At 70.9% G+C, this 56,890-nt stretch carries 51 protein-coding genes (2 of these 51 cut by a window edge); 41 read left to right on the top strand and 10 right to left on the bottom strand.

Going from position 1 to position 56,890, the window contains the following annotated elements; all coding sequences use genetic code 11:
• From BJY17_RS18895 to BJY17_RS05675, 8 genes are all read left to right on the top strand, one after another.
• Window positions 1–1,295, top strand: partial view of a transglutaminase family protein gene (locus BJY17_RS18895; RefSeq protein WP_179550501.1) — the 3' portion only. It extends 1,222 nt beyond the left edge of the window; the window shows 1,295 of its 2,517 coding nt (coding positions 1,223–2,517); its start codon lies beyond the left edge, outside the window; the stop codon is at window positions 1,293–1,295.
• Window positions 1,296–1,339: 44 nt separating this feature from the next.
• Window positions 1,340–1,840, top strand: coding sequence for an FHA domain-containing protein (locus BJY17_RS05705; protein WP_179550500.1), 501 nt, complete (start codon window positions 1,340–1,342; stop codon window positions 1,838–1,840).
• 167 nt (window positions 1,841–2,007) lie between these two features.
• Window positions 2,008–3,471 carry a 3-isopropylmalate dehydratase large subunit gene (gene leuC / locus BJY17_RS05700; protein ID WP_179550499.1) on the top strand — a complete coding sequence of 488 codons (1,464 nt, stop codon included), beginning with the start codon at window positions 2,008–2,010 and terminating at the stop codon, window positions 3,469–3,471.
• Between the two features lie 2 nt (window positions 3,472–3,473).
• Complete coding sequence (gene leuD, locus BJY17_RS05695; RefSeq protein ID WP_179550498.1) at window positions 3,474–4,094, top strand: 3-isopropylmalate dehydratase small subunit; 621 nt, start codon at window positions 3,474–3,476, stop codon at window positions 4,092–4,094.
• A complete protein-coding gene (gene murA, locus BJY17_RS05690; RefSeq protein ID WP_179550497.1) occupies window positions 4,091–5,461 on the top strand; it encodes a UDP-N-acetylglucosamine 1-carboxyvinyltransferase in 1,371 nt (456 codons plus the stop codon). Before leuD ends, murA begins: the two co-directional genes overlap by 4 nt.
• A 7-nt stretch (window positions 5,462–5,468) precedes the next feature.
• Window positions 5,469–6,245 carry a lysophospholipid acyltransferase family protein gene (locus BJY17_RS05685; protein ID WP_322789760.1) on the top strand — a complete coding sequence of 259 codons (777 nt, stop codon included), beginning with the start codon at window positions 5,469–5,471 and terminating at the stop codon, window positions 6,243–6,245.
• A gap of 52 nt (window positions 6,246–6,297) precedes the next feature.
• On the top strand, window positions 6,298–7,389 hold the full coding sequence (locus BJY17_RS05680) for an NAD(P)H-dependent glycerol-3-phosphate dehydrogenase (protein WP_179552736.1): 1,092 nt from the start codon (window positions 6,298–6,300) through the stop codon (window positions 7,387–7,389).
• Window positions 7,289–8,377: a D-alanine--D-alanine ligase family protein gene (locus tag BJY17_RS05675; protein WP_179550495.1), complete on the top strand. Its 1,089-nt coding sequence runs from the start codon at window positions 7,289–7,291 to the stop codon at window positions 8,375–8,377. The genes BJY17_RS05680 and BJY17_RS05675 overlap by 101 nt, the downstream gene beginning before the upstream one ends.
• A gap of 13 nt (window positions 8,378–8,390) precedes the next feature.
• Here the strand turns inward: BJY17_RS05675 and BJY17_RS05670 are convergent, their stop codons facing one another.
• Entirely contained in the window at window positions 8,391–8,906 is a 516-nt protein-coding gene (locus BJY17_RS05670; RefSeq protein WP_179550494.1) for a DUF3515 domain-containing protein, read from the bottom strand.
• Between the two features lie 72 nt (window positions 8,907–8,978).
• Here BJY17_RS05670 and thiL point away from each other — a divergent pair, with 72 nt between their 5' ends.
• Window positions 8,979–9,989, top strand: a complete 1,011-nt coding sequence (gene thiL, locus BJY17_RS05665; RefSeq protein ID WP_179550493.1) for a thiamine-phosphate kinase — start codon at window positions 8,979–8,981, stop codon at window positions 9,987–9,989.
• Here thiL and BJY17_RS05660 read toward each other — a convergent pair.
• Window positions 9,959–10,552: an RsmD family RNA methyltransferase gene (locus tag BJY17_RS05660; protein ID WP_179550492.1), complete on the bottom strand. Its 594-nt coding sequence runs from the start codon at window positions 10,550–10,552 to the stop codon at window positions 9,959–9,961. The two genes, thiL and BJY17_RS05660, sit on opposite strands and share 31 nt — an antisense overlap.
• Window positions 10,553–10,695: 143 nt before the next feature.
• Between BJY17_RS05660 and BJY17_RS05655 the strand changes: the two genes are divergently transcribed.
• From BJY17_RS05655 to mutM, 10 genes are all read left to right on the top strand, one after another.
• A complete protein-coding gene (locus BJY17_RS05655) occupies window positions 10,696–11,502 on the top strand; it encodes a tetratricopeptide repeat protein (RefSeq protein ID WP_179550491.1) in 807 nt (268 codons plus the stop codon).
• Window positions 11,499–13,757, top strand: coding sequence for an ATP-dependent DNA helicase RecG (locus BJY17_RS05650; RefSeq protein ID WP_179550490.1), 2,259 nt, complete (start codon window positions 11,499–11,501; stop codon window positions 13,755–13,757). Before BJY17_RS05655 ends, BJY17_RS05650 begins: the two co-directional genes overlap by 4 nt.
• Window positions 13,758–13,808: 51 nt before the next feature.
• Complete coding sequence (coaD, locus tag BJY17_RS05645; protein WP_074258702.1) at window positions 13,809–14,300, top strand: pantetheine-phosphate adenylyltransferase; 492 nt, start codon at window positions 13,809–13,811, stop codon at window positions 14,298–14,300.
• Entirely contained in the window at window positions 14,297–15,301 is a 1,005-nt protein-coding gene (locus BJY17_RS05640; protein WP_246303663.1) for an AAA family ATPase, read from the top strand. The genes coaD and BJY17_RS05640 overlap by 4 nt, the downstream gene beginning before the upstream one ends.
• A gap of 1 nt (window position 15,302) precedes the next feature.
• The gene (locus BJY17_RS05635) at window positions 15,303–16,724 is read left to right on the top strand and encodes a DUF58 domain-containing protein (protein WP_179550489.1); all 1,422 of its coding nucleotides are present in this window, start codon (window positions 15,303–15,305) and stop codon (window positions 16,722–16,724) included.
• Window positions 16,714–19,041, top strand: coding sequence for a transglutaminase family protein (locus BJY17_RS05630; RefSeq protein ID WP_179550488.1), 2,328 nt, complete (start codon window positions 16,714–16,716; stop codon window positions 19,039–19,041). The genes BJY17_RS05635 and BJY17_RS05630 overlap by 11 nt, the downstream gene beginning before the upstream one ends.
• A gap of 113 nt (window positions 19,042–19,154) precedes the next feature.
• Window positions 19,155–19,622 (top strand): YceD family protein, encoded by a 468-nt coding sequence (locus BJY17_RS05625; protein WP_307836947.1) that lies wholly within the window; start codon window positions 19,155–19,157, stop codon window positions 19,620–19,622.
• A 2-nt stretch (window positions 19,623–19,624) separates the two neighbouring features.
• Window positions 19,625–19,828 carry a 50S ribosomal protein L32 gene (gene rpmF / locus BJY17_RS05620; protein WP_022891802.1) on the top strand — a complete coding sequence of 68 codons (204 nt, stop codon included), beginning with the start codon at window positions 19,625–19,627 and terminating at the stop codon, window positions 19,826–19,828.
• A 55-nt stretch (window positions 19,829–19,883) separates the two neighbouring features.
• Window positions 19,884–20,567 (top strand): ribonuclease III, encoded by a 684-nt coding sequence (gene rnc, locus BJY17_RS05615; RefSeq protein WP_179552733.1) that lies wholly within the window; start codon window positions 19,884–19,886, stop codon window positions 20,565–20,567.
• Between the two features lies 1 nt (window position 20,568).
• Entirely contained in the window at window positions 20,569–21,492 is a 924-nt protein-coding gene (gene mutM, locus BJY17_RS05610) for a bifunctional DNA-formamidopyrimidine glycosylase/DNA-(apurinic or apyrimidinic site) lyase (RefSeq protein ID WP_179550487.1), read from the top strand.
• 59 nt (window positions 21,493–21,551) lie between these two features.
• Here the strand turns inward: mutM and BJY17_RS05605 are convergent, their stop codons facing one another.
• A complete protein-coding gene (locus tag BJY17_RS05605; RefSeq protein ID WP_179550486.1) occupies window positions 21,552–22,634 on the bottom strand; it encodes a GNAT family N-acetyltransferase in 1,083 nt (360 codons plus the stop codon).
• A 161-nt stretch (window positions 22,635–22,795) separates the two neighbouring features.
• Between BJY17_RS05605 and smc the strand changes: the two genes are divergently transcribed.
• The gene (smc, locus tag BJY17_RS05600; protein ID WP_179550485.1) at window positions 22,796–26,314 is read left to right on the top strand and encodes a chromosome segregation protein SMC; all 3,519 of its coding nucleotides are present in this window, start codon (window positions 22,796–22,798) and stop codon (window positions 26,312–26,314) included.
• 37 nt (window positions 26,315–26,351) lie between these two features.
• On the opposite strand, the gene BJY17_RS05595 is transcribed toward smc, so the two are convergent.
• Both BJY17_RS05595 and BJY17_RS05590 read right to left on the bottom strand, forming a co-directional pair.
• Window positions 26,352–28,016, bottom strand: coding sequence for an alpha-amylase family protein (locus BJY17_RS05595; protein ID WP_179550484.1), 1,665 nt, complete (start codon window positions 28,014–28,016; stop codon window positions 26,352–26,354).
• On the bottom strand, window positions 28,013–28,972 hold the full coding sequence (locus BJY17_RS05590; protein WP_322789758.1) for a TIGR03885 family FMN-dependent LLM class oxidoreductase: 960 nt from the start codon (window positions 28,970–28,972) through the stop codon (window positions 28,013–28,015). The genes BJY17_RS05595 and BJY17_RS05590 overlap by 4 nt, the downstream gene beginning before the upstream one ends.
• 115 nt (window positions 28,973–29,087) lie before the next feature.
• Here BJY17_RS05590 and ftsY point away from each other — a divergent pair, with 115 nt between their 5' ends.
• The 4 genes from ftsY (at window position 29,088) to BJY17_RS05570 (ending at window position 32,704) form a co-directional block, all read left to right on the top strand.
• Window positions 29,088–29,963 carry a signal recognition particle-docking protein FtsY gene (gene ftsY / locus BJY17_RS05585; protein ID WP_179550482.1) on the top strand — a complete coding sequence of 292 codons (876 nt, stop codon included), beginning with the start codon at window positions 29,088–29,090 and terminating at the stop codon, window positions 29,961–29,963.
• A 13-nt stretch (window positions 29,964–29,976) separates the two neighbouring features.
• Complete coding sequence (locus BJY17_RS05580) at window positions 29,977–30,459, top strand: hypothetical protein (RefSeq protein WP_179550481.1); 483 nt, start codon at window positions 29,977–29,979, stop codon at window positions 30,457–30,459.
• A 96-nt stretch (window positions 30,460–30,555) separates the two neighbouring features.
• Complete coding sequence (gene ffh / locus BJY17_RS05575; protein WP_179550480.1) at window positions 30,556–32,133, top strand: signal recognition particle protein; 1,578 nt, start codon at window positions 30,556–30,558, stop codon at window positions 32,131–32,133.
• Between the two features lie 127 nt (window positions 32,134–32,260).
• A complete protein-coding gene (locus BJY17_RS05570) occupies window positions 32,261–32,704 on the top strand; it encodes a hypothetical protein (RefSeq protein WP_218889854.1) in 444 nt (147 codons plus the stop codon).
• Between the two features lie 64 nt (window positions 32,705–32,768).
• Here the strand turns inward: BJY17_RS05570 and BJY17_RS05565 are convergent, their stop codons facing one another.
• Window positions 32,769–33,572, bottom strand: coding sequence for a spermidine synthase (locus BJY17_RS05565; RefSeq protein ID WP_179550478.1), 804 nt, complete (start codon window positions 33,570–33,572; stop codon window positions 32,769–32,771).
• 139 nt (window positions 33,573–33,711) lie between these two features.
• Between BJY17_RS05565 and BJY17_RS05560 the strand changes: the two genes are divergently transcribed.
• A complete protein-coding gene (locus BJY17_RS05560; protein ID WP_179550477.1) occupies window positions 33,712–35,145 on the top strand; it encodes a GH1 family beta-glucosidase in 1,434 nt (477 codons plus the stop codon).
• Between the two features lie 6 nt (window positions 35,146–35,151).
• Here the strand turns inward: BJY17_RS05560 and BJY17_RS05555 are convergent, their stop codons facing one another.
• Window positions 35,152–36,321 carry a glutamate--cysteine ligase gene (locus BJY17_RS05555; protein ID WP_179550476.1) on the bottom strand — a complete coding sequence of 390 codons (1,170 nt, stop codon included), beginning with the start codon at window positions 36,319–36,321 and terminating at the stop codon, window positions 35,152–35,154.
• Window positions 36,322–36,443: 122 nt separating this feature from the next.
• On the opposite strand from BJY17_RS05555, the gene BJY17_RS05550 reads away from it, so the two are divergent.
• The 12 genes from BJY17_RS05550 to BJY17_RS05495 all read left to right on the top strand — a co-directional run bounded on the left by BJY17_RS05550 (window position 36,444) and on the right by BJY17_RS05495 (window position 48,489).
• Window positions 36,444–37,127: a GntR family transcriptional regulator gene (locus BJY17_RS05550; protein ID WP_179550475.1), complete on the top strand. Its 684-nt coding sequence runs from the start codon at window positions 36,444–36,446 to the stop codon at window positions 37,125–37,127.
• 112 nt (window positions 37,128–37,239) lie between these two features.
• Window positions 37,240–38,421, top strand: a complete 1,182-nt coding sequence (locus BJY17_RS05545; RefSeq protein ID WP_179550474.1) for a branched-chain amino acid ABC transporter substrate-binding protein — start codon at window positions 37,240–37,242, stop codon at window positions 38,419–38,421.
• Between the two features lie 55 nt (window positions 38,422–38,476).
• Window positions 38,477–39,367, top strand: a complete 891-nt coding sequence (locus BJY17_RS05540; protein ID WP_056009660.1) for a branched-chain amino acid ABC transporter permease — start codon at window positions 38,477–38,479, stop codon at window positions 39,365–39,367.
• Between the two features lies 1 nt (window position 39,368).
• On the top strand, window positions 39,369–40,544 hold the full coding sequence (locus tag BJY17_RS05535; RefSeq protein WP_179550473.1) for a branched-chain amino acid ABC transporter permease: 1,176 nt from the start codon (window positions 39,369–39,371) through the stop codon (window positions 40,542–40,544).
• The gene (locus BJY17_RS05530) at window positions 40,541–41,383 is read left to right on the top strand and encodes an ABC transporter ATP-binding protein (RefSeq protein ID WP_179550472.1); all 843 of its coding nucleotides are present in this window, start codon (window positions 40,541–40,543) and stop codon (window positions 41,381–41,383) included. The genes BJY17_RS05535 and BJY17_RS05530 overlap by 4 nt, the downstream gene beginning before the upstream one ends.
• A complete protein-coding gene (locus tag BJY17_RS05525) occupies window positions 41,383–42,096 on the top strand; it encodes an ABC transporter ATP-binding protein (RefSeq protein ID WP_179550471.1) in 714 nt (237 codons plus the stop codon). The genes BJY17_RS05530 and BJY17_RS05525 overlap by 1 nt, the downstream gene beginning before the upstream one ends.
• Window positions 42,097–42,117: 21 nt before the next feature.
• Window positions 42,118–43,275, top strand: a complete 1,158-nt coding sequence (locus BJY17_RS05520; RefSeq protein WP_322789757.1) for an NAD(P)/FAD-dependent oxidoreductase — start codon at window positions 42,118–42,120, stop codon at window positions 43,273–43,275.
• A complete protein-coding gene (locus BJY17_RS05515) occupies window positions 43,272–43,514 on the top strand; it encodes a (2Fe-2S)-binding protein (RefSeq protein ID WP_179550470.1) in 243 nt (80 codons plus the stop codon). The genes BJY17_RS05520 and BJY17_RS05515 overlap by 4 nt, the downstream gene beginning before the upstream one ends.
• On the top strand, window positions 43,511–44,989 hold the full coding sequence (locus tag BJY17_RS05510) for an FAD/NAD(P)-dependent oxidoreductase (RefSeq protein ID WP_179550469.1): 1,479 nt from the start codon (window positions 43,511–43,513) through the stop codon (window positions 44,987–44,989). The genes BJY17_RS05515 and BJY17_RS05510 overlap by 4 nt, the downstream gene beginning before the upstream one ends.
• Before the next feature lie 52 nt (window positions 44,990–45,041).
• A complete protein-coding gene (locus BJY17_RS05505) occupies window positions 45,042–45,956 on the top strand; it encodes a dihydrodipicolinate synthase family protein (RefSeq protein WP_179550468.1) in 915 nt (304 codons plus the stop codon).
• Entirely contained in the window at window positions 45,956–46,957 is a 1,002-nt protein-coding gene (locus tag BJY17_RS05500) for a proline racemase family protein (RefSeq protein WP_179550467.1), read from the top strand. Before BJY17_RS05505 ends, BJY17_RS05500 begins: the two co-directional genes overlap by 1 nt.
• Before the next feature lie 38 nt (window positions 46,958–46,995).
• The gene (locus BJY17_RS05495) at window positions 46,996–48,489 is read left to right on the top strand and encodes an aldehyde dehydrogenase (NADP(+)) (RefSeq protein WP_179550466.1); all 1,494 of its coding nucleotides are present in this window, start codon (window positions 46,996–46,998) and stop codon (window positions 48,487–48,489) included.
• Between the two features lie 79 nt (window positions 48,490–48,568).
• On the opposite strand, the gene BJY17_RS05490 is transcribed toward BJY17_RS05495, so the two are convergent.
• The 3 genes from BJY17_RS05490 to BJY17_RS05480 all read right to left on the bottom strand — a co-directional run bounded on the left by BJY17_RS05490 (window position 48,569) and on the right by BJY17_RS05480 (window position 51,756).
• Window positions 48,569–49,759 carry a metal-dependent hydrolase family protein gene (locus BJY17_RS05490; protein ID WP_179550465.1) on the bottom strand — a complete coding sequence of 397 codons (1,191 nt, stop codon included), beginning with the start codon at window positions 49,757–49,759 and terminating at the stop codon, window positions 48,569–48,571.
• A 72-nt stretch (window positions 49,760–49,831) separates the two neighbouring features.
• Window positions 49,832–50,818, bottom strand: coding sequence for a proline racemase family protein (locus BJY17_RS05485; RefSeq protein ID WP_218889853.1), 987 nt, complete (start codon window positions 50,816–50,818; stop codon window positions 49,832–49,834).
• On the bottom strand, window positions 50,815–51,756 hold the full coding sequence (locus BJY17_RS05480) for an ornithine cyclodeaminase family protein (RefSeq protein ID WP_179550464.1): 942 nt from the start codon (window positions 51,754–51,756) through the stop codon (window positions 50,815–50,817). Before BJY17_RS05480 ends, BJY17_RS05485 begins: the two co-directional genes overlap by 4 nt.
• Before the next feature lie 182 nt (window positions 51,757–51,938).
• On the opposite strand from BJY17_RS05480, the gene BJY17_RS05475 reads away from it, so the two are divergent.
• The 4 genes from BJY17_RS05475 to BJY17_RS05460 all read left to right on the top strand — a co-directional run.
• Complete coding sequence (locus BJY17_RS05475; protein WP_179550463.1) at window positions 51,939–53,702, top strand: ABC transporter substrate-binding protein; 1,764 nt, start codon at window positions 51,939–51,941, stop codon at window positions 53,700–53,702.
• Between the two features lie 75 nt (window positions 53,703–53,777).
• The gene (locus tag BJY17_RS05470) at window positions 53,778–55,649 is read left to right on the top strand and encodes an ABC transporter ATP-binding protein (RefSeq protein WP_179550462.1); all 1,872 of its coding nucleotides are present in this window, start codon (window positions 53,778–53,780) and stop codon (window positions 55,647–55,649) included.
• A gap of 5 nt (window positions 55,650–55,654) precedes the next feature.
• On the top strand, window positions 55,655–56,593 hold the full coding sequence (locus tag BJY17_RS05465) for an ABC transporter permease (protein WP_179552730.1): 939 nt from the start codon (window positions 55,655–55,657) through the stop codon (window positions 56,591–56,593).
• Window positions 56,590–56,890, top strand: partial view of an ABC transporter permease gene (locus tag BJY17_RS05460; protein WP_179550461.1) — the start only. The gene runs 665 nt beyond the window's last position; 301 of the gene's 966 nt are visible here — the first part of the coding sequence; the start codon lies at window positions 56,590–56,592; its stop codon lies beyond the right edge, outside the window. Before BJY17_RS05465 ends, BJY17_RS05460 begins: the two co-directional genes overlap by 4 nt.

Below are 56,890 nucleotides of genomic sequence, written 5' to 3'. Positions count from 1 at the left end.
TGCTGACGAGCGGCGTCGACGAGGAATACCGCTACTCGATCGACGCGACGCTGCAGAAGGGGATCGACGACGACGACCTGATCAATACTCCCGCCGCCATGATCGACCTGCCACCGGTGGAGAACACGCCCGACGTCGTCGTGGCGAAGGCCCAGGAGTTCGCAGGCGGCGCCGAGACCCCCATCGAGCAGTTGCGCGCGATCGAGACGGCGCTGAAGACCCAGGGCTTCCTGAGCCATGGCCTCGCCTCCGACGCCGTGCCCTCGCGTGCCGGACACGGCGCCGACCGCATGATCGAGCTCTTCACGCGGAGCCAGATGATCGGCGACGAGGAGCAGTACGCCTCGGCGATGGCCCTCATGGCGAGGTACCTCGGGTATCCGGCCCGGGTGGTCATGGGATTCGCGCCGCAGATCGGCGAAGACGCCGAAGCCGTCGAAGTCGTGGGCGACGACGTCACGGCCTGGGTCGAGGTCGCCTTCGAGGACGTCGGCTGGGTGGCGTTCCACCCCACGCCCGACGAGACCGACATCCCGCAGGATCAGACCCCGAAGCCGAAGTCGGAGCCGCAGCCTCAGGTGCGCCAGCCTCCGCGGAGCGACAACGAGGACGAGGACCTGCTCACCGCGGTCGAGATCGACGACAGCGACGACGAGAAGAAGAACCAGCCGTTCACCATCCCGCTCTGGGCCTGGATCACGGCCGGCGTGGTGGGCATTCCGCTGCTGCTGTTCTTCGGCACGATGCTCGTGATCGCGGTGATCAAGGCGCGCCGTCGCCGTCGCCGTCGCAACCGCGGGTCGGGAGATCGACGCGTTGCGGGGGCCTGGGACGAGCTGACCGACGAGTTCGCCGAGCTCGGCTTCGACGTGCCGCGTGTCGGCAGCCGCCGGCAGACGGCCACGGTGATCGAGCGTCAGTTGCGCGAACAGGGTCTCGGCGATGCGCGCGGAGCGCACACCGACACGGGGCCCGTGCGGGTCGTCCGCGCCGATGCGCCCGCGAGCGGCATCCGCGTGATGCCGCTGGCAGATGCCACCGACCGAGCGGTCTTCGGAGGCGAGGAGATCGAGCAGAGCGTCGTCGACGAGAGCTGGAGCGCGGCGAGCGAGGCGGTCGGCCTCGCGCGCGCGGCATCCGGTCGTCTCAGGCGTCTCTTCAGCCGCTTCCGCATCCGGTCGAAGCGGGACTGGGCGCAGGTCGACATCTCGGGAGCGAAGCCGGCCAAGCCCGCAAGACCGGCCAAGCGCGCTGAGCCCGCAAGCGGCGAGGCCGCTGCACCGGCAGCGGGATGACGCGGCGGCTGCGCCGGCGTCGCGTGCTCCCCTAGAGTGGAGCCGTGGAGCACGAGGGGTTCATCGTTCCGCCTCCGGGGTTGATCCCCGACACGGTCGAGGCGCCGCCGCGGCCCGCGCCCGCCGTGGCGCCGGCCGCATTCCCGACGTTCAAGCCGGTGGCGCCCGCGCCGCCGCCGCAGCCGGTGCTGCCCGAAGGGGAGGCGCCACCGCACGGCCCGTGGGTGCTGTCGCTCGACGACGGCCAGCGATTCCAGGTCGGCGGTTCGCTCGTGCTCGGTCGCGACCCCGCGCCGGTTCCGGTGCGGCCGCACGCGGTGCTCGTGCCCGTCGTCGATGCCGCGAAGTCGGTGTCGAAGACCCACGCGATCATCGATCTCGAGGGCGCCGAACTCTCGATCACCGACCTGCACTCGACGAACGGCGTGCTCGTGACCGATGCGCACGGCGTCGAGCGCGACCTCGATCCGGGTGAGCGCGTCGTGCTCTCGCCGGGCGACCGGGTCGAACTCGGCACATTCGCGGTGCACGTCGAGCGCGCGTGACCGCCTGCCGTCATCTGGCGGGGTCGACGTTTCCGAGGTGTTAGCCTGAAGACGTGCGCGCACGACGACGTCTTCTCCTTCGTTGCCGCGGCGGGGCTTCGTTCTGAGGCCTTCCCCGCCGCGGAGTCTGTCGTCGGCTGACCCCTGGACCTGAGGAAGACGAACGCATGAACGCAGCACCCACGAACAACGTTGTCGCGCCGGGTGAAGCCCCGCGCACCCTGGCCGAGAAGGTGTGGAACGCGCACCTGGTCAAGCAGGGCGAAGACGGCACGCCCGACCTGATCTACATCGACCTGCACCTCGTGCACGAGGTCACCAGCCCGCAGGCCTTCGACGGACTGCGCATGGCGGGTCGCCCCGTGCGCCGGCCAGATCTCACGATCGCGACCGAAGACCACAACACGCCGACGCTCGACATCGACAAGCCCATCGCCGACCTGACGAGCCGCACGCAGATCGAGACCCTGCGCCGCAACGCCGCCGAGTTCGGCATCCGGCTGCACTCGCTCGGCGACAAGGAGCAGGGCATCGTGCACGTCGTGGGGCCGCAGCTGGGCCTCACCCAGCCGGGCATCACGGTGGTCTGCGGCGACTCGCACACCTCGACGCACGGCGCGTTCGGCGCCATGGCGTTCGGCATCGGCACGAGCGAGGTCGAGCACGTGCTCGCCACCCAGACCCTGCCGCTGAAGCCCTTCAAGACCATGGCGATCAACGTCGAGGGCGCCCTGCGTCCCGGCGTCACCGCGAAGGACATCATCCTCGCGGTCATCGCGAAGATCGGCACCGGCGGCGGCCAGGGCTACGTGCTCGAGTACCGCGGCAGTGCGATCCGCGCGCTCTCGATGGACGGGCGCATGACGATCTGCAACATGTCGATCGAAGCGGGCGCGCGAGCCGGCATGGTGGCTCCGGATGCCACGACCTACGCGTACCTCGAGGGTCGCGACCACGCCCCGTCGGGCGCCGACTGGGATGCCGCCGTCGCCTACTGGGACACGCTCGCGACCGACGAGGGCGCCGTGTTCGACGCAGAGGTGTTCATCGACGCCGACACGCTCGAGCCCTTCGTCACCTGGGGCACGAACCCCGGTCAGGGCGTCTCGCTCTCAGAGACGGTGCCCGACCCCGCGTCGATCGACGACCAGCACGAGCGTGCCGCCGCCGAGCGCGCGCTCGAGTACATGGCCCTCGAACCCGGCACGCCGCTCAAGGAGATCGCGGTCGACGCCGTCTTCATGGGCTCGTGCACCAACAGTCGCATCGAAGACCTGCGCGCCTTCGCCTCGATCATCAAGGGCAAGCAGAAGGCCGAGGGTGTGCGCGTCATGGTCGTGCCCGGGTCGGCTCGCGTGCGACTCGAGGCCGAGGCCGAGGGCCTCGACAAGGTCTTCACCGACTTCGGCGCCGAATGGCGCTTCGCGGGTTGCTCGATGTGCCTCGGCATGAATCCCGATCAGCTCGCCCCGGGCGAGCGCTGCGCGTCGACCTCGAACCGCAACTTCGAGGGGCGCCAGGGCAAGGGCGGCCGCACGCACCTCGTGTCGCCGCTGGTTGCCGCTGCCACCGCCATCCGCGGAACCCTCTCGAGCCCCTGGGATCTGCAGACCGAAGGGGAGGGGAACTGATCATGGAGAAGATCACCACCGTCACGGGCACCGCGGCGCCGCTGCGCCGTTCGAACGTCGACACCGACCAGATCATCCCCGCGGTGTTCCTGAAGCGGGTCACGAAGACCGGTTTCGACGACGCGCTCTTCTACGCCTGGCGCCAGGACCCCGACTTCGTGCTCAACCGCCCCGAGCACCAGGGCGTGAAGGTGCTGATCGCCGGCCCCGACTTCGGCACAGGCTCGAGCCGCGAGCACGCCGTCTGGGCGCTGCGCGACTTCGGATTCGACGTCGTCATCAGCTCGCGATTCGGCGACATCTTCCGCGGCAACTCGGGCAAGCAGGGCCTGCTCGCCGCGCAGGTCGCCTATGAGGACGTCGAGCGGCTCTGGGAGGTCGTCGAGGCCGACCCGGGAATAGAGGTCACCGTCGATCTGGTTGAGCGAACAGTGACCGTAGGGTCGCTGAAGGTGCCGTTCGAGATCGACGACTACACTCGATGGAGGCTGCTCGAGGGGCTCGATGACATCGGGCTCACCCTCAGAGATGAAGCAGCAATCGCCGAGTTCGAGTCTCATCGAGAATCGTGGCGGCCGAAGACGCTCCCCATCCGGGAGCCGGCGGAATCAGGGAGTCTGTGAACACACTCGGGCAGGATGCCAAGAACCATGGAACGGCAGTCGGGTTGAACGTCGACAAGATCACGATCAACGGCGGCAAGCCGCTCCGCGGTCGTATCGAGTTGAAGGGCGCGAAGAACCTCGTCACCAAAGCGATGGTCGCGGCCATCCTCGGCGACACTCCGAGCGTGCTGAAAGACGTGCCGAACATCAGTGATGTCCGCATCGTCCGCGGTCTCCTCGAGGTGCACGGCGTGAGCGTGACGCAGGGCATCGAAGAGGGCGAGCTCATCCTCGACCCGTCGGCCGTCGAGACCGCCCACATGGCCGACATCGATGCGCACGCCGGGTCGAGCCGCATCCCGATCCTGTTCTGCGGCCCACTGCTGCACCGCCTCGGCGAGGCGTTCATCCCCGACCTCGGCGGATGCCGCATCGGCGACCGCCCGATCGACTACCACCTCGAGGTGCTGCGCAACTTCGGCGCCATCATCGAGAAGCTGCCGAGCGGCATCCGCATGTCGGCTCCCGGCGGCCTGCACGGCGCCAAGGTGTCGCTGCCCTACCCGAGCGTCGGGGCCACCGAGCAGGTGCTGCTCACCGCGGTGCTCGCCGACGGCATCACCGAGCTCTCGGGCGCGGCGATCGAGCCAGAGATCATGGATCTCATCAACATCCTGCAGAAGATGGGTGCGATCATCACGGTCGACACCGACCGGGTCATCCGCATCGAGGGCGTCGACAAGCTCGACGGCTACACGCACCGCGCGCTGTTCGACCGCAACGAGGCCGCGAGCTGGGCCGCTGCGGCCCTCGCGACCGACGGCGACATCTTCGTCGGGGGCGCACGCCAGGCCGAGATGCTGACCTTCCTCAACGTCTTCCGCAAGGTCGGCGGCGACTTCGAGATCCAGGAAGACGGCATCCGCTTCTTCCACCCCGGCGGCGAGCTCTCGCCCGTCATCATCGAGACCGACGTGCACCCCGGCTTCATGACCGACTGGCAGCAGCCGCTCGTGATCGCCCTCACGAAGGCGAAGGGCGTCTCGATCGTGCACGAGACGGTCTACGAGCAGCGCTTCGGCTTCGTCGACGCGCTCGTCGAGATGGGCGCGTCGATCGAGGTGCACAAGGAGTGCCTCGGCGGTCGACCCTGCCGGTTCGGTCAGCGCAACTTCAAGCACTCCGCCGTCATCTCGGGCCCGACGAAGCTCACCGGTGCCGACATCGAGGTGCCCGACCTTCGCGGCGGCTTCAGCCACCTCATCGCGGCGCTGACGGCCGATGGCCGTTCGACCGTCTCGAACGTCGGCATCATCGCTCGCGGATACGAGAACTTCATCACGAAGCTGGAGCTCCTCGGGGCGGACTTCGAACTCGAAGGATAATGGGGGAGTGCCACACGACGACACGATCTCGACGAGTTCCAGGAAGCCGCGTTCGGAGACCCGCCGACCGTCGTTCTTCTGGTTGCTCGCGGCCATCGCCCTTCCTCCGCTGAGTCTCGCGGTCCGCTACCGGTTCCACCGTCGGGAGCGTATGCCCCAGTCGGGAGCCTTCGTGCTCGCGCCGAACCACTACAGCGAGATCGATCCGCTCGTGATCGGCGCTGCCGTGTGGAAGCTCGGCCGTGCGCCGCGCTTCCTCGCGAAGGCCTCGCTCTTCAAGGTCCCCGTGCTGGGCTGGCTCCTGCGCACCTCCGGGCAGATCCCGGTCGAGCGCGCAGGCAGCAAGAGCCACGCGGCGCTCCGCGCGGCGGAGCAGCTCGTCGAGAAGGGCCGCATGGTCGTCGTCTACCCCGAGGGGTCGCTCACCCGCGACCCCGACCTGTGGCCGATGCGCGGGAAGACGGGCGCCGTGCGCATCGCGCTCGAGCGCGACATCCCGCTCATCCCGGCGGCCCACTGGGGCACGCAGGAACTCATGCCGCGTTACGGCAAGAAGATCCACCCCTTCCCCCGCAAGACCATCGACGTCATCATCGGCGAACCGCTCGACCTGAGCGCCTATCGGGGCAAGCCGCTCACGCAGAGCAACCTGCTCGAGGCGACGGACCAGCTCATGAGCGCGATCGCCGAACTGCTCGCAGAGGTGCGCGGCGAACCGGCTCCGGCCGCGCGCTGGGATCCGACGCAGCACGGTCAGAAGGAGACGGGGCGCCTTGAAGACTAGAGTTCCCGCCAAGAAGGCGGCAGGCCGGAAGGCGACCGGCAAGCGCGTCGCCGTGCTCGGTGCCGGCAGTTGGGGCACGACCTTCGCGAAGATCCTCGCCGACGGCGGCGCCGATGTGGTGCTGTGGGCCCGGCGTCCCGAGCTGGCACGCGAGATCCAGGAGGCCAAGCGCAACAGCGACTACCTCCCGGGCGTGAACCTGCCGCTCGGCCTCCGCGCCACGAGCCGCCTCGACCTCGCCCTCGCGGGGGCCGAGCAGGTCTACATCTCGGTGCCGAGCCAGTCGTTGCGCGAGAACCTCGCGATCATCGCGCCGCACCTGCACGCACAGGCATCCGTGGTCTCGCTCATGAAGGGCGTCGAGAAGTCGACGGGCAAGCGCATGAGCGAGGTCATCGCCGAGGTGCTGCGCATCGACCCGGCGCAGATCGCCGTGATCTCGGGGCCGAACCTCGCGCTCGAGATCGCGAAAGAGCAGCCGACGGCCGCCGTCGTGTCGTCGACGAGCCTCGAGACGGCCCAGGCCGTGGCATCCGTTGCGCGCAACCGCTACTTCCGCTCGTTCGTGAATACCGACGTGATCGGCACCGAGTTCGGCGGAGTGCTGAAGAACCTCATCGCCGTCGCGATCGGCATCGTCGACGGCGTCGGCTACGGCGAGAACACCAAGGCGTCGATCATCACGCGCGGCCTCGTCGAGATGACCGACTTCGCGGTCGCCTACGGAGCCCACCCCGAGACCCTCGCCGGGCTCGCGGGCCTCGGCGACCTCATCGCGACGAGCCAGTCGCCGCTCTCGCGCAACAACACGGCCGGGCGGCTGCTCGGCCAGGGCTACCACCTGAACGACGTCGTCAATCAGATGCAGCAGACCACAGAGGGGCTCGCATCGGTCGGGCCGATCCTCGAACTGGCGCGGGCGATGGGCGTCGACATGCCCATCGTCGAACAGGTTCGACAGGTGCTCGCGGGCACGCTCGACCCGAAGGACATCGCGCCGCACCTCACAACAGACGACGAGCCTCAGGGCGAAAGGACGATCGATGGACAAGCTCAGAGTGGTTCTGCTGTTCGGAGGGCGTTCCAGCGAGCATTCGATCAGCTGCGCAACGGCGGGCGGGGTGCTTCGGGCGATCGACCGTAGCCGCTTCGAGGTGATCCCGGTCGGGATCACCCATGACGGCGCGTTCGTGCTCGAGTCCGACGACCCCGACCGCTTCGCGCTCGACCCGGCGCACCTGCCCGAGGTCGTCGACAACGGCAGCCGGGTGCGCTGGCCCGAGAGCGCGTCGTCGCGCGAGCTGAAGGTCACGGATGCCGCGGGCGAACGCTCGCTCGGCGACATCGACGTGGTCTTCCCGATCCTGCACGGTCGCTTCGGCGAGGACGGCACGGTGCAGGGGCTGCTCGAGCTCCTCGGCCTGCCCTACGTCGGCAACGGCGTGCTCGCCTCGTCGATCGGCATGGACAAGCACTTCACGAAGACGGTGCTCGAGGGCGCCGGCATCGCGGTCGCGCCGTGGGTGACGCTGACCCGGTCCTCGCTCGATGAGAACCGCGAGCTGTGGGAGCGCCGCACCAAGGCGCTCGGCCTGCCCGTGTTCGTGAAGCCGGCACGCGCCGGCTCGTCGGTCGGCGTGACGAAGGTGGCCGACTGGTCGGAGCTCGACGCCGCCCTCGAGACCGCGTTCGCCGAAGACGGCACGGTGCTCGTCGAGGCGGCCGTGGTCGGTCGCGAGATCGAGTGCGGCGTGCTCGGCGGCGCCGGCAGCCCCGTTCGCGTGAGCGTCGCCGGCGAGGTCGTCGTGAGCGGCCGCGAGTTCTACGACTTCGAGGCGAAGTACCTCGACGCCCCCGGCGTCGAGCTGATCTGCCCGGCCGAGCTCGGCGACGGCGAGCTCTTCGAGCTGCAGCGCGTCGCGCGCCATGCGTTCGAGGCGATCGGCGGCGAGGGGCTCGCGCGCGTCGACGTGTTCCTGACCGACGAGGGCTTCGTCGTGAACGAGATCAACACGATGCCGGGCTTCACGCCGATCTCGATGTTCCCGACGTGCTGGCAGCAGTCGGGGCTCGCCTACCCCGACCTCATCGCCGAACTCATCGACGGCGGGTACGCGCGGGGCAGCCGGTAGCGTTCCCTGCGGCTCAGCCCGTCGTCTCGTCGAGCGTCGTGCAGCCTCCGTCGGCCGGGATCACGGAGACCGCGGCCGCGAGCTCGGTGATGACGGTCGTGCCCGAGACCACGTCGTTGTCGACGAACACCTCGACGGCCGGCGTGCGTCCGTACGTCGTGAACAGGTAGTTCGGGGCATCCGACTCGTCGATCACCCAGTCGACCCCGTTGACGCTCACGCAGCGATCGGTCGTCGGGCCGGGCGTCTCGGCGCCGCAGCGCAGGATGACGGATGCCGGTTCGCCCCAGGCGCCGGTGCCCTGCGCGTTGGTCTCGCGCTCGGCCTGTTCGGCCTCGGTGCCCTTCGCGAGCGTGTCGGGAAGGCGCACGACGACGGCCGCGCACGCGGCGTCGCTCGCGAGCGGCGCGGTCTCGATCGGAACGGGCTGGCTGCAGCCGGCGAGCAGGAGCGTCGAGGCGACGGCGATGGCGGCGGCGAGCAGGCGGCGTCTCGGGTGGGACCGGGGGGCGACGGAGGAATCGGACATCCCGTTCAGGCTATCGCGAGCAGCCGGAACGGAGCTGGACGTCGTCGCCGGCGCGCACGCTAGCGTGAAGGCATGCACGAGCCCGACCGCGCGGACCCCGCAGCCCTGCCCCGTACCGTCGGCGAACTCGGTGAAGACGCCGCGCTGGCGCGCATCCTGCCGCGGTTGCGCCCGGCCGACGCGGCGATCCTCGGCCCCGGCGACGACGCGGCGGTGATCGCCGCCGCCGACGGGCGGTTCGTGGTGACCACCGACCTCATGGTGCATGGCCCCGACTTCCGGCTGGCCTGGTCGACGCCGTTCGAGCTCGGCTGGAAGGCTGCGGCGACGAACCTGACCGACGTCGCCGCCATGGGGGCGCGCCCGACCGCGCTCGTGGTGGCGATCGCGGCGCCGCCGTCGCTCGACGCCGCGGTGCTCGAGGGAATCGCCGACGGACTGCGTGAGGGACTCGCGGCGCTCGCCCCGGGAGCCGGCGTCGTCGGCGGCGACCTTACGGCCTCAGCCGTGCTGACGATCGCGGTGACGGCCTTCGGAGACCTCGAGGGCCGGTCGCCGGTGACCCGGAGCGGCGCCCATCCCGGCGACGTCGTCGCGCACGCCGGCGCTCGCGGTGACGCCGCCCGCGGTCTCGCCCTGCTGTTCGATGAGGCGACGGATGCCGCTGGCGAACCCGACGCCGACGCGGCCGAGGCGCTGCGCGCCAGGCATCCCGAACTCGTCGCCGCCCAGTTGGCGCCGTCGCCGCCCGTCGCCGCCGGGGTCGCCGCGGCGATCGGAGGGGCCACGTCGATGCTCGACGTGTCCGACGGGCTCGCGCGCGACGCCCGCCGCATCGCCCAGGCGAGCGGGGTCGGCATCGACTTCTCGGCGAGCGCGCTCGGGCCGGATGTGCGGCTCGCCCTCGCAGGCGGCGAAGACCACGGCCTGCTCGCGACCTTCCCGGCCGATACCGTGCTGCCCGAACCGTTCGAGCGCATCGGCGTCGTGACCGACACGGCGGGCCGGCTCTTCGTCGACGGCATCGCGATCGACTCGACGGGGTGGGATCCCTACTCGGGCTGGGACGGCAGGTCGGGCTGAGCCGTGGTCGCCCACCACAGGGTCGTCTCGCCGTAGTCGCGGCGGCGTTCGGGTTCGATGCCGGCGGGCCACGCAGGTTCGGGGGAGCGGGAGCTCCGTTCGACCATCACGACGGCGTCGGTTGCCAGCAGGGGCGCGAGCAGCTCGAGGTCTCGCGCGAGGGCGACCTCGTCGAGGTCGTACGGCGGGTCGATGAACGCGAGGTCGACGCCCGAGGCAGCCGTCTCGAGATACGCGGCGACGGGGCGCACCGCCACGCGGAGGTGCGGTCGACGCCCGCCCTTCGCCGCCTTCAGCAAGGCATCGGCATTGGCGCGGCACACCTCGGCCGCGGGCTTGGCGCGTTCGACGAGCACGACGTCGGTCGCGCCGCGGCTCGCCGCTTCGAGGCCGAGCGCGCCCGAGCCGGCGTAGAGGTCGAGCACGCGGGCGCCGTCGAGGGCGTCTCGCGCCTCGAGGGCGGAGAAGATCGCCTCGCGCACGCGGTCGCTCGTGGGACGGGTGCCGGAGCGCGGCACCCGGAGGGTGAGTGAGCCGGCGAATCCGGCGATGATGCGGGTCATGCTCAGGCGAGCATAACGGCCGACCTCCGTGCGCTGCCATGATGCGTGGATGTGCGGCATGCTCGACCGCCCTCCGCGCGCTGCCATGATGCGTGGATGTGCGGCATGCTCGGCCGACCTCCGTGCGCTGCCATGATGGGAGGGTGGATGACTCGACCGACCAGGTGCCCGCCGAACCGTCCCGACACCGCGGCGCCGAACAGCAGATGATCGACCGACTCTGGGATTTCGGGAACCCCGCAGCCAGTGAGGAGCGGTTCAGGGACGCCGCAGACGACGACGGCAACTCCGCCCACCTGCGCGCCGTGATGGCGACGCAGCTCGCGAGGGCCATCGGCATCCAGGGCCGCGTCGACGAGGCGCTCGCCGCGCTCGAGAGCGTTGCGGCGGGCGTTCCCGCCGCCGATGGCGGTAAGGACGCCGCGGAGCTCCGGGCTCGCGTGGCGATCGAGCGGGGCCGGCTCGCGGCATCCGCCGGCCGCCCGGCCGACGCGGTGCCCGAGCTCACCCGTGGCGTGCGCGAGGCGGCGCTCGCCGGGTCGACGTTCCTCGTGCTCGACGCGCTGCACATGCTCGCGCTGAACGACGCGGGGCATGAAGAGGAGTGGGCCGCCGAGGGGTTCGACGTGCTCGACGGGGTGCGCGACGCTCGGCTGCTGCGCTGGGGCGTCGCGATGCACAACAACCTCGGCTGGACGATGCACGACGGCGGCAGGGCCGAGGGCGCGCTCACCCACTTCGAGCAGGCCGTCGACGCCGCCGACCGCTACGGCACCGCCGAACAGCGCCACGTGGCCCGCTGGTCGGTCGCCAGGTGCCTGCGCACCCTCGGTCGTACCGACGAGGCGCTCGCACTGCAGCGCGAGCTCTCGGATGCACGCCCCGACGACCCGTACGTGCAGGCGGAGCTCGCCGCGCTGACGGAGGCGGAGCCTACGATCGAGCCATGACCGACGGGCGCGACACCGACGGGCGCGACGCGCCGACCGCGGGCGGGATCGCGCCCGGTTCGTTCACCCTCGACTCCCGGCTGTCGGGCGCGCTCGGCGGTCGCACGGCGCAGGCGTTCGAGCGCGGATTCGGGCATCGCACCGTCGGCGACCTGCTCGCGCACTACCCGCGGCGCTACGCCATGCGCGGCGAGCTCACCGCGCTCGCGACCCTGCCGCTCGACGAGAACATCACGATCATCGCCGAGGTGATCGAGGTCGGCGAACGGTCGATGCGCGCTCGCCGCGGCTCGATCGTCGAGGCGAAGATCACCGACGGCACGGGCGTGCTGACGCTCACCTTCTTCAACCAGCGCTGGCGCGCCGCCGACCTCCGGCCCGGTCGTCGCGGCATCTTCGCCGGCAAGGTGAGCGACTACAAGGGGCAGCGCCAGCTCGCACACCCCGACTACGAGCTGTTCGACGACGCCACGCCGCTCGAGGCCGGCGATGCGGCGGCCAAGCGCTGGGCCGAGGCGCCGATCCCGATCTACCCCGCGACGAGCACGCTCGCGAGCTGGCAGATCGCGAAGGCGATCGAGCTCGTGCTCGACGGGCTCGCCCCGCTCGACGACCCGCTTCCCGCCTCGGTGCGCGCCGCGAAGTCGCTCCTCGCGCATCGTGAGGCGCTCGAACTCGTGCACCGGCCCGAGCGCGACGGCGACTGGAAGCGCGCGCGCGGCACGCTTCGCTTCACCGAGGCGTTCGTGCTGCAGACGGCGCTGCTCGAGCGTCGGGCCGAGCTGCGCACGCACACGACCGCCGCGCGCCAGCCCGTGCCCGGGGGCCTCCTCGAGCGGTTCGACGCGGCCCTGCCGTTCACGCTCACCGGCGACCAGCTCGACGTCGGCGGCGAGATCGCGCACGACCTCGGCGAGCCGGTGCCGATGAACCGGCTCGTGCAGGGCGAGGTGGGCTCGGGCAAGACGGTCGTGGCGCTCCGCGCGATGTTGGCCGTCGCCGACTCGGGCGGCCAATCGGCGCTCCTCGCTCCGACCGAGGTGCTCGCCGGCCAGCACCTGCGATCGATCGCCAAGATGCTCGGGCCCGATCTGGCGGCGGAACTCGTGCCGACGCTGCTCACGGGCCAACTGCCGCTCGCCGAGCGCAAGAAGGCGCTCCTGCGCGCTGCTGCGGGCCAGTCCCGCATCGTCGTCGGCACGCATGCGCTGCTCGGCGACAACGTCTCGTTCGCCGACCTCGGTCTCGTGGTCGTCGACGAGCAGCACCGCTTCGGCGTCGAGCAGCGCGAGGCCCTCCGGCTGAAGGGGCAGAGTCCGCCGCACGTGCTCGTGCTGACCGCCACGCCGATCCCGCGCACCGTCGCGATGACGGTGTTCGGCGACCTCGACGTGTCGACCATCCGCGAGCTGCCCGCCGGCCGCGCCGGCATCACCTCGCAGGTCGTGCCGCTCGCGATCCGGCCGACCTGGCGTCCGCGAATCTGGGAGCGGCTCGCCGAAGAGCTCGCGCTCGGGCGGCAGGCGTTCGTCGTCTGCCCCGCCATCGAGGCGAAGGTCGTCGAAGATGAGGGGCCCGAGGGCCGTGCCGAGGTCGCGTCGAGCGACGGCGACGCCGACGGCCGAGCGGATGCCGCGGCGCCCGTGGCATCCGTCGTCGCCGTGCTGGCGGAGCTGCGCGCCCACCCCCGCTTCGCCGAGACGCGCATCGCACCCCTGCACGGGAGGATGTCGGCCGACGAGAAGGACGCGGCGATGCGCGCGTTCTCGGCCGGCGAGATCGACGTGCTCGTCGCGACCACGGTCATCGAGGTCGGCGTCGACGTTCCGAACGCGAGCGCCATGGTCGTCGTCGACGCCGACCGGTTCGGCGTCTCTCAGCTGCACCAGCTGCGCGGCCGGGTCGGCCGGGGCTCGGTGCCCGGCCTCTGTCTGCTCGTGACGTCGGCCGTGCCAGGGTCGCTCGCCCTGCAGCGCGTCGAGGCCGTCGCCGCCACGCTCGACGGCTTCGAACTCGCCCAGGCCGACCTCGAGCTGAGGCAGGAGGGCGACGTGCTCGGTGCCGTGCAATCCGGAGGTCGCTCGTCGCTCAAGCTGTTGAAGGTCGCGCGTGACGGCGACCTCATCGCCGAGGCTCGCGAGATGGCGCAGGAGGTGCTCGACGGCGGCGACGGGCTCGCTGCGCACCCGGCGCTCGCCGCTGCGGTGCGCCGCCGGCTCGACGAGGAGACCAGCGGATACCTGAGCAAGGGCTGAGACTCTCCACAGCCCCTCGCGCGAGGCGGAACGGGCAGTACGCTGTTGCGTATGCAGCGGATCGCCGTCGTCCCAGGATCGTTCGACCCCGTCACGCGCGGCCACCTCGACGTCATCGAACGGGCCGCCGGGCTCTACGACGAGCTGCACGTCGTCGTCGTGCACAACCCCGACAAGTCGGCGCTGCTGCCGATCGCGCAGCGGGTCTCGCTCATCGAGCGCTCGATCGCCGAAGCTGGCATCCAGGGTCGCATCGTCGTGGCCTCGTGGAGCATGGGCCTCCTCGTCGACTACTGCACCGACGTCGGCGCCTCCGTGTTGGTGAAGGGCGTGCGATCGCAGCTCGACGTCGCCTACGAGACGCCCATGGCGATCGTCAACCGCCATCTCGCGGGGGTCGAGACGGTGTTCCTCCTCCCCGACCCGGCGAACGCGCACGTGTCGAGTTCGCTCGTGCGTCAGGTGTCCGCGCTCGGCGGCGACGTCGCGCCGTACGTGCCGCCGGCGGTGGCCGAGTACCTCCAGGCGGCGATGACGCCATGACCGAGACGACCGCCGTCGCGACGAAGATGGGCATCGACGAGGTCGGTGCGCGGGCCGCCGCCATCGTGCAGAACGTCGAGGCGGTCATCGCCGGCAAGCGCGAGGCGGTCACGAGCGCGCTCACCGTGCTGCTCGCCGAGGGCCACCTGCTCATCGAAGACGTGCCCGGCGTGGGCAAGACGATGCTCGCCAAGACCCTCGCCCGCTCGGTCGACGCGACGGTCAGCCGCATCCAGTTCACGCCCGACCTGCTGCCGAGCGACGTCACCGGCGTCTCGGTGTTCGACCAGGCGAGCCGGCGCTTCGAGTTCAAGCACGGGCCGGTGTTCGCCAACATCGTCATCGGCGACGAGATCAACCGTGCGAGCCCGAAGACGCAGTCGGCGCTGCTCGAGTGCATGGAGGAGCGACAGGTCACCGCCGACGGCACGACCTACCGGCTCGAGCCGCCGTTCACCGTCATCGCGACGCAGAACCCGGTCGAGATGGAGGGCACCTATCCGCTGCCCGAGGCGCAGCGCGACCGCTTCATGGCCCGCATCTCCATGGGCTACCCGTCGTCGGCCGACGAGCTGGCGATGCTCTCGACCCGAGAGACGTCGAGCCCACTCGACGCGCTCGAGCCGGTCGTCGACCTCGACGAGCTCCGCGGCATGATCGAGGCCGTGCAGCACGTCTTCACGTCGCAGCCGGTCAAGGAGTACGCCGTCGACCTCGCGCGGGCCACGCGCGAAGACCGGCAGCTGCGGCTCGGCGCGAGTCCGCGAGCCACGCTGCAGCTCATCCGCGCAGCGAAGGCGCACGCGGCCATGCACGGCCGCGACTTCGTGCTGCCCGACGATGTCGACGCCCTCGCGGTGCCGGTGCTGGCGCACCGGCTCGTGCCGACCAGCCGTGCGGTCGGGGCGCACGACCGCGACAGCGGGCCGCTCATCGACGCCATCGTGCGCCGCATCGTGGGGGAGACGCCGGTTCCGGTCGGCAGCGCGCGAAGGAACTGACATGTGGCGCCCCCGCTCCGCTCGAATCGCGACATCGCCGCGACTCACTGGTCGGAGCGCTCGAATCGCGACCTGGCCGCGGCTCACTCGCCGGGGTGCCACGCTCGTCATCGTCGGGGTGGCGCTGCTCGCGGTGTCGCTTTGGTTCGACTCGCGCGACGTGCTCGTGCTCGCCTTCGTCGGCATCGCCATGCCGGCCGTGGCCGCCCTCTTCGTCGCCATGCGCAAGCCGAGCCTCGGGGTCACCCGCAGATTCGCCCCGCCGGTCGTCGAGGCCGGCACCTCCACCCGGGTTGCGCTCGTCATCAAGAACCGTTCGCGTCGAACGTTCGACGGGGCGCACTGGCGCGACGGGGTGCCGTCGACGCTCACGGCCGCGCCCGAGGCGATCCTGCCCGCGATGGGGCCCTACGAGTCGATGCTGCCCTCCGGTGACGACACGGTGCGCGTCGAGTACCGGCTGCGGACCCCTCGACGCGGGGTCTACCCGATCGGCCCGCTGCGCGTCGGCATCGCAGATCCGTTCGGGCTCGCCCGGGTCGACCGCGACATCGGGGCCGCCCACGAGGTCGTGGTCACGCCGCGGGTGACGCCGCTCGACGCCGCGCTCGGCTCGGCGGCGAGCGTCGACGGCGTGCTCAACGGCCTGCAGTTGCGCACCCACCCGAACTCCGACGAGCTCATCGCTCGCGAGTACCGCTACGGCGACCCGATGCGGCGGGTGAACTGGGCGGCGACCGCCCGGCGCGGCGAGCTCATGGTGCGCGAAGAGGAGCAGCGCGGCGACCCCGAGGCGCGGATCATCCTCGACACGACCCTCGCCGGACGCGCGAAGCCGGCGGGCCATCGGCGCGACGGCGACGACGGGCCGCATTTCGGCTTCGAACTCGGTGTCGAGGTCGCTGCGTCGATCGGCATCCACCTGCTCGAGCACGGGTACCGCGTGCGCTGCGACCGCCTCGACGACACCGAGCGCGGCCTCGCCGCGGGCGACTCGGGTGCGGGCTACCGCATGCCCGGCGGCGATCGGCTGATGCTCGAAGACCTCGCCCGTCTCGACGGACCCACCGGCTCCGCGGGGGCGCGCCCCGCGTCGAACACGCGGGCGCACACCGCGGGCTCGCGCGGCCGCGATGCCCGCATGCCGGGGTTCGCCGTGCTCGTGGACCCCGACGAACACGATGCCCGCTCGCTCGTCGCAATGCGTTCGGGCATCGAACCCGCAGTGGCCTTCGCGACCGAAGCGGTGTCCGGCCGCATCATCGATCTGCTCGAGAAGGCCGACTGGCGCGTCGTGCGCGTGCGCCGGGCGGCCGACATCCCGGCGGCGTGGTCGGGCACGACTCGCGTGCAGCCCGCTGCTCCGCGCGACGCTGCCGCGCGTCGCGGCCCAGTCGTACCCGGAGCGCCCGATGCGCCCTGATCCGGTTCCCCTGTCGCGCGCCCAGCGGCTCGCCCTCACCGCCGCGTCCTTCCTGCTGCTCGTCACCGCGGCGATGGCCCTCGGCCCGCTCATCGCGGGCAGCGGGTGGTGGTGGCTCTGCGCCTTCATCGCCGGGGGCGTGCTGTTCGCCGGCACGGGTCTGCGCGCGCTGCGCACGCCCGCCTCGCTCGTGCCCGTGCTCGAACTCGTCGTGCTCCTCGCCCTCCTGACCCTCGTGTTCGGCGGGGCCACGAGCATCGCCCTCGTCATCCCGACGCAGGGCACCTTCGAGGCCTTCGGCGACCTCATGTCGGGCGCCCAGCGCACGATCGAACAGCAGTCGGTGCCGGCGATCCCCGTGCCGCCGCTGCTGTTCGCCCTCGCGCTCGGCATCGGGCTGCTCGCCTTCGTCGTCGACGTGCTCGTGCAGACCCTCAGGGTGCCGGCGCTCGCCGCGGTGCCGGCACTCGTGCCCGTCGTGGTGCCGGGCTTCATCATCGAGGCCGGCGCTGAGGCGCCGGCGCTCGTGCTCACCGCCGCGGCGTACCTGCTGCTCCTCAGGGTCGACGTGCGGGTGCGGCGACGAGCGCGCCTCGCGGCCGGAGCCGAGGGCGACGACGCCGCGACGGTCGTGCCGCCGAACCGGGTGCCCATCGTCTCGACGCTCGGCGCGTCGCTCGGTCTCGCCGCGGTCGGTCTCCTCACCGCGTCCATCCTGGCCGCGTCGACGCCGAGCATCTCGTCGAGCCTGCTGCTCGGGTCGCAGAGCCAAGGCACGCTGTTCGGCCGCGGGGTGAGTCCCTTCATCGACCTGGGGCGCGACCTGCGGCGGCCCGAGGCGCGCCCGGCCTTCCACTACTTCGCGCGCGAGGCCGACCGGCCGTACTTCAGCCTGCTCACGCTCGACGAGTTCGAGGGCGAGGTGTGGGGTGCCAGCAAGCAGGCCGTCGACGGCGACAACACGGTCGATGCGATGCCGAGGCCCCAGGGCCTCTCGGATGAGGTCGAGACCACGGAGCATCCGATCGAGATCATCGTCGACGAGGTGCGCACGACCTGGCTCCCCGTGCCGTACCCCACCTCGCGCATCGAGGGGCTCAACGGTTCCTGGTTCTGGGACGAGGGGTCGCTCTCGGTGCGCAGCGTCGACACGAATACCAGTGGGCAGCGGTACACGGCCACTCGCCTCGAGGTGGACCCCACGGTCGCACAGTTGCGCGAGGCGAGCACCGAGGTGCCCACGGAGCTCGAGGGCAACCTCGCGCTGCCCGACGAGATGCCGCCGATCATCGCCGACACGGCGTCGACGGTGACCGCGGGCGCCGCCTCCCGCTACGACGCCGCGGTGGCGATCCAGTCCTTCCTCCGCTCCTCCCAGTTCGACTATTCGACCGAGGCGCCGGTCGCCGAGGGCTACGACGGCGGCGGCTTCGACGTGATCGCGAAGTTCCTCGAGACGAAGTCGGGCTACTGCGTGCACTTCGCGTCGACGATGGCGGTGCTCGCACGCGAGATCGGCATCCCCTCGCGCATCTCGCTCGGGTACACGCAAGGGTCTCCGACGCAGGAGCGCGTCGACGGCGTGCAGCGCATCGAGGTCGACTCGCACGACCTGCACTCGTGGCCCGAGCTCTACTTCGAGGGCGTCGGGTGGGTACCGTTCGAGCCGACTCCGGGTCGCGGCAGCGTGCCCGACTACTCGCGACCCGGCGCAGGCGACGGCACCGGGGCCGCGGCGCCGAGCACGGCACCCGTCACCCCCGGCGCGAGCGGTCGCCCCGAGCTCGACCCCGACCGCGGGCTCGCAGGCCAGGCGGGCGGCGGCGCCACGGCGAACGCGTGGTGGCAGCGCGGCGTGCCGGTGGCACTCGTCGTGCTGCTCGTGCTCCTCCTGCCGGCGATGCTGCGCCTCGGGCAGCGATGGACGCGCCGACGACGCATCACCAAGGGCGAACGGCCCGCGGATGCCGCGTGGGACGAGGTGATCGCGACGGCTCGTGATCTCGGGGCAGGGGGCGAGGCCGTTGAGACGGCCCGCGCCTTCGCAGCATCGGTCGTCGAGCGCGAGACGTTCGGAGGTGCCGAGGCGAGGGCGGCACTGTTCGAACTCCGCGACGCCGTCGAACGCGAACGGTACGGTCCCGACATCGTGTCGGCGGCGGCGGCCCCCGCGCTGCTCGGCGATCTCGCGACCGTGCGTACAGCCCTCCTCGCCGATGCGGCACCGGCGGTGCGCGCGCGGGCCGTGCTCGCGCCACGTTCGCTCATCGACACCGCACGCCGGGCGTTCGGCGAACGCCCATCCGTCGGCGCGTAGACTCGTCGATCGTGGCCATCAAGTATTCCCCGTTCCGTGTGAACGTCCGCGACCTCGTCAACCGTCCCGGCGAGATGCGCGAGCACCCCTTCTCCATCGCCGCCGGCGACCAGATGGGCGAGGGACTCGTCGCCGTTCGCGCCGGATCCGAGCTCGACATCGACGTCCGACTCGAGTCGGTGCACGAGGGCATCCTCGTCACCGCAGAGGTCGACGCGGTGGCCGAGGGGGAGTGCGGCCGATGCCTCATCGACATCGCGCTGCCCGTCGAAGTCGAGTTCCAAGAACTCTTCGGGTATCATTCTGGGGAAGCCATCGAGTATGAGGTTCAAGACGACCACGTGGATCTTGAACCACTCATCCGAGATGCGGTAGTGCTGGCACTGCCGTTCCAGCCGGTGTGCCGACCGGATTGCCCGGGACTCGACCTCGAGACCGGGCTCCGACTGGCCGATCATCCGGAACTCGTCACCCCTGAGCACAGCGATCCACGATGGTCCGCGCTCGCAGGGTTCCAGGCTTCCGAAGACAGCGGCCCGGATGACGCATCCGGCGCCGACCAGCAGAGAGAAGAGAGATAGTCATGGCTGTTCCGAAGCGGAAGAAGTCACGCGCCCGAACCCACATGCGCCGTGCGCAGTGGAAGGCCGAGGTCCCCACCCTGGTCAAGACGGTCGAGAACGGCAAGGTCACCTACAGCCTTCCTCACCGCGCCAAGGTCGTCGAGGACTCGGCGGGCACCCCGCTCTTCCTCGAGTACAAGGGCCGCAAGGTCGCCGACGTCTAGTCGGCCCCAGACACCCGAACGACCGGTCGTGACGCGAACGGAGCTCAACGGGGCAGTGGATCATGCGCTCGAAGAGCTGCAGCAACGCCTGCAGATCTCGATCGATCCCGCCCTGCTCCAGCTCGCGCTCACGCACCGGTCATTCGCGTACGAGAACGGCGGCATCCCGACCAACGAGCGCCTGGAGTTCCTGGGCGATTCGATCCTCGGGCAGGCCGTGACGGTCAAGCTGTTCCGCGACCACCCCGACCTCGATGAAGGCGAACTCGCGAAGCGGCGGGCGAGCCTCGTCTCGAGTGTCGCGCTGGCCGAGGTCGGTCGCACCATCGGCGTCGGTCGATTCATCCGGCTCGGTCGTGGCGAGACCATGACCGGCGGAGCCGACAAGCCGTCGATCCTCGCCGACACGGTCGAGGCGATCATCGGCGCGGTGTACCTCGACGCCGGTGGCGACACCGCCACGGAGCTCGTGATGCGCCTCGTCGCGCCGCTCATGAAGGACCCCGCGCGCTTCGGCGCGGCCATGGACCCGAAGACGAGCCTGCAGGAGATCGCAGCTCGCCGTGGAGCCACGGCACCGGTCTACACGGTCGCCGAGAGCGGACCCGACCACAACAAGCACTTCGTCGCCACGGTGACCGTCGGCGACCTCGTCGAGGCTTCGGGCGAGGGATCGAGCAAGAAGCAGGCCGAGATGGCCGCCGCGCTCGAGGCCTGGACCCTGCTCAACCCAGCCTGACGTGCCCGAACTGCCCGAGGTCGAGGTGGTGCGCGCCGGGCTCGCGCCCGCCGTCACCGGGGCCGTGGTCTCGGCGGTCGAGGTGCTCGAGCCTCGTTCGCTGAAGCGGCACGACGCGGCATCCGGTGACTTCGAGACCCTGCTGACGGGCGCCCGCATCGACGCGGCCGTGCGCCGCGGCAAGTTCCTCTGGCTGCCCCTCTCAGGTGATGAGCGGCGCGACGGGCGAGCTGTCGTCGGCCACCTCGGCATGAGCGGGCAGATGCTGCTGCGCACGCCCGATCATCCGGGCGACGATGCCCATGCCCGCGTGCGACTGCACCTCGAGCATGCCGAGCATGGCGAACTGCGCGTCGACTTCGTCGATCAGCGCATCTTCGGCTCGCTCGCGATCGACCGCCTCGTGCCGACGTCCGACGGCGAGATCGGCGGCTTCTCCGACGGCGTCACGGGGGAGTGGGCGCGACTGGTGCCGTCTCAGGTCGCCCACATCGCGCGTGATCCCCTCGACCCGGCGTTCTCCGAGCGCGCGTTCTTCGCGGCGCTCGCGAAACGCGGCACGGCGATCAAGCGCGTGCTGCTCGACCAGGGCGTCGTCAGCGGCATCGGCAACATCTACGCCGACGAGTCGCTGTGGGCCGTGCGGTTGCACGGCGAACAGCCCGCGTCGTCGCTCTCGAGCCGCCGCGCTCGCGAGCTCCTCGGCGCCGTGCGAGAGGTGCTCGGCAAGGCGCTCGCCGAGGGCGGCACGAGCTTCGACGCCCAGTACGTCAACGTCAACGGGGCATCCGGCTACTTCGAGCACTCGCTGAACGCCTACGGGCGCGCCGGCAAGCCCTGCCCGCGCTGCGGCACGCCGATGGTGCGCGAGGCGTTCATGAACCGCGGATCGCACTTCTGCCCGAGGTGCCAGCGGCGGCGGTGACGCGGTGCGGGTCTGCGCAACCCGAAGGTCAACGGGCGCGGTAGCCCGCGTACCTCGGGTCAGGGCCGCTGCCACTCCGCGCTCAGCCCGCGAACCGTGAAGCCGAGCGCGATGTTGATCGCGAGCATGTGGTCGTTCTCGTCGGCGTTCCACGTGTAGACGTCGGTGCGCTCGGGCGCGGTCTCGCCGAGCCGCACGAGGTTGGCGAGTTTCAGCAGCATGCCGAGGCGGTGGCCGCGGTGGGGGCCGAGCACGATGGTGTCCCACTGGAACACGGCCATCGAGTCGGCGGGCAGCGAGAGTTCCGTGAACCCGGCGACCGCACCGTCGGGAGCGATGGCGGCCTGCGCGAGCGTCATGCGGCCGCCCGCGAGGGCCAGGGTCTCCTCGGCCCGCACCCGATCGGCGTCCCACGCCTCCTCGTCGTAGGAGATGCCGCCGGCGGGCGCGTCCGTCGACATCGAGGCGTGGGCAACGGCGAGGGAGTCGAGCAGTTCCTCCGGAGCCCGGTCGATCCAGCCGACGAGTCGGTAGCCCGCGGCGACCTCGTCGCGTGCGGCGAGGTGATCGGCGAGCATCGACCGGAACTCCGCCGACCTGCCCGTCACGGTGAGCCCGCTCATGCGTTCGAGCTGGCCGAGGCGATAGCCGTGGCGGGTCGCGAACGAGGCCCCGGGATCGGCCGCCGGGATCGATCCGGTGCCGTCGGGTGCCTCGAGACGGGCGCCGGGGAGGTCGAGACCGGCGACGGGCACATCCGAGCGACCCACGAGCACCTCGCGTCCGATCGACCGCGCGTGAGCTTCGGCATGGCGCAGCAGCTCGCTGCCGATGCCGCGTCGTCGCTGGTCGGCGGCGACCCCGACCGTGATCTCGGCGGCGCGGGCGCCGTCGCTCCGCTCCCACGTCACGTCGGCGCGACCGACGCAGCGCCCTGCCTCCCAGGCGGCGAACGCACGACGGCCGGTGTACCGGTCATCGAGGAACTCGGGCAGCAGTTCGGATGCGTCGTACGAGAAGCGACGGTGGCCCCAGACCGACTCGTCGGCCACCGCAGTGGCCTCGACGTACGCCTCGAACTCCTCGGCCTCGGGCGTGCCGAGGCGTTCCGGAATCGCAACTGGTCGAATGTCGAGTGTCATTCCGAGCCTCCTCGCCGCCCGGTGGGCAGCCGATCAGGATATCGGCAGCGTCTCCCGGCGACAAGATCGGATCGCTCGGCGGGCGGCGCGCGTGCGCGGCGCGGGCCCGAACCTCGGATACCGTAGACCCCAGCGTTCTCGCGACCAGGAGAGGGTGGGACGTGTACCTGAAGAGCCTGACGCTCAAGGGCTTCAAGTCCTTCGCACAGCCGACGACGTTCGCGTTCGAACCGGGCGTCACCTGCATCGTCGGACCCAACGGGTCCGGCAAGTCCAACGTCGTCGATGCCCTCGCCTGGGTGATGGGCGAGCAGGGTGCCAAGACCCTCCGCGGCGGCAAGATGGAGGACGTCATCTTCGCGGGCACCTCGACCCGCGGCCCGCTCGGACGCGCCGAGGTGAGTCTCACGATCGACAACAGCGACGGTGCGCTGCCGATCGAGTACACCGAGGTCACGATCTCGCGCACCCTCTTCCGCAACGGCACGAGCGAGTACGCGATCAACGGCGACAACTGCCGCCTGCTCGACGTGCAGGAGCTGCTGAGCGACTCGGGCCTCGGCCGCGAGATGCACGTCATCGTCGGCCAGGGCCAGCTCGACCAGGTGCTGCGGGCGACGCCCGAAGACCGCCGCGGCTTCATCGAGGAGGCCGCCGGCATCCTGAAGCACCGTCGGCGCAAAGAGAAGACGCTCCGCAAGCTCGACGCCATGCAGGCGAACCTCACCCGACTCTCCGACCTCGCGGGCGAGATCCGGCGGCAGTTGAAGCCGCTCGGGCGCCAGGCCGAGGTCGCTCGCGAGGCGGCGACGATCGCCGCGGTCATGCGCGACGCCAAGGCGCGACTGCTCGCCGACGAGGTCGTCGGCCTCCGCCGCGCCCTCGACGAGCACGGCAAGAGCGAACACGAACGCCATGCCGAACGACTCGTGCTGCAAGACCAGCTCGAGCAGCACCAGGCGAAGGTCACCCGGCTCGAGCAGGCGCAGGTCGGCGATGCCGTCGACCGGGCGAGATCGACGACCTTCGCGCTCGAACAGGCACAGGGGAGCCTGCGCTCCCTCGACTCGCTCGCCCGCCAGCGCATCGCCCTGCTCGGCAGCGCGGCTGAGCAGACGGATGTCTCGCCCAGCGTGACCCGCGCGATGATCGATGAGGCCGTGACCGAGCTCACCGGCATCCGCGACGGCGTCGGCACCGCGGCATCCGCGCTCGACGACGCGCACGAGGCGACCATGCGCCGCCGCGCCGAACTCGACACCGTCGACGAGGGCATCGCCCGGCAGAGTGCCCTCGTCTCGGCCTACGACCTCGAGCTCTCCAAGCTCACCGGCCAGGCCGACACGGCGGCGTCGAAGCTCGCCGCCGTGCGCGGTGAGGTGCTGCGTCACGAGAACGCCCTCGAGGCGTCGGCCGAGCGTCGTGCAGCGGCGGCCACCGCGCTCGCCGCGGCGGAGGCCGAGGCCGACAACGGCGAGACCGCCGAGACCGACCTCGACGAGGCGTACGAGCTCGCCCAGGGCGCGGTGTTCGAGGCCGAGGCCGAGATCGAACGCATCCGCGAGGAACTGCACGGCCGCGAACGCGAGCACGGCGCGCTCGGCGCCCGAACCCAGGCGCTCTCGCTCGCCCTCGACCAGAAGGACGGTTCGGCGGCGCTCGCCAAGGCCGGCGTCAGCGGCGTGCGCGGCCTTCTCGCCGAGGCGCTGCAGGTCGAACCGGGCTACGAACCGGCGATCGCCGCGGCCCTCGGCTCGCTGAGCGACGCGGTGCTCGTCGACGACCGCGCCGCCGCCTTCCGCGCCCTCGAGCACGCCGAACGCGGCGAACTCGGCCGCGTCGCCCTGGCGCTGGCCGACGCGGGTACTGCTCCGGCAGCGGCCGCTCCGGTCGCGGGGCTCACCGCAGCATCCGAGGTCGTCACGGCGCCCGCCGGCGTGCTGGGCCTCCTCGCCGAGGTGCTCATCGCCGACGACCTCGCCGCCGCCCGCGACGCGGAGGCTGCGCTCGCGAAGCGCTCGACGCCCGCCACGGTCATCACGAAGGACGGCACCGTCGTCGGCCGCTACGTGCTGCGCGGCGGCTCGGGCCGCAAGCAGAGCCGTATCGAGCTCATCGCCGAACGCGATCGCGCCGCCGCCCGGCTCGAGGAGGTGCGCGCCGAGATCGAGCGCGCGCGTTTCGAGCTCACCGAGCAGCGCCAGATCGTCGAGCAGTCGAAGGAGCAGTCGAAGCGCGCCCTCGCGGCGCTGCGCGAGTTCGACGCGCAACTCGCCCAGCGCACCGAGCGACTGAACCGCGCACGCGTGCAGGCCGAGGCCGCCGACGCCGACTCCGAGCGTCTGCGGCAGGCGGCCGCGCTCGCCGAGGAGCGCGTCGCCGAGGCCGAGCAGCTCGCGACCGCAGCCAAGGCCGCCCTCGAGACCGCCCGCGCCGAGCCGCGACCGGTGCTCGAGACGGCCGCCCGCGACGGAGCGCTCGCCGCGCTCGAGGCGGCCCGCGAGGCCGAGGTCGAGGCGAAGCTGCGACTCGAGACCGCGAAGGAGCGCGTGCGCGCCGAAGAGGCCCGCATCCGCGCCATGGAGGCCCAGTTCGAGGCGGAGCGACAGGCGGCAGCGGATGCCGCGCGGCGCGCCGTGATCCGTCGCGCCCAGCTCGAGGCGGCCACTCGGGTCGCCGACGTGCTGCCCGAGGCGCTCGCCTCCGTCGACGCATCCGTCTCCGAGGCGCGCGTCGCACTCGGGCGAGCGGAGGCCGAACGGGCGAGCCGCAACGAGGAGTTGCAGGCGGTGCGCCGCGAGGAGGCCGCTGTGCGGGAGCGACTGCAGTCGGTCACTGAAGACGTGCACGGCCTCGAACTGCGCATCTACGAGAAGAAGCTGCACGTCGGAGGCCTCGTCGAGCGCGCGGAGTCGGAGCTCGGTCTCACCGAAGACGTGCTCGTCGACGAGTACGGGCCCGAGCAGCTCATCCCGGCCGAAGACGAAGACGGCGAGCCCCGCCCCTTCCGGCGCGAGGAGCAGCAGCGGCGGCTCGCGCAGGCCGAGCGCAAGTTCACCCAGCTCGGTCGGGTCAACCCGCTCGCGCTCGAGGAGTTCGCGGCGCTCGAGCAGCGCCACCTCTTCCTCACCGAGCAGCTCACCGACCTCGCGAACACCCGCAAGGACCTGCTGACGATCATCGAGGAGATCGACGGCAAGATGGAGTCGATCTTCCGCAGCGCGTTCGACGACACGCAGGCGGCGTTCGCCGAGGTCTTCCCCGTGCTCTTCCCCGGCGGCGTCGGCAGCATCACGCTCACCGACCCCGAGAACATGCTCACGACGGGCATCGAGGTGAGCGTGAAGCCCGCGGGCAAGAAGATCGAGCGCCTCTCGCTGCTCTCGGGCGGTGAGCGCTCGCTCGCCGCGGTCGCCCTGCTCATCGCGATCTTCAAGGCCCGCCCGAGCCCGTTCTACATCATGGACGAGGTCGAGGCCGCGCTCGACGACGCGAACCTCGGTCGTCTGCTGACGACCATGGAGTCCCTGCGCGACGACTCCCAGCTCATCGTGATCACGCACCAGAAGCGCACGATGGAGATCGCCGACGCGCTCTACGGCGTCTCGATGCGGCAAGACGGCGTGTCGGCCGTCGTCGGGCAGCGCGTGCGCGAGGAGCGCGAGGCGAAGGCGAGCTGACGCTGCCGGCGACGCCGCTCGGGTCGAGTCACTCAGATCAGGTCAGCCGACGATCGTCGGGTTCGACGATCCTGAACCACCGATACCCGTAGGCGTCGAGGTGCACGTCGATGCGGCCGCGCTCGTCGAGCTCGAACGTGTCGACGGCGAACAGGTCCGAGAGCACCGAATCGGGCGGCACCGGGCCCAGCTCGAGTGCCACGACCGTCGGGGTCGGCGCGAAGTTGTGCACCGCCACGAAACGCCCGACATCCGCGGTGATGCGATGTGCGAGCACCGCGTCCTGTCCGCTGGGCAGCACCTCGGGGCGACCCCAGCCGATCTCGGGCGAGCTGCGGTAGCGCACCGCGAAGCTCCGGATGACGCCGAGCAGCGAATCGGGGTCGTGCATCTGCGACTCGACGTTGACGTGCTCGGGCGAGTAGCCGTCCGTGGGCGGCGCCGCAGGGAGCCGGCGCGGCGCGGCGCGTGAGAAGCCGCCGTTCCTGCCGGAGGTCCACTGCATCGGCGTGCGCACGGTCATCCGCCCGCCCTCGTCGCGGTTCTCGCCCATGCCGATCTCCTCGCCGTAGAACAGCACGGGCGTGCCCGGCAGCGAGAAGAGCAGACTGTAGACCATGCGGATGCGGCGGGGGTCGCCGTCGAGCATGGGCGGGAGCCGGCGTGCGATGCCGCGGTCGTAGACGCGCATCCACTCCTCGGGCGCGAACGCGTCGAACACCTCCTGGCGCTCTGCGTCGCTCAACTTGTCGAGGGTGAGCTCGTCGTGGTTCCGCACGAAGTTCGCCCACTGCGCCTCGGGCTCGAGCACGGGCCGCTTGGCGAGCGACTCTGCGAGCGGACGGGCGTCCTCGCGGGCGAGCGACAGGTAGAGCGCCTGCATGCCGAGGAAGTCGAACTGCATCGTCAGCTCGGGCGGGTTGCCGGGCCGGCCGAAGAACTCGAGCTGCTGGTCGTACGGCAGGTTGACCTCGCCGAGCAGCACGGCCTCGCTCGAGCGACGTTGCAGGAATCGGCGGATGTCGCGGAGGAACTCGTGCGGGTCGCCGATGTCGACGCCTTCCGGCGGCTCGATCAGGAACGGCACCGCATCGACCCGGAACCCCGAGATCCCGAGTTCGAGCCAGTATCCGAGGGTCTTCGCGATCTCGTCGCGGACCGCGGGGTTGGCGATGTTGAGGTCGGGCTGATGCCGGTAGAAGCTGTGCAGGTAGTACTGGCCGCTCCGCTCGTCGAGCTCCCAGACGCTGTCCTCCTCGCCCGGGAACACGGTCGCGGCCTGCTTCGCCGGAGGCTCGTCACGCCAAACGTAGTAGTCGCGATACGGCGAGTTGCGGCTGCGTCGCGCCGCCGTGAACCACGGATGCCGGTCGGACGTGTGGTTCATGACGAAGTCGATGATGACGCGCATGCCCCGGTCACGGGCCGTGCGCGTGAACTCGCCGACGTCGCCGAGCGCGCCGAGCCGGGGGTCGACGCCGGTGAAGTCGGTGATGTCGTACCCGTCGTCCCGGTCGGGACTCGGCTGGAAGGGCATGAGCCAGATGCACGTGACCCCGAGCTCGGCGAGGTGGTCGAGCCGGTGCGCGAGGCCCTCGAAGTCGCCGAAGCCGTCGTCGTTCCAGTCCATGTAGGTCTCGACGTCGAGGCAGTACACGACCGCGGTCTTCCACCACAGGTCGCTCCGGTCGGTGATCCTCATCGGTCGACCTCCTTGAGCGCCGGCAGCACGTGCTCGCCGAACGCGTCGATGAATGCGGCCTGCTCCGTGCCGACATGGTGCAGGTAGATGCGGTCGACGCCGAGTTCGGCGATGGCCGTCAGGTGCTCGAGGTGCCGCGCCGTGTCGGCGAAGACCGGCAGGGTCTCGGCGACCTGCTCGGCCGAGACCCCCGAGGTGCGCTCGTCGAAGGCCTCCGGCGTGTCGAGCTCCCAGGCGAGGTGCGCCGGAACGAGGCTCTGGCGCCATTGGTCGTGCGCGATCGACCGCGCCTCGTCGTCGGTCGGCGCCCAGCTCAGGTGGACCTGCACCGAGACCGGCCCGCGCCCGCCGGCATCCCGATAGGCGTCGATGAAGGCCCGGAGTTCGTCGCGCGACTGGTCGATCGTGATGACGCCGTCGGCCCAGGCGGCGGCCTCGCGTGCCGTCTCGGTGCTCACCGCCGCTGCGAACAGGGGAGCGGGCGACTCGGGCAGGCTCCAGATGCGCGCGCGGTCGACCCGGATGCGGCCGGCGGTGGAGACGTGTTCACCCGCGAGCAGGCGACGCATGACATCGACGGTCTCGATGAGCCGCGCGTCGCGCTCGTCCTTCTCGGGCCACGGGTCGCCGGTGACGTGCTCGTTGATCGCCTCGCCGCTGCCGATCGCCGCCCAGAAACGGCCCGGGTACATCTCGGCGAGGGTCGCGATCTTCTGCGCGGCGATCGCCGGGTGGTAGCGCTGACCAGGGGCCGTGACGACGCCGAGCGAGAACCGGGTGGCCTCGAGCGCTGCGGCGAGCCAGCTCCATGCGTATCCGGAGTGACCTTGGCGCACGCTCCAGGGTTCGAAGTGGTCGCTGCACATCGCGGCATCGAAGCCGGCCTGTTCGGCGTGCCGCACCGCCTCGAGCAGGCGGCTCGGCGGGAGTTGTTCGTGCGAGGCGTGGAATCCCACAATCAAATCCGCATTCCTTCCGTCGCTCCGAGACTCCCGTGCCCGCGCACGACCGGCAACCCCTTGCGGTGCTCCGCTGGATCGGTGTAGCCGGCATGCGCTCTAGGCTGGAGACATGGCAGAACGTGCATCCTGGTCGCTCGGCGCGGCCCTCCGCGGGGTCTTCGGCGCGAAGACGATCGACGAGGACACGTGGGACGACCTCGAGTCCGCACTGATCCGGGCCGACTTCGGCCCCTCGGTCACCGAGGAGATCGTCGGGCAGATCCGTGCGCAGGTCGACCGGTACAAGACCACCGATCCCAAAGACGTGCAGCGGATGCTCCGCGAGATCGTCGAGGAACGGCTCGCGAAGTACGACCCCACGCTGAAGCTCACCGAGCGGCCCGCCGTCGTGCTCGTCGTCGGCGTCAACGGCGTCGGCAAGACCACGACGATCGGCAAGTTCGCGAAGTTCCTGCGCACGTTCGACCGCACCGTCGTGGTCGGCGCCGCCGACACCTTCCGCGCGGCGGCGGTCGACCAGCTCGCGACGTGGGCCGAACGCGCCGGCGTCGGCATCGTGCGCCCCGAGCGCGAAGGTCAGGACCCGGCATCCGTCGCCTTCCAGACCGTCGAGCAGGCAAAGCGCGACGGCACCGAGATCGTGATCATCGACACGGCGGGGCGCCTGCACACCAAGGGCGGGCTCATGGACGAACTCGGCAAGATCAAGCGCGTCGTCGAGAAGCAGGCGCCGATCAGCGAGGTGCTGCTCGTGCTCGACGCGACCACGGGCCAGAACGGCCTCGCCCAGGCCGAGGCGTTCATCGAGCACGGCGGGGTCACCGGCCTCGTGCTCACGAAGCTCGACGGCAGCGCCAAGGGCGGCTTCGTGCTCGCGGTGCAGGAGAAGACCGGCCTGCCCATCAAGCTCATCGGCCAGGGCGAGGGCATCGGCGACCTCACCGGATTCACGCCGCACGTCTTCGCACAGAAGCTCGTCGGCTGAGAAGGAGAACGACATGGCGATCGAACACGACTACTTCGGCCTCATCGGCGACTACTGGGCCGAGCGCAAGGAGTACGGCGACCAAGACGTCGAGGTCGTGCTCGACGCCGACTCCGACGAGGTCTCGACCGCGTCGCTCGACGCGGCGGCGACGATGGTCGGCGAACTCGAACTCATCGACGACGAGCTGCGCGGCGTCTTCGTCGGCCAGCTCGACTCGGGTTCGAGCCCTGTCTCGCTGTTCCTCCGCTCCGTGCTGGGCGGCGACGAAGCGGATGCCGCGGCCGCCGCGATCACCCGCGACTCCGGCGACCGCGACATCGATGCACTCCGCTCGCTGAGCCTCGTGCGCGTCGACCTCCGGCCCGACGCCGACGGCGACGGTGAGCACTTCGCCGAGTTCGAGTTCGGGCTCGCGCCCGAAGACATCGACTCGCGGCTCGTCGCGTCGATCGACATCCAGCGCGACATGGTCGACCTCCGCTTCGACGCCTGAGCGCACGAGGCGGGCGTCGGCGTCTGCCGCGGGCTCACCTCTGCCGGCGAGCTTGCGGCAGAGGCGGCATCCGACCTCAATTAGACTTGGCGAACCATGGCTACCTTCGGAAACCTGTCTGACCGCCTCGCCGAGACCTTCAAGAATCTCCGCACCAAGGGCAAGCTCTCCGCGTCCGACGTCGACGGCACCGTTCGCGAGATCCGTCGCGCGCTGCTCGATGCCGACGTCTCGCTCGACGTCGTCAAGGAGTTCACGGCGCACGTGCGCGAGCGCGCGCTCGGCGACGAGGTCAACAAGGCGCTGAACCCGGCCCAGCAGGTCGTGCAGATCGTCAACGAGGAGCTCGTCCGCATCCTCGGCGGCGAGCAGCGTCGACTGCAGTTCGCGAAGAACCCGCCGACGGTCATCATGCTCGCGGGCCTCCAGGGTGCCGGTAAGACCACCCTCGCGGGCAAGCTCGCCAAGTGGCTCGCGAAAGAGGGGCACACGCCCCTGCTCGTCGCGGCCGACCTCCAGCGCCCGAACGCCGTGAACCAGCTGCAGGTCGTCGGCGGCCAGGCCGGCGTGCCGGTCTTCGCCCCCGAGCCCGGCAACGGCGCGGGCGACCCTGTGAAGGTCGCGAAGGACGCGGTGAAGCACGCCGAGCGCGCGCTGCACGACGTCGTCATCATCGACACCGCCGGCCGACTCGGCGTCGACGCCGAGCTCATGAAGCAGGCGTCGAACATCCGCAAGGCGACGAACCCCGACGAGGTGCTCTTCGTCATCGACGCGATGATCGGCCAAGATGCCGTCAACACCGCGAAGGCCTTCCAGGAGGGCGTCGACTTCACGGGTGTCGTGCTCACCAAGCTCGACGGCGACGCGCGCGGTGGTGCTGCGCTCAGCGTGGCATCCGTCACCGGTCGCCCCATCATCTTCGCGTCGACTGGTGAAGGCCTCGACGACTTCGAGCCGTTCCACCCCGACCGCATGGCGAGCCGAATCCTCGACCTCGGTGACATCCTCACCCTGATCGAGCAGGCGCAGTCGGCGTTCGACGAAGAAGAGGCGATGAAGGTCGCCGAGAAGTTCGCGACCGACTCGTTCACGCTGAACGACTTCCTCGGCCAGATGCAGCAGCTGCGCGGCGCCGGCTCGATCAAGAAGATGCTCGGCATGCTGCCGGGCGCGGGCGGCATGAAGCAGCAGCTCGAGAACTTCGACGAGCGCGAGATCGTGCGCACCGAGGCGATCATCCAGTCGATGACCCCCGCCGAGCGCGAGAACACGAAGCTCCTGAACGGCTCGCGGCGCCTCCGCATCGCCAAGGGTTCGGGCATGACCGTCACCGACGTGAACCAGCTCGTCGCGCGCTTCGAGCAGGCCGCGAAGATGATGAAGACGGTCGCTCGCGGCGGCGTGCCGCAGATCCCCGGCATGGGCCCGCTGCCCGGCGGCGGCAGCCACGGCGGCGGCAAGCGCCAGGGCGGCAAGGGCAAGAAGTCGAGCTCGTCGCGGTCGGGCAACCCCGCGAAGCGCGCCGCCGAGAACGCGGCGATCGCGTCGGGTGCGACGCCCGGTGCAGCGACTGCACCGGCCGGCTCGGGCTTCGGCCTGGGCGGCGGCGGGGCGAAGGCCGCGCCGAGCGAAGAAGAGCTCGCGGCCCTGCAGAAGATGCTGCGCCGCTAGCGTCGGCTCGATGGTCCAGGAGAAGCTCTTCCCCGAGCGGCAGCGCTGCAGGAAGTGCGCGCAGAAACTCGGCGGACCCGGGGTTCCGGTCTATCAGGGGCTGTACTGCACGCCTCGCTGCGCAGGCTTGGCAGAGCTGGTGCTCGACGCTGCGAACGCACCCCGCGAGTGCAAGACCGAGCGGGGCGGCCGGTGGGAGTTCAAGCGCCGGTATCGGAGCGAGATCGAGATTCCGGGCAAGCTCCGCGACGACCCGTCGACGAGCTGGTACACCTGCCAGCACTGCGGCCACCTCCACATCGGCCACAGTCGCATCGACCTCGCGACCGAGACGCATCGCGTCCTCGGCGACCGGGCGGCGCTGGCGGACTTCCTCGTCAAGAGCCGCGGCAACGCGACGCACAAGCAGGTCGCCGAGGTCGCGAAGATCCGTCCGATCCGGCTCAAGGAGCTCGAGGATCCGACCTCCGAGAAGGTCGACCTGAACGCGTTCTTCGCCGTGCTCGCGGTCTACCTGATCAAGCTCGCAGCCGTGCTCCGCGAGGACCGGTCGAGGCGCGCACCCAGCTGACCGGGCGAAGGTCAGGCGAGCTCGTCGCAGATCATGCCGGGGCATTCCGGTGCGTCGCGTGTGCCTACCGGGCGTCGTGACGCGTCGTTCCCGCGAGCTCCTCGAGGGCCGGGCCGTCGACGACGGTCGCTCCGGTGGCCACCGAGAGCGGGTCGGTCGAGAGCCACTGCGCGACCGATTCAGGGTCGAGCGGATGCCGCGACGCCACGATGATCGTGTTGCCGGGCGCCACCCGCCTGAGCACTGCCTCCGAGCCGATCACGAGCACATCGGGCAGCAGTTCGAGCACGGCGGCGAGGGTGTCGCCCGTCACCTGCGGCTCGGCGCCGTTCAGGCAGTTGACGATGAGCACCCCGCCGGGCGCCAGCAGCGAGACCAGTTCGGTGAAGAACTCGAGCGTCGTGACGTGGCGCGGCACGGCGCCGCCCGAGAAGACGTCGACGAGCACGAGGTCCCACTGGTCGTCACCGTCGCCCGCGAGTCGCTGCACCTCGGCGCGGGCGTCGCCGATCGCGAGCTCGATCGGTGCGCCGGGCGGCAGCGGCACGTGCTGCGTGACGAACTCGAGCAACTCGGGGTACAGCTCGACGACGCGCTGACGGCTCGAGGGGTGCAGGGCGTGCACGTAGCGGGGGAGAGTGAGGGCGCCCGCGCCGAGGTGCAGCACGGCGGGGGCCTCACCGGGAACGGTGGCGAGCACCGCGGCGATGCGACGCACGTACGGCAGCTGCAGGTCGCGCGGATCGTCGGGGTTGACGTGCGACTGGGTGACATCGTCGATGACGAGGGAGTAGCCGCCGTTCGTGCCCCGATCGGGCTGGAGCTCCGCTCGGAAGTCTGCGGTCTCGAGGATCGGCGGGGTCTCCATTCCTCGACCCTAGGCGATGCCCGGGCTGCGCCGATGCGCTCGCCCCGGCGGGCGTCGATGCGTTGCTTACAGACCTGTAAGCGCGGCGCGGTACAGTGAGATCGCGGCGCACTCGCCGCCGAGATTGGAGCACTGCACGATGGCGATCGGCACCCCCGACTACCGAGACACCGGCCTCGAATTCGGCGAGGACTTCCTCTTCGGTTCGGCGACGGCGTCGTACCAGATCGAGGGCGCCGTGCACGAGGATGGCCGGGGCCCGTCGATCTGGGACACCTTCAGCCACACCCCCGGCAAGGTCTGGAACGGCGACACCGGCGACACCGCGTGCGACCACTACCACCGCCTCGACGACGACCTCGACCTCATGGTGCGACTCGGTCTCGAGGCGTACCGCTTCTCGATCGCCTGGCCGCGCATCCAGCCCACCGGTCGGGGCGACGCCAACGAGGCCGGGCTTGCGTTCTACGAGCGCCTCGTCGACGGGCTCATCGCCCGCGGCATCCGACCGATCGCGACGCTCTACCACTGGGACCTGCCGCAGGCCCTCGAAGACGAGGGCGGCTGGGCGAACCGCGAGACCGCGTACGCCTTCGCCGACTACGCCCGCATCGTCGGCGAGCGGCTCGGCGACCGGGTCGCCGTGTGGACGACGCTCAACGAGCCATGGTGCAGCGCCTACCTCGGCTACGGCTCGGGTGCGCACGCACCCGGGCTCATGGACGGCGCGAAGGCGCTCGCCGCGGTGCACCACCTGAACCTCGCGCACGGCCTCGCGGTCGCCGCCCTCCGCGGGGTCGTGACGAACGACCCCGGCTACTCGATCACCCTGAACCTCCACGTGATCCGCCCCTCCGGAGAAGGCGGCGCCGAAGCCGCCCGGCGCATCGACGGACTCGCGAACCGGGTGTTCCTCGAGCCGCTCCTCGGTGAGGGGTACCCCGCCGACGTCATCGCCGACACGGCAGCGGTCACCGACTGGTCGTTCGTGTTGCCGGGCGACACCGAACTCATCGCCGAGCCCATCGACCTGCTCGGCGTGAACTACTACTCGACCGTGACGGTCGACATGTGGGACGGCGTCTCGCCGCGCGCGAACGCCGACGGCCATAAAGACATGGGCGGCACGCCGTGGCCGGGCTCGGAGCACGTCGAGTTCCTCGCGCAGCCCGGCCCGTACACCGACATGGGCTGGAACATCGACCCCTCGGGCCTCGAAGACCTGCTCGTCTCGCTGAGCGAGCGCTACCCCGAGCTGCCGCTCATGGTCACCGAGAACGGCGCCGCCTTCCCCGACATCGTCGTCGACGGGCCCGACGGGCCCGCTGTGCACGACGTCGAGCGCACCGACTACCTGCGCCGTCACTTCACCGCGGCGCACCGCGCGATGGCGCGCGGCGTCGACCTGCGCGGCTACCAGGTCTGGTCGCTCATGGACAACTTCGAGTGGGGCTACGGGTACTCGAAGCGCTTCGGCATCGTGCGCGTCGACTACGACACCTTCGAGCGCCTGCCGAAAGACAGCGCGCTCTGGTACGCCGAGCTGATCCGCACACGGCGGCTGCCGGGCTAGCCGCCCTCAGGCGGTGGCGGATGCCGCGGGCGGCTCGTTCTCGATGCCCTCGCGCAGTTCTCGGGCGAGGTGGGCCACCACGGCCCGGAGGTCGCCGCCCGCAGCCTCCGCGACCCGCAGCTGGCGGGCGTAGCTCGCGCCCGAGTCGAGCATGGCGCGCACCTGCTGCAGCTCGACACCGCAGCCGAGGCGGTCTGCGAACGGCGCCAGGGTGGTCAGCAGGTCGCGAAGGTCGTCGGCGACTGGGCGCTCGGTGCCCGCGACATCCGTGATCACCTCGGCCTCGAGCCCGTAGCGGGCCGCCCGCCACTTGTTCTCGCGCACGTACCAGGGCTGCAGCACCGTGAGGGTGCCGCCCTCGTCGAGCCGGGTGCTCATCCACTCCACGAGGCACTGCACGAGCGCGCCGATCGCGGCGATCTCGGCGGCCGTCGAGAGGCCGTCGCAGACGCGCACCTCGATCGTGCCCCACTTCGGCGACGGACGGATGTCCCAGCGCACCTCGCTGTGGTCGTCGATGACGCCGGTGCGCACGAGGTCGTCGACGTAGCGCTCGAACGCGGGCCAGTCGGCGAGCGGGTAGGGGAGACCGGCCGTCGGCAGCTGCTGGAACATGAGCGCCCGATTCGACGCGTAGCCGGTGTCGACGCCCGCCCAGAACGGGCTCGAGGCCGAGAGTGCCTGCAGATGCGGCAGGTAGGCGAGCAGCCCGTCGAGGATCGGCAGCGCCTTGTCGCGGTCTTCGAGCCCGACGTGCACGTGCACGCCCCAGATCATCATGTTGCGACCCCACCAGCGTGTGCGCTCGATGAGCTTGTGGTACCGAGGCTTGTCGGTGAGGTGCTGGTCGTACCACTGGCTGAACGGGTGGGAGCCCGAGCAGATCAGGTCGTACTCGCCGATCTCGTCGATGACGGCGCGCACCTCGCCGAGCTGATGCTCGAGGTCGGCGACGGCGCCGGCGACGGTCTCGTGCACGTCGCTCACGAGCTCGACGGTGTTCGTCAGGAGTTCGGAGGTGATGAACGGATGATGCTCGCCCTCGCTGCCCGCATCGAGGGCGTCGAGCACCTGGCCGGCGACGGACGCGAGCTCCCCGGTGGTGCGATCGACGATCGCGATCTCCCATTCGAGCCCCACGGTGGACCGTGCCGATCGTGCGAACTCGATCGCCATGAAAGCACCCCCGTTCCGCGCCTCGCGGCGCAGGGACATCATGACACGAGGGGCCTTCCCCGCCGCGGCGCGCGGGTCACGCGGCGCCATCTCGAAGGATTCCCACGAGTACGCTGTGGTGCATGACGTACCAGGGAAGCCGCCATGAGGACTCGTCGCTGCTGGCGGAGGTCGTGAGCCTGCGCGAGCAGGTGGAGCGCGCCATGTCGTCGCGCATCGTCGCGGGCGAGTACGAGCCGGGCGCGGTGCTCACCGTGCCCACGATGGCCGCCGAGTTCGGCGTGAGCGCGACGCCCGTGCGCGAGGCGATGCTGAACCTCGCCCGCCGCGGATTCCTCGCCCCGATGCGCAATCGCGGCTTCCGCGTGACCGAGGTCTCGCTCGACGAGCTCCGCCAGCTCCGCGAGGTGCGGCTGATGCTCGAGGTGCCGCCGATGCGCCAACTCGCTGGCCAGGTGTCGGAGCAGGCGGCCCAGGAGCTTCGCGCGCTCGCCGCGGAGATCGTGCGCGCCGGTGACGAGGGCCGGTTCCAGGACTACCTCGAGGCCGACACCGCCTTCCACCTGACACTGCTCGAGCTGACCGGCAACCAGTTCCTGGTGTCGCTGGTGGGCGAGCTGCGCCAGCAGACGCGGTTGACCGGGCTCGTCGAGCTCGCGGAGCAGGGCGCCCTGACCGAATCGGCGCTCGAGCACGCCGAGCTCGTGCAGCTCCTGCTCGACGGCGAGGGCGATGCGGCGACCGAGCTGATGCAGCGCCACATCGGGCATGTCGGCGGCATCTGGAGCGGCGAGCACGAGGACTGACGCCGCCGTTCGTCCATCGTGATGATCCGGCTTGCGCGCAGCGCTCGCGGCAGTAATATGTCACATATCGCCGTTCGGCGATGAGGCACTGTCGTACTCGAAGGAGAGTCACATGCAGTTCGGATCTCGGCGCCGCAAGCGCCTCCTCCACGTCGCCGCCGCAGCCGGCGTGCTCGCACTGACCGCGGGTTGCTCGAGCGGCCTCGCCGGCGGAGGGTCGGAGGCCGCCGCCGACGGACCCATCAAGATCGGCATGCTCGCGCCCTTCTCGGGCAGCGAGTCGGCGTTCGGCGAGTACATGCAGAACGGCGCGCAGCTCGCCGTGAACGAGATCAACGCCGACGGCGGCGTGCTCGGCCGCGACCTCGAGCTGCTCGTCGAAGACGACGCGTGCGACGCGACCACCGCGGTCTCGGGCGCCAACAAGCTCGTCACCGACGGCATCGTCGCCTCGGTCGGCGGCTACTGCTCGGGTGCCACGCTCCCGACGCTGCCGATCTTCGACGAGGCCGGCATCCCGATGGTGATCCCTGCTGCGAACTCGAACGAACTCGTCGACCAGGGGCTGCCCGGCGTCTTCCTCATCAACGGCACCGGCGACCAGCAGGCCGAAGCGGCAGTGACGTACGCGAAGCAGATCGGCGCGACGAACGTCGCGGTCGTCGACGACGCCACGAGCTACTCGGCCGACCTCGCCGGCGCGTTCACCGAGCAGGCCACCGCCGCCGGGCTCGACGTCGTCGTGAGCGAGACCATCACCCCCGGTGAGAACGACTACTCCGCCGTCGCGACGACGCTCGCGGCCGAGAAGCCGGCGCTCGTCTACTGGACCGGCTACTACCAGGAGGGCGGACTCATCGCCCGTCAGTCGCAGGATGCCGGCTTCGACGGCGTGTTCCTCGTCGCCGACGGCTCGGTCGACGCCAAGTTCGCCGAGATCGCGGGCGAGGGCTACACCGAGAACGTCGTGGGCACCTTCACGCAGACGCCCGACATGATCGACGGCGCCGACCAGTGGATCGCCGACTACGAGGAGCTCGCCGGCGACCCGCCCGGACCCTACTCGACCCAGGCGTACGACGCCGTGCGAGTGATGGCGCAGGCCATCGAAGACGCCGGCGACACTGAGTTCGACAACGTGGTGGCCGGTCTCGAGGGCCTGAAGGACTTCGACACGTTCGCAGGTCCCCTCACGTTCACCGACACGCACACCCTGTCGGGCGGCGGATTCGTGATCGTCGCCATCGACCCCGCGACCGGCGCGTTCGTCCTCGAGGACGACCTGCAGGGTTGACGCAGCGGGGTGGGGCGCAGGCCCCGCCCCGACTCGTCGGAAGGATTCCTCTGCAATGATGCAGCTCATCTGGAACGGCCTCATCGTCGGATCGTTCTACGCCCTCGTCGCGCTCGGCTACAGCATGGTCTACGGGATCATCAAGCTGCTGAACTTCGCGCACGGCGACATCTACATGCTCGGCGCCTTCGTCGGGTTCTTCACGCTCTCGGCGTTCGGCATCTCGAACGAGACCTCGATTCCGCTCCTGCTCGTCGTGCTCCTGCTGTCGATGGTCACCACCGGCCTCATCGGCGTCGGCATCGAACGCATCGCCTATCGGCCGCTCCGCCGGAGCCCGCGGCTGGCGGTGCTCATCACGGCGATCGGCGTGTCGTTCACGCTCGAGTACGGCGTGCGCCAGATCTTCGGCCCGAACCCCGAGGCGTTCCCGATCCGGCTCGAGTCGAGCGGGTTCGACGTGCTCGGCATGCGCGTCACCGCCTCGCAGATCGTGCTCGTCGTCATCGCCGCCGTGCTCATGCTCGTGCTCGCCCACATCGTGGAGCGCACGCGGCAGGGTCGCGCGATGCGGGCGATCGCCCTCGACCCCACCGGCGCGCAGCTGATGGGCGTGAACGTCGACCGGGTGATCGCGATGGTGTTCTTCATCGGATCCGCGCTCGCCGGAGCCGCCGGTGTCATGGCCGGCGCCTACTACGGATCGATCGACTTCCTCATGGGCTTCATCATCGGGCTGAAGGCGTTCACCGCCGCGGTCATCGGCGGCATCGGCAACCTGTACGGCGCCATGCTCGGCGGCGTGCTGCTCGGCATGCTCGAGTCGTTCGGCTCGGCCTGGTTCGGCGGCGAATGGCGGGATGTGTTCGCCTTCGGGTTCCTCATCCTGTTCCTGACGCTGAAACCCACGGGCCTGCTCGGCGCCCGCGTCGTGGAGAGGATGTGACATGGTGCGCGATCTGGATCACGCCCTGAAGCACGTGTCGTTGCGTGCCCCCGCGCCCCAGTTCGAGCGGTCTCGGCCGCCGAAGGGCGTTTTCACCTCCCAGCAGGGCTTCATGCGCGCGCTCGGCCTGCTGGCCGTCGTCCTGGTGGCGGTGCTTCCGTTCATGGACGCCTCGCGCTACACGATGTCGATCGCCACGAGTGCGCTCATCTACGTGATGCTCTGCATGGGGCTGAACGTCGTGGTCGGCTACGCCGGGCTCCTCGACCTCGGCTACATCGCGTTCTTCGCCGTCGGCGCCTACATCTCGGGCATCTTCACGACGGTGCTCGGCTGGCCCATGTGGGCCGCGCTCATCGCGACGATCGTCGCGTGCATCACGGCGGGCATCATCATCGGCGCGCCGACGCTGCGGCTCCGGAGCGATTACCTGGCGATCGTGACCCTCGGGTTCGGCGAGATCATCCGCATCACCGCCAACAACCTGAAGATCACCGGCGGACCGTCGGGCATCCACGGCATCCCGACCTGGAGTTTCGGCCCCTGGAGCTTCGATGACGGGTTCAACCTGCTCGGCATCGACTTCCCCGAGCGCGTGGTGTTCTACTACTTCGTCGCAGCCGTGGTGATCGTCGTCGGCGTGATCGGCGCAGGGCGACTCGCGAAGGGACGCCTCGGCCGCGCCTGGAAGGCCGTGCGCGACGACGAGGACGCCGCTGAGGCGATGGGCATCAACACCTACATCGCCAAGATCTCGGCGTACATCATCGGTGCGGTCTGGGCCGGCATGGCCGGGCAGCTGATGGCGACCCACCTCTCGGCGATCAGCCCGAACAGCTTCCAGTTCCTGTACTCGGCCCTGATCCTCATGGCCGTGGTGCTCGGCGGTATGGGCTCCACGCCCGGTGTCATCATCGGCGCGCTGTTCGTCTCGCTCGCACCCGAGCTGCTGCGCGACTTCGCCGAGTGGCGCTACCTCATCTTCGGCGTGCTGCTCGTCGTCGTCATGCTGTTCCGTCCGTCGGGGCTCTGGCCCGCCACGGCCGTGCTGCCGTGGCTGCGCCGCACCCGTCCGACGCCGCCGGCGTTCACCGAGGCGACCGCCGTGCCGGCGAGCGTCATGGAGTCGGTCGACGGCACGCCGACGACCGACGCACACGAAGGAGACCGAGCATGAGCGCCCTGCTCGAGGTCAGCGACCTCCGGCTGCAGTTCGGCGGCGTGACCGCCGTCGACGGCCTCAGCTTCGAGGTGCGCGAGGGCGAGATCCTCGCCGTCATCGGCCCGAACGGCGCCGGCAAGACGAGCGCGTTCAACTGCATCTCGGGCTTCTACCTGCCGACCGCGGGATCGGTGGTGTTCGACGGCAAGGCGATCGTGCGCTCCGTGCCCGCGATCTGGCGCCGGCTCGGGCTCGTGAACCTGCTCCAGAGCTTCGGCTTCTACCGGGTGCTCCCGTCGAGGGTGACGAAGTGGGGGATGGCGCGAACCTTCCAGAACCTCCGGCTGTTCCGCGAGCTCTCGGTGCTCGAGAACGTCACGACGGCGATGCACGCGAACCTTCGCGAAGGCTTCTGGGCGACGTTGCTGCACACGCCCGGATACCGCCGCGCCGAAGCGGCGTGCGTCCGCGAGGCGCGCGGCTGGCTCGACTTCGTCGGTTTCGAAGACGACGAGCAGCTCTACGTCACGCAACTGCCCTACGGCGAGCAGCGCCGGGTCGAGATCGCGCGGGCGCTCGCCACGAGCCCGAAGCTCCTGCTGCTCGACGAACCCGCCGCGGGCCTGAACTTCAACGAGAAGCTGACGCTCATGCGGCTCATCCGCAAGATCAGGGGGCTCGGCGTCGCCGTGGTGCTCATCGAACACGACATGGGGCTCGTCATGGAACTCGCGGAGCGCATCGTGGTGCTGAACTACGGCAAGGAGATCGCCGACGGCGCCCCGGAGGCCGTGAAGCGCAACCCGGCCGTGATCGAGGCCTACCTCGGCGTCGACGAGAGCGAGGACGCATGATGGCCACGACACTCGAGGTGCGCGACGCCGACGTCGTCTACGGACGGGTGCACGCGCTCCGCGAGCTGAGCTTCACGGTCGGCGATGGCGAGATCGTGTGCCTGCTCGGCAACAACGGCGCGGGCAAGTCGACGACCATGAACATGCTCTCGGGGCTCGTGCGGCCCCGCTCGGGCTCCGTGACCTGGCAGGGGATGGACCTCACGACGGCCAAGCCGTGGGACATCGTCGCGGCGGGCCTCATCCACGTGCCCGAGGGGCGACGCATCTTCTCGACCATGACCGTGCACGAGAACCTGCTGCTCGGCGGCTACACGGTGCGCGACCAGAAGGCGATCGCGTCGCGCCTCGACGAGGTGTACGCCATGATGCCCCGACTCGCCGAGCGTCGTGCGCAGCAGGGCGGCACGCTCTCGGGCGGCGAGCAGCAGATGGTCGCGATCGGCCGGGCGCTGATCGGCGGGCCGAAGCTGCTGCTGCTCGACGAGCCGTCGATGGGGCTCGCGCCGCTCGTCGTGAAACAGGTCATGGAGATCATCGCGGCGGTCAACGCGGCGGGTACGACCGTGCTGCTCGTCGAGCAGAACGCCCGCGCCGCGCTGAAGATCGCGCACCGCGCGTACGTCGTCGAGACCGGCAGCGCGACGCTCGAGGGGCCGGCGGCCGAACTCGCGAAGGATCCGCGTGTCATCGATGCGTACCTCGGTGGTTGACTTGCGGCGAGGAGGTGCATCGTGCGCGTCGCGGTGATCGGTTCGGGCATCGTGGGTGCCGCATGCGCGCTGGCGCTCGTCGAGGGCGGCGCCGAGGTGGTCGTGATCGACCGGGTGGGCGTGGCCGGCGAGACATCCAGTCGCTGCGAAGGCAACCTGCTCGTCAGCGACAAGGCGCCGGGCGCGGAGGCCGACCTGGCGGTCGCCTCGAATGCGATGTGGCGGGTGCTCGCCGCGCGGCTCGACGCCGACCGGCCATCGAGCCAGCCGGCCACCGAGTTCGAGGCGAAGGGCGGTATCGTCGTCGCATTCGCGGGCGGCGAGGCTGCGCTCGAGCGGTTCGCCGAGGCGCAGCGCGTCACCGGCATCCGCGCCGAGGCGATGGATGTCGCGGCGCTCGCCGCGGCCGAGCCGTTCCTGTCTCGCGAGGTCGTGCACGCGGTGCACTATCCCGACGACGCCCAGGTGCAGCCGTCGACGGCGACCCAGGCCCTGCTCGACACGGCGGTGCGCGGCGGCGCCCGACTCGTGATCGGCGAGGTGACCGGCCCGCTCGGCCGGCCGGGGAAGCTCTCGGGCGTGATGACGACGGCCGGGCCGATCGAGGCCGACGTCGTCGTGAACTGCGCGGGCCCGTGGGCCGGCGAGGTCGCGGCGAGGCTCGGCGCCCGCCTCGACATCCGGCCGCGGCGCGGCGTGATCCTCGTCACGACGCCCATGCAGCAGCGCGTCTTCCACAAGGTCTACGACAGCGACTACGTCGGCGCGGTCGGCTCGGGCGACGCCGCCCTGCAGACCTCGACCGTCGTCGAGTCGACGCCGGGCGGCACGGTGCTCATCGGCTCCAGCCGCGAGCGGGTGGGCTTCGATGACCACCCGGGCGTCGCCCCGGCTGCAGCGATCGCGGCGAAGGCGGTGCGCCTGTTCCCGTTCCTCGAGCAGACGCTGCTGCTGCGCAGCTACTTCGGCTTCCGCCCGTACGCGCCCGACCACCTGCCGGTCATCGGCGCCGACCCCGACGTCGCCGGGCTCGTGCACGCGACCGGTCACGAGGGCGCGGGCATCGGGCTCGCTCCCGTCACCGCCGAACTCGTCGCGCACGCCGTGCTCGGCGCACCGACCACCCTCGACCCGACCCCGTTCCTCCCGGGCCGGGCCAGCCTGCAGGAGACCGCATGATCCGCATCACCGTCGACGCCGAGCCGCTCGAGGGGCGTGACGGCCAGACCATCGCCGGCGTGCTCATCGGCGCCGGCCGCACTGCGTGGCGCACGGCGCACACCGGCGATCGCGGCGTGTTCTGCGGCATCGGAGTGTGCCACGACTGCCTCGTGACCGTGAACGGCGTCGAAGGGGTGCGCGCGTGTCAGCGCGAGGCCGTCGACGGCGACCGCGTGGAGCGCGAGGTGCGGGCGTGACGGTCGGGGGAGCGGGCGCGGGAGAATCCGCCGCGAGGCGAGTCGCGATCCTCGGCGGCGGGCCTGCGGGGCTCGCCGCGGCCCAGGCCGCGCTCGCGGCTGGAGCCCGCGTCACGCTGCTCGACGAGGGCGGCCGGCTCGGCGGACAGTACTGGCGGCATCACGAGCAGCTCACCGACCGTCGCCTCCAGCACGGCTGGGCGCGGTTCGAACGGCTCAGGGGAGTGCTCGACCGCGCCGAGGTGCACACCGGTGCGAGCGTCTGGTCGGCCGAGGCATCCGATGGCGCCGTGCGCCTGCGCGCCGTCGTCGGCCCTGCGGATGCCGCGGGGCGCACGGCGCTCGAGGTCGAAGCCGACGCCGTGGTCGTCGCGACCGGCGCCCACGATCTCGCCCTCCCGGTGCCCGGCTGGACCCTCCCGGGCGTCACCACCGCCGGTGCCGCCCAGGCGCTCGCGAAGCGCGACGGCGTCACGGTCGGGCGGCGCACGATCGTGAGCGGCGCCGGCCCGTTCCTGCTTCCGGTGGCGCAGTCGCTCGCGATCGCGGGCGCCGAGGTCGTCGGGGTGCACGAGGCATCCCGTCTGGGCGGCCTCGCGGCGGGCTGGCTGCCGCGGCCGTGGCAGCTCGCGGGCAAGGCGGGCGAGCTCGTCGAGTACGTCGGAGCCCTCGCTCGGCACCGCATCCCGTACCGGATCGGCAGCGGTGTCGTGCGGGTGCTCGGCACCGATCGGGTCGAGGGCGTCGTCATCGCGGCGCTCGACGCGGAGTGGCGACCGATTCCCGGCACCGAGCGCGAGATCGCGTGCGACTCGGTCGCGCTCGGGCACGGCTTCACGCCGCGCCTCGAGGTGGCGATCTCCCTCGGTGCGGCGATCGAGGGGGATCGCCGCGGCCGGTTCGTCGTCGTCGACGACGCGCAGCGCACGAGCGCGGCCGGCGTCTACGCGGCCGGGGAGATCACGGGCATCGGCGGTGCGGATGCCGCGCTCGCCGAGGGCGCCGTCGCGGGCTTCATGGCCGCCGGCGGTTCGCTCGACGACGACCGCATGCGCGGCCCGCTCGCGGTGCGGCGGCGCATGCGCGCCTTCGCGGCGAGACTCGAGCGCGCCCACGGCATCCGGCCCGGCTGGACGTCGTGGCTCGCCGACGACACCGTGGTGTGCCGCTGCGAGAACGTCACGCGCCGCACGATCGCCGACCGGGCCGACGCGCCCCTTCGGGCGATGAAGCTCGCGACGCGGGCCGGGCTCGGCGCGTGCCAGGGGCGTACCTGCGGCCGGGCGGTCGAGGCGATCGTGGCCGAAGCCGGCGGGGCGCCGGAGGGTTTCGACCGACGGCCGGTGCTCGCGCCGGTGCGGCTCGGCGAGGTTGCGGCGCTCGGGCAGGGGAACGGGGTCGGCGCGGCCGCCGCCGCGATCTCGATCGACGACCGTGCGGAATCGACGGTTGCCGCAGCCGAACCACGTCAGTAATATGTCACATATTACCGATCCGCGAACAACGGACCAGAGAACGGAAGATCAGATGACCAGCACCATGGACCTCGGCGGCGTCGTCGTCGCCACGACGCTCGCCTTCACCGAAGACGACTCGGCGCCCGCCGGGCTCGCGGTGGACTACGACAAGTTCGCCGAGCACGTCGACTTCCTGATGAGCAACGGATGCCGCGGCGTCGGCCCCAACGGCTCGCTCGGCGAGTATTCATCGCTCACCGACGAGGAGCGGCGCAAGGTGATCCAGGTCGCCGTCGAGGCCGTCGACGGCCGCGGCATCGTCATCGCCGGCGCCCACGGCGTCGGCAGCCACCAGGCTCGCAAGTGGGCCGAGTGGGCCCGCGAAGACGGCGCCGACGGCGTGCTGCTGCTGCCGCCCACGCTCTACCGCGCCAACGAGGGCGAGGTCATCGCGCACTACGAGGAGGTGGCCAAGGTCGGGCTGCCGATCATGGCGTACAACAACCCCTTCGACACCAAGGTCGACCTCGTGCCGTCACTCGTGGCGAAGCTCGCCGAGATTCCCGAGGTCGTCGCGATCAAGGAGTTCTCGGGCGACGTGCGCCGGGTCTACGAGATCAAGGAACTCTGCGACATCGACATCATCGCGGGCGCCGACGACGTGCTGTTCGAGCTCATGGTGAACGGTGCCGTCGGTTGGTTCGCCGGGTACCCGAACGCCTTCCCGAAGGAGGCCGTCGAGCTCTACAACCTGCTCGTCGAGGGCAAGTGGCACGAGGCGCGCGAGCTCTACACGCAGCTCGTGGCCGTCTTCCGCTGGGACTCGCGCACCGAGTTCGTGCAGGCGATCAAGCTCTCGATGGACATCTGCGGCAACTCCTACGGCGGGCCGACCCGTCCGCCGCGCGGACCGCTGAGCGACGAGCAGCGCGCCCAGGTCACGGTCGACACCGAGCGGGCGCTCGCCGCCCTGGCGGCCCGCTGATGCGGGGGCGCCGGGTCGTTTCGGCCGTCGACTCTCACACCGAGGGCATGCCGACCCGCGTCGTCACGGGCGGCGTCGGCCGGATCCCCGGCGCCACCATGAACGACCGGCGTCTGTACGCCATGGAGCACCTCGACGGGCTGCGCGGCCTCCTCATGAACGAGCCGCGCGGCCACGCCTCGATGTCGGGCGCGTTCCTGCAGCCGCCCGCGCGCGACGACGCCGACTGGGGTGTCGTCTTCATCGAGGCGAGCGGCTTCCTGCCGATGTGCGGCCACGGCACGATCGGCGTCGCGACGGTGCTCGTCGAGACGGGCATGGTCGAGGTCGTCGAACCGGTGACCGAGATCCGGCTCGACGTGCCCGCCGGGCTCGTCATCGCCCGCGTCGCGGTCGAGGCCGGCCGCGCCGTGCACGTCACGATCGAGAACGTGCCGAGCTTCGTCGAGCGACTGGATGCCTCGATCGAGGTGCCGGGCATCGGCGCCGTGCCGTACTCGGTCGCCTTCGGCGGCAACTTCTACGCGCTCGTCGAGCTCGACGACATCGGGCTGCCGTTCGATCGCGCCCGGAAGGACGACATCGTCGCCGCAGGCCTCGCGATCATGGAGGCGATCAACACCCAGGCGCCGCCGCGGCATCCGGAGCTCGACGGCGCGAACCACGTGCATCACGTCGAGTTCATCGCGCCCGGCTCCGACGCGGTGCGGTCGCGGCACGCGATGGCGATCCATCCGGGCTGGTTCGATCGCTCGCCGTGCGGCACCGGCACGTCGGCGCGCATGGCCGAACTGCACGCCCGCGGGGAGCTCGCCCTCGACACCGACTTCGTCAACGAGTCGTTCATCGGCACCGAGTTCACGGGGCGGCTGCTGCGCGAGACCACCGTCGGCGGCGTGCCCGCCGTGGTGCCCGCCATCACCGGGCGGGCGTGGGTGACCGGGCTCGGCCAGTACTTCCTCGACGACGACGACCCGTTCCCCGAGGGGTTCGTCTTCTGACCCCCCTGACCGACCTCCAGCACAGAGCGGATCGACCCATGACGACCTCAACCGAACCCGACCTCGACCGCGTCGCCGAACGGGCCGCGGCCGTCGCGCGCGCCTTCGCCGCGACCGAACCGCGCGCCCGAGCCGCGGCACTGGTCGCCGTGGCCGACGCCCTCGACCGCAACGCCGCCGAGCTCATCGCGATCGCGATGCGCGAGACCGGCCTCACCGCACCGCGTCTCATCGGCGAGGTGCGCCGCACCTCGAACCAGCTCCGGCTCTTCGCCGAGGCGATCGTCGACGGCGGGTACCTCGACGCCCGCATCGACGCGGCCGACCCCGAGTACGTCATCGGTCCGCGTCCCGACGTGCGCCGAGTGCTCGAGCCGGTCGGCCCCGTGCTGAACTTCGCGGCGTCGAACTTCCCGTTCGCGTTCTCGGTCGCGGGCGGCGACTCGGCCGCGGCGCTCGCCGCCGGCTGCCCGGTCGTCGTCAAGGCGCACTCGGGGCATCTCGAGCTCTCCCGACGCACGGCCGAGGTCGTCATCGAGGCGCTCGACGGCGCGGGCATGCCCGACGGCGTCTTCCAGCTCATCGAGGGACAGCAGGACGGCGTCGACCTGCTGAAGGACGACCGCATCCGCGCGGGCGCCTTCACCGGCTCGACGCACGTCGGCCGGCTGCTCGCCGACATCGCAGCGACCCGACCGCGGCCGATCCCGTTCTACGGCGAGCTCGGCAGCGTGAACCCCGTCTACGCGACGCCGGGCGCCGTCGTCGCCGAACCCGAGCTGCTCCAGGGCTTCCTCGCCTCCGTCGCCGGGTCGGCGGGCCAGCTCTGTACGAAGCCGGGCTTCCTCTTCGTGCCGGCGGGCGCCGAGCTCGGCGAGCTGGCCGAGGCCGCCGCCGCGGTCGGCGAGCACCGCCTGCTGAACCCGGGCATCGGCCGGGCGTTCGAAGAGCGCCGCAGCGCAGTGCTCGGCGCCGACGGCGTCACCGTGCTCGCCGAGGGCGAGGTGCGGGTCGACGACGACGGGCAGCGCTTCGTGACGCCCACGGTCGTCGAGGTCTCGGTCGAGCAGTTGCGGGCGCAGCCCGATGCACTCCTCGAGGAGTCGTTCGGGCCGCTGTCGGTGATCGTGCGGTATTCGGATGCTGCGGCGCTGCCCGACCTCCACCGCGAGCTGTTCCCCGGCAACCTGACCTCGACCGTGCACGCCGCCGACTCCGAGGCGGGCGAGCTCGGCGACCTCGTGGAGGCGCTCGCCGAGACGAGCGGTCGGGTGCTCTTCGGCGGATGGCCGACCGGCGTCTCCGTGACCGCCGCGATGCAGCACGGCGGGCCGTTCCCGGCCACGACCACCGATGCCACGAGCGTCGGCACGGCGGCGATCACGCGGTTCCTCCGCGGCGTCGCGTACCAGAACGCGCCGGCGGCCCTGCTGCCCGAAGCGTTGCGCGACGACAACCCGTGGGGTGTTCCGCAGCGTCGCAGCGAGGCGGGGCGGTCGAGCGAGTGGGGAAGCCTCACCGGCATCCACTGACGGGACGGGTACGCGAATGGCCCGGGCGCACCCGCCCGGGCCATTCGTCGTCCCGTCGGACCGCTCGGGGAGTCCTTCCTCAGACCACGCGACGGCCGGCCTGCACGATGTGCCGACGTGCGTCCGCCTCCCACAGTGCGGCAGGCTCCGCGATCGGGTTCGCGGACAGCACGACCGCATCGCCGTACGCCCCGGCGTCCAGATGGCCGAGCCGTCGATCGCCGATCAGCGCGGCATTCGTCTCGGTCAGCGAGCGCAGGGTCTCGGTGGCGCCGCTCGCCTCGACCTGCAGGCGCACGCCGCAGAGCTGATCGTCCTCGAGGTCGCCCATGAGATCGCTGCCGAAGCCGACCTGCACGCCCGCGGCAAGTGCGAGCTGCACGGCCTCCTGTCCCTTCGAGAGCACCTCGGCGTTCTTGGCCAGTGAGATCTCGTTCAAGCCGAGCTGCGCGCCACGGCGGTCCATGGCGTCGTAGGCGGCGAGCGTCGGAACCAGGATCGCGTCGAGTTCGGCCATCCGTCGTGCGGTCGCCGAATCGATGAGATTGCCGTGTTCGATCGAGCGAACGCCGTTCTCGATGGAATGCACCACGGCTTCGGACGAGTAGGCGTGAGCGGCGACGTAGGTGCCGCGGCGTCCGGCCTCCTCGACGACCGCGCGCAGCTCCTCGGGGGAGTACTGCGGAATCCGGATGGGATCGGTGAGGGAGAACACCCCGCCCGAGGTCATCACCTTGATGGCATGGGCGCCGGTGCGCAGGCGGCGGCGTACCGCCAGGCGCAGCTCGTCGACCCCGTCGACCACCTCGCACATGTGGCCCTCGCTGAAGCAGATGTCGACGTGTGCGGAGCGAGGATCGCCGTGCCCGCCGGTCTGGCTGAGCGCGGGCCCCGTGAAGTGATAGCGCGGCGACCGGAAGAGGCCGGTCTCGACGGCGCGGGCCAGGCCGATGTCGCCCCCGGCCACATCCCGAACGGTGGTGAACCCGCGCCGCAGGGCGCCGCCGAGGCGACGGGCGCCGTTGATCGCGGCGTAGCTCAGCGGCCCGCGCTCGTTCTCGAACCCGTCCATGCTCGTGGCGTAGGCGTGGAAGTGCGCGTCGATCAGCCCGGGGACGATCCATCCGCCGGAGGCGTCGAGCACCTCGGCCGAGGCATCCGCTCGGTCGGCGACGATTCCGTCGACGACGCAGACATCACGGTCGACGAAGCCCCGCACCGATCCATCCCAGACATGGGCGCCGGTGATCCTCAGTGATCCCGATTCCATCTTCGTTCTCCTTCTCGACGGTTCAAGCGACTCTCGACTGTTGCACGACTGCCGCGCGGGTTTCCAGCGCCGTCAGCGCAGGCTGAAGCCCTCGGCGAGCGGGTCGGCGGGGTCGAGCTCGAACTCGCTCGTGCCGACGCGGTAGGCCTGGCCGGTGACCTCGGGCACGACGCCGTCGGCGGTGTGCTCGGCCACCCGCGCGAGGAAGCGCGTGCCGATGATCGAGTCGTGGGTGAGCACCTCGCCGTCGGCGAGCTCGCCCGTGTGCGCGAGCATCGCCACCCGCGACGCGGTGCCCGAGCCGCACGGGCTGCGGTCCACCTCGCCGTCGGCGAAGACGGTGACGTTGCGCTGCCACGGGCCGTCGGCGGTGCGGCCCAGGTCGTCGACGAGGATCGTGCCGTAGACGCCCGAGAGGCGGTCGTCGTCGAGCTGGGCGGCCGGGTGGTCGTTCAGCGCCCACTTGATCTCGCGGCCGAGGCGGATGAGCTCGGTAGTGTCGTCCGGCGTCACGGTGAGGCCGAGTGAAGCGGCCGGCAGGGTCGCGTAGACCGCGCCGCCGAAGACGAGGTCGACGACGACGTCGCCGCGGCTCGTCGAGAGCGGGATCCCGGTCGCGAGCACGCGCGACGACACGTTCCGGAATACGACCCCCGTCGTGACGCCGGCGCTGCGCTGCACGCGCGCCTGCACCCGGCCGCTCGGCACGTCGATCGTGACGATGGCCTCGCCGTCGTCGGGCGCGGCGACCCGGCCCGTGCGCACCGCCCAGGCGCCGAGCGCCATGGTGCCGTGCCCGCACGCGGTCGAGAAGCCGTCCTTGTGCCAGAACAGCACGCCGAAGTCGGCGCCGTCGTCATCGGGCGGGGTGATGAAGCCGCCGTACATGTCGTCATGCCCGCGCGGCTCGAGGCAGAGGAACCGGCGCACGGTTTCGGCCTCGCCGGTCATGGCCTCGACGCGGCGGGCGGCGACGGTGTCGCCCGTGGTCGGCACGTCGAGCACGATGCGGAACGGTTCGCCCGCGGTGTGCCAGTCTTCGGTCGTCCAGTGCATCATGCGTTCCGTTCGTTCGTGAGGGCGAGTTGTGCGACGGCGAGGTCCTGCCAGCCCATGCCGCAGGTCTTGATCACGACGGGCCGAACGGATGCCTCGGGGCCGTCGTCGCCGAACAGGCTCGCCATGGGGGTCAGCGCGTCGGGGGAGAGGCGCCCCTCGGCGATGGCGAGGATGACGTCGCCCGCCTCGGAGAGCGCCACCCGCTGCGACTCGACGATGACGCGGGCGCGACCGAGGAGCTCGCCCGGCAGTTCGCGGGCATCGGGTTCGTGCGAGCCGACGGCGACGATCGCGGCGTGGTCGCGCACGAGTGCGGCGTCGAAGAGCGGCTCGCGCGCGGTGGTGGCGCAGACGACGAGGTCGGCGTCCGCGACATCCGCTGCACTGCCGACGGCCGTGTCGAGACCGTTCGCGGCGACGAGGCTCGCGGCGTGCTCGGCCTTCGCCCGGTCGCGGCCGAGGAATCGCACCCGTTCGATCGGGCGGATGGCCCGCATGGCCTCGACGTGCCGCACGCCCTGGGGGCCGGTGCCGAAGACGACGAGCGACGAGGCATCCGGAGCGGCGACGACATCGGCGACGGCGGCCGACACGGCCGGAGTGCGCAGGCTCGTGAGCTCCGTGCCGTCGAGCAGGGCGACCGGCGCGAGGGTCTCCGCGTCGAGCACGATGTAGATCGCCTGGATGCGCTCGAGGCCGCGTGCCGGGTTCGCGGGGGCCACGGTCGCGAGCTTCTGGCCGGTGTAGGCGCCGAGGTCCGACGGCATGAGCAGGAGCTGGCCGTGCCGCACGTCGACGATCGTCCGCGCGGCGTCGGCGTCGGGGTCGAACCCGTCGCGGAGGGCCTGCTGCAGGGCGTCGATGGCCTGGCGCATGGTGATGCGCTCGGCGATGGCGGGGCCGTCGATGAGGCGGAGCGAGTCGAAGATGCCGGGCATGGACACATCGTACGGGTAATGCGTAATATGTCACATATCGCCGACGGCTCGAAGCTTCGACCCGACGAGCTGCCATCCGGATCCGGTCGCCACGAGCGCCGGACTCCCGAGCAGCGCTCGCTCGAGCACGGTGACCCGCTTGTCGTCCGACTTGCGGACAGCGAATGATTCAAAGGTGACTCATGGCTCGAACCACTCTTCGCGCGGCCGCAGTGCTCGCCGTTTCGACGGCGCTCATGCTGACCGCGTGCACGACCACGCCCGGCACCGACTCGGGTGACGGCGAACCGCAGACCGGCGGCACCCTCAAGGTGCTCGCGAACGGCGACGTCGACCACCTCGACCCGCAGCTCGTCGCCTACGTGCCGACCTACAGCGTGATGCGCTCGGTGTCGCGCTCGCTGCTGAGCTATGCGGCGAGCGACGATGCCGCCGAGCGCATCGTGCTCCAGCCCGACCTCGTCGAGGAGGTGCCGACGCCGAGCGCCGACGGACTCACCTACACCGTGACGCTGCGCGACGGCGTCACCTGGGGCGCGCCCGACGGCGCCCGGCCCATCGTCGCGAGCGACGTCTCCCGCGGCATCGAGCGCCTCTGCAACCCGCACATCTCGGGCGCCCTCGCCGGATACTTCCAGGGCCTCATCGCCGGCATGGACGAGTTCTGCACCGGCTTCGACGCCGTCGCCCCCGAGGTCGGCCCCATCAAGGAGTACATCGAGGGCAACGAGATCTCCGGCATCCAGACGCCCGACGACCGTACGATCGAGTTCACCCTCGTCGAGCCCGCGAGCGACTTCCCGTTCATGCTCTCGCTCGACGCGGCCGACCCGGCGCCCATCGAGGCGCTCGACGCGCTGCCCGACTCGCCCGAGTACCGGCGCGGTTTCGTGTCATCCGGCCCTTACCAGGTGGCCGAGTACACGCCCGACGCGAAGCTCGTGCTCGAGCGCAACCCCGCGTGGGACCCCGAGAGCGACCCGCTCCGCGAGGCCTACGTCGACGGCATCGAGATGACGATGGGCGTCGAGGGCGACGCCGCGATGCAGCAGCTGCAGGCCGGGTCGGCCGACATGCTCTTCGACCTCACCCCGAGCCCCGCGAACATCCAGCAGCTCAAGGCGGCGAACGACGAGAAGTTCTCCACCATGGAGAACGGCGGCGTCGACCAGTTCATGTGGATGAACACGGCGTCGACGAACAACGGCGGCGCGCTCACCAAGCTCGAGGTGCGCCAGGCGCTGCAGTACGCGGTCGACAAGTCGGCCGTCGTGCAGACCATGGGCGGCGCCGACCTCGCGGGCGTCACGAACGGCATCTTCGGCCCCGGCATCCTCGGCTACCAGGAGTCCGACGAGTACGCGACCGAGGGCGGCAAGGGCGACCCCGAGAAGGCGAAGGAACTCCTCGCCGCGGCGGGCTACCCCGACGGCCTCACGCTGAAGATGCCGTACCGCAACGTCGGCACCCAGCCCGACATCGCCCAGACCGTGCAGGCGAGCCTCGAGCGCGCCGGCATCACGGTCGAGCTGACGCCGGTTCCGCCGACCGACTACTACGCGAACTTCATGACCAACCCCGACAACGCGAGCTCGGGCGCGTGGGACATCGCGCTCGTCGGGTGGTCGCCCGACTGGCAGGGCGGCGCCGCGCGCAGCGTCTTCCAGCCGCAGTTCGTCTTCGACGGCACGCCCCAGACGTACAACTACGTCGACTTCAACAGCGACGCCGCGAACGGGCTCGCCGCAGAGGCGCTCGCCGCGGCGACGCCCGAAGAGGCGGCAGACCTCTGGCACCAGGTCGACGAGGCCGTCATGGCCGACTCGCCGATCGTCAGCATCGCGTACCGACTGAAGCCGAACTACCACTCGGCCCGCGTCGGCGGCTTCGAGCCGTACGCCCAGAGCCAGAACGGCGACTGGACGAACGTCTGGCTCACGAAGTAGCCGTCTGCATCACCTGCAAATCACGTACCCGGCGGCCGGTCTCGGCCGGCCGCCGGGTCAGATCGAGGGACCCCCATGACCATCCTCCTCGACGTGCGCGACCTCGCCGTCGACATCCCCACCGAAGACGGCACCGTGCACGCGGTGCAGCACGTCTCGTTCTCCGTCCACGAGGGCGAGTTCTTCGGCGTCGTCGGCGAATCCGGCTCAGGCAAGTCCGTGATGGTGCAATCGATCATGGGCCTCGTGCCCGGCGCGCGCACCAGCGGTTCCGTGCTATTCCGCGACCGCGACCTGCTCTCGCTCGCGCCCGAGCTGCTGCGCTCGGTGCGCGGTCGGGAGATCAGCATGATCTTCCAGGACCCGCTCTCGAGCCTGCACCCCCAGTACACGGTGGGCTGGCAGATCGTCGAGCAGATCCAGGCGCACGAGAAGGTCAGCGCGAAGGCGGCGAGGGCGCGCGCGATCGATCTGCTCGACCGGGTGCGCATTCCGGATGCCGCGGCGCGCTTCGACGCCTACCCGCACCAGTTCTCGGGGGGCATGCGACAGCGCGTGATGATCGCGATGGGCCTCTCGCTCGGCCCGGCGCTCATCATCGCCGATGAGCCGACCACGGCGCTCGACTCGACCGTGCAGGCGCAGATCCTCGACCTGCTCGGCGAGATGCGCAGCGAGTTCGGCATGACGGTGCTCATGATCAGCCACGACCTCGGCGTGCTCTCGCGCGTCGCCGACCGGGTCATGGTCATGTACGGCGGCCGTCGCATGGAGCTGGGGGCGGCCGATGCGGTGCTCGGCGCCCCGGCGCATCCGTACACCGCGGGGCTCCTGCGGTCGTCGTCGTTCAACCGGGAGCCGGGCACGCCGCTCGTGCCCATCGGCGGGCGACCGCCGAGCCTGCTCGCCCCGCCCGAGGGCTGCGCCTTCCGCGACCGCTGCCCCGACGCGATGTCGATCTGCGGCACGAAGCCGCCCGTGCGCCGCTTCGACGACGGCACCGAGGTGGCCTGCTGGCTCGAGTCGACGCCGCTGGAGCCCGACCCGCCGGTGCTGCCGCCGCCGAGCCTCCTCGCGAGCCCCGACGATCCCATCGTGAAGGTCGACGGACTGCGCCTGACCTTTCCGCAGCGCCGCGGCGAACCGCGCGTCGTGCTCGACGACATCTCGCTCGAGGTGCGACGGGGCGAGACGCTCGGCCTCGTCGGCGAGAGCGGCTGCGGCAAGACGACCCTCGCCCGTGCGATCGCCGGGCTCGTCGCGCCGACCGCCGGCTCCGTGGACTTCGACGGCGCCCCGACGGCGAACCTCGACCGCGCCCAGTGGCGCGACCTCAGACGCCGCGTGCAACTCGTCTTCCAGGACCCGTTCGGCTCGCTGAACCCCCGTCGCCGCGTCGGTTCGATCATCGGCGACCCGTTCCGCATCCACCGGCTCGCGAAGGGTGCGGAACGACAGGCGAAGGTGCAGGAGCTCATGGAACTCGTCGGGCTGAACCCCGAGCACTACAACCGCTTCCCGTCGCAGTTCTCGGGCGGGCAGCGACAGCGCATCGGCATCGCCCGGGCGCTCGCGCTGAACCCCGAGCTCGTGATCCTCGATGAGCCGGTCTCGGCGCTCGACGTGTCGATCCAGGCGCAGGTGCTGAACCTCCTCGACGAGCTGCAGCGCCGACTGGGCCTCACCTACCTGTTCATCTCGCACGACCTCGCGGTCGTGCGCCACGTCTGCGATCGCATCGCGGTGATGGAGGGCGGGCGCATCGTCGAGCTCGGCACCGCCGACGAGGTATGGAACGACCCGCAGCAGCCGTTTACCCGGCGTCTGCTGGCCGCCGCGGCGCCCGAGATCCCGCGCTCGCCGCGTGAGCGCATCCTGCTCCCGCTGACGCCGGCCGGTGCCGACGCGCACCTCGCCGACCGCATCGCGGTGGAGGTCGCCTCGTGAGCCTCATGCCCAAGACCCCCGCGGCTGCGGCCCGCGCCTCGACCGAGGTGCAGGCGCGCGGCTCCGGCCGGCTCACGCTCACCCGGCTCCTCCGCGACCCGGCGAGCATCGCCTCGATGATCGCGATCCTCCTGATCGTCGCCTTCGCACTCTGCGCCCCGCTCATCGCGGCGTGGACCGGTCACGGCCCGACCGAGCAGTTCCGCGAGACCGGACTCACGCCCGAGGGCATCCCGGTGGGCCCGAACGCCGAGTTCCTGTTCGGCACCGACCAGCTCGGCCGCGACGTGCTCGTGCGCCTCGCCTACGGTGCGCAGGTGTCGCTCCTCGTGGGCGTGCTCGCCTCGATCGTGGCGTCGGTGATCGGCATCGCGATCGGCACGATCGCCGGGTTCTCGGGCGGGGTCGTCGACACGGTGCTCAGCCGCACGATGGACCTCGTCATGAGCGTGCCGTTCCTGCTCTGCGCGATCGCGCTCGTCTCGGTGCTCGGCCCGAGCCTCAGCCTGTCGATCGCCGTGATCGTGTTCTTCAGCTGGACCGGTCTCGCCCGCGTCATCCGCGGTCAGGTACTGGCGCTCCGTCACCGGGAGTTCGTCGAGGCGGCCCGTTCGCTCGGCGCCTCGCGCACCTCGATCATGTTCCGCGACATCCTGCCCAACCTGGTCGTGCCGATCATCGTCTACACGACGCTCATGATCCCGGCGGCGATCGTGTTCGAGGCGACGCTCTCGTTCCTCGGACTCGGCATCGTGCCGCCGACCCCCAGCTGGGGCAACATGCTGGCGGACGCCGCGAACGGCTCGCTCTACCTCGTGGCGTGGTGGATGGTCGTCGTGCCGGGCGGCGCCCTGCTCGCGCTGACCCTCGCGTTCAACCTGCTCGGCGACGGTCTCCGCGACGCCCTCGATCCCGCCGCCGTCTCGAAGGGCAAGCGCGCATGACCCGGTTCATCCTCTCCCGCATCGCCTTCGGCGTGCTCGTGCTGTTCCTCCTCAGCGTCTTCGTGTTCATGCTCTTCTACGTGTCGCCGTCGGACCCGGCCCGCATCATCGCGGGCGACAAGGCGACCGAGGAGCTCATGGCGCAGATCCGCGCGAACCTCGGGCTCGATCGTCCGATCGCCGAGCAGTACGTGACCTTCATCGGCAACCTGCTGCACGGCGACCTCGGCTACTCGTACCGCTCGAGCATGCCGGTCTCCGAACTGGTCGTCTCCCGCATCCCGGTCACGATGTCGC

This window comes from Agromyces hippuratus (assembly GCF_013410355.1).
In the GTDB taxonomy this organism is placed as follows: Bacteria; Actinomycetota; Actinomycetes; order Actinomycetales; family Microbacteriaceae; genus Agromyces; species Agromyces hippuratus.
The sequence above is the reverse complement of the archived record's forward strand: the minus strand, read 5'-3'. Positions and strand labels throughout refer to the sequence as shown.

What these genes read in the sequence shown, in the direction of transcription:
- leuC (WP_179550499.1), top strand. Translation starts at nt 2,008, where the DNA reads ATGAACGCAGCACCCACGAACAACGTTGTCGCGCCGGGTGAAGCCCCG.
- leuD (WP_179550498.1), top strand. Translation starts at nt 3,474, where the DNA reads ATGGAGAAGATCACCACCGTCACGGGCACCGCGGCGCCGCTGCGCCGT.
- BJY17_RS05675 (WP_179550495.1), top strand. Translation starts at nt 7,289, where the DNA reads ATGGACAAGCTCAGAGTGGTTCTGCTGTTCGGAGGGCGTTCCAGCGAG.
- BJY17_RS05670 (WP_179550494.1), bottom strand. Translation starts at nt 8,906, where the DNA reads ATGTCCGATTCCTCCGTCGCCCCCCGGTCCCACCCGAGACGCCGCCTG.
- thiL (WP_179550493.1), top strand. Translation starts at nt 8,979, where the DNA reads ATGCACGAGCCCGACCGCGCGGACCCCGCAGCCCTGCCCCGTACCGTC.
- BJY17_RS05660 (WP_179550492.1), bottom strand. Translation starts at nt 10,552, where the DNA reads ATGACCCGCATCATCGCCGGATTCGCCGGCTCACTCACCCTCCGGGTG.
- BJY17_RS05650 (WP_179550490.1), top strand. Translation starts at nt 11,499, where the DNA reads ATGACCGACGGGCGCGACACCGACGGGCGCGACGCGCCGACCGCGGGC.
- coaD (WP_074258702.1), top strand. Translation starts at nt 13,809, where the DNA reads ATGCAGCGGATCGCCGTCGTCCCAGGATCGTTCGACCCCGTCACGCGC.
- BJY17_RS05640 (WP_246303663.1), top strand. Translation starts at nt 14,297, where the DNA reads ATGACCGAGACGACCGCCGTCGCGACGAAGATGGGCATCGACGAGGTC.
- BJY17_RS05635 (WP_179550489.1), top strand. Translation starts at nt 15,303, where the DNA reads ATGTGGCGCCCCCGCTCCGCTCGAATCGCGACATCGCCGCGACTCACT.
- BJY17_RS05630 (WP_179550488.1), top strand. Translation starts at nt 16,714, where the DNA reads ATGCGCCCTGATCCGGTTCCCCTGTCGCGCGCCCAGCGGCTCGCCCTC.
- BJY17_RS05625 (WP_307836947.1), top strand. Translation starts at nt 19,155, where the DNA reads ATGGGCGAGGGACTCGTCGCCGTTCGCGCCGGATCCGAGCTCGACATC.
- rpmF (WP_022891802.1), top strand. Translation starts at nt 19,625, where the DNA reads ATGGCTGTTCCGAAGCGGAAGAAGTCACGCGCCCGAACCCACATGCGC.
- BJY17_RS05605 (WP_179550486.1), bottom strand. Translation starts at nt 22,634, where the DNA reads ATGACACTCGACATTCGACCAGTTGCGATTCCGGAACGCCTCGGCACG.
- BJY17_RS05595 (WP_179550484.1), bottom strand. Translation starts at nt 28,016, where the DNA reads ATGAGGATCACCGACCGGAGCGACCTGTGGTGGAAGACCGCGGTCGTG.
- ftsY (WP_179550482.1), top strand. Translation starts at nt 29,088, where the DNA reads ATGGCAGAACGTGCATCCTGGTCGCTCGGCGCGGCCCTCCGCGGGGTC.
- BJY17_RS05580 (WP_179550481.1), top strand. Translation starts at nt 29,977, where the DNA reads ATGGCGATCGAACACGACTACTTCGGCCTCATCGGCGACTACTGGGCC.
- ffh (WP_179550480.1), top strand. Translation starts at nt 30,556, where the DNA reads ATGGCTACCTTCGGAAACCTGTCTGACCGCCTCGCCGAGACCTTCAAG.
- BJY17_RS05565 (WP_179550478.1), bottom strand. Translation starts at nt 33,572, where the DNA reads ATGGAGACCCCGCCGATCCTCGAGACCGCAGACTTCCGAGCGGAGCTC.
- BJY17_RS05560 (WP_179550477.1), top strand. Translation starts at nt 33,712, where the DNA reads ATGGCGATCGGCACCCCCGACTACCGAGACACCGGCCTCGAATTCGGC.
- BJY17_RS05555 (WP_179550476.1), bottom strand. Translation starts at nt 36,321, where the DNA reads ATGGCGATCGAGTTCGCACGATCGGCACGGTCCACCGTGGGGCTCGAA.
- BJY17_RS05550 (WP_179550475.1), top strand. Translation starts at nt 36,444, where the DNA reads ATGACGTACCAGGGAAGCCGCCATGAGGACTCGTCGCTGCTGGCGGAG.
- BJY17_RS05545 (WP_179550474.1), top strand. Translation starts at nt 37,240, where the DNA reads ATGCAGTTCGGATCTCGGCGCCGCAAGCGCCTCCTCCACGTCGCCGCC.
- BJY17_RS05540 (WP_056009660.1), top strand. Translation starts at nt 38,477, where the DNA reads ATGATGCAGCTCATCTGGAACGGCCTCATCGTCGGATCGTTCTACGCC.
- BJY17_RS05535 (WP_179550473.1), top strand. Translation starts at nt 39,369, where the DNA reads ATGGTGCGCGATCTGGATCACGCCCTGAAGCACGTGTCGTTGCGTGCC.
- BJY17_RS05530 (WP_179550472.1), top strand. Translation starts at nt 40,541, where the DNA reads ATGAGCGCCCTGCTCGAGGTCAGCGACCTCCGGCTGCAGTTCGGCGGC.
- BJY17_RS05525 (WP_179550471.1), top strand. Translation starts at nt 41,383, where the DNA reads ATGGCCACGACACTCGAGGTGCGCGACGCCGACGTCGTCTACGGACGG.
- BJY17_RS05515 (WP_179550470.1), top strand. Translation starts at nt 43,272, where the DNA reads ATGATCCGCATCACCGTCGACGCCGAGCCGCTCGAGGGGCGTGACGGC.
- BJY17_RS05505 (WP_179550468.1), top strand. Translation starts at nt 45,042, where the DNA reads ATGACCAGCACCATGGACCTCGGCGGCGTCGTCGTCGCCACGACGCTC.
- BJY17_RS05500 (WP_179550467.1), top strand. Translation starts at nt 45,956, where the DNA reads ATGCGGGGGCGCCGGGTCGTTTCGGCCGTCGACTCTCACACCGAGGGC.
- BJY17_RS05495 (WP_179550466.1), top strand. Translation starts at nt 46,996, where the DNA reads ATGACGACCTCAACCGAACCCGACCTCGACCGCGTCGCCGAACGGGCC.
- BJY17_RS05490 (WP_179550465.1), bottom strand. Translation starts at nt 49,759, where the DNA reads ATGGAATCGGGATCACTGAGGATCACCGGCGCCCATGTCTGGGATGGA.
- BJY17_RS05485 (WP_218889853.1), bottom strand. Translation starts at nt 50,818, where the DNA reads ATGATGCACTGGACGACCGAAGACTGGCACACCGCGGGCGAACCGTTC.
- BJY17_RS05480 (WP_179550464.1), bottom strand. Translation starts at nt 51,756, where the DNA reads ATGCCCGGCATCTTCGACTCGCTCCGCCTCATCGACGGCCCCGCCATC.
- BJY17_RS05475 (WP_179550463.1), top strand. Translation starts at nt 51,939, where the DNA reads ATGGCTCGAACCACTCTTCGCGCGGCCGCAGTGCTCGCCGTTTCGACG.
- BJY17_RS05470 (WP_179550462.1), top strand. Translation starts at nt 53,778, where the DNA reads ATGACCATCCTCCTCGACGTGCGCGACCTCGCCGTCGACATCCCCACC.
- BJY17_RS05465 (WP_179552730.1), top strand. Translation starts at nt 55,655, where the DNA reads ATGCCCAAGACCCCCGCGGCTGCGGCCCGCGCCTCGACCGAGGTGCAG.